The organism is Streptomyces sp. NPDC051563, from assembly GCF_044454225.1.
Lineage (GTDB): Bacteria > Actinomycetota > Actinomycetes > Streptomycetales > Streptomycetaceae > Streptomyces.
This window is the reverse complement of record NZ_JBITDL010000003.1, coordinates 284,886-341,507: the sequence shown is the minus strand read 5'-3', so window position 1 is coordinate 341,507 and position 56,622 is coordinate 284,886. Positions and strand designations below refer to the sequence as shown.

The following is a 56,622-nucleotide window of genomic DNA, read 5'->3' as shown; positions in this document are numbered from 1 at the left end:
GATCGCCTTCATCGGCGGCGTCCCGCCCGAGAAGCTCGCCGAGGCCGGCGGCTGGAACGGCATCAACTTCTCCTCCCCCTTCGCCGACCTCGCCAAGATGCTGATGCTGCACTGGGTCGTCACGATGCTCCAGTTCGGCGCCTTCATCTCCCCGTCCGGCGCCAACATCGGCAACGTCGCCTCCGCCTCCTACATGGCGCAGAACCTCGCCGACACCGGCTTCTTCCCGAAGAAGATCCGCGAGGTCCACCCGAAGTACGGCACCGCCCGTCCCGCCATGTGGCTGAACCTCGGCTTCTCGGTGCTGCTGCTGGTCACCGTCGGCCACAGCTGGGAGGCCCTGGCCAGCGTGGTCTCCGCCGCGATGGTGGTCTCGTACCTGATCGGCCCGATCGCGGTCGGCGTCTTCCGCCGGACCAAGCCCGAGCTGCCGCGCCCCTTCCGGCTGCCGGCCGCCAAGATCCTCTGCCCGGTCACCTTCGCCTTCGCCGCCTGCGCCCTGTACTGGTCGAAGTGGCCCGACACCGGCAAGGTGGTGCTGCTCACCCTGGTCGCCGCCCCCATCGCGGCGATCGTGCTCAAGCGCAAGGGCGAGAAGAACCTGGCCAAGCAGTTCGCCCCGGCCTGGTGGATGATCGCCTTCCTGCTGTGGCTGGGCACCCTGTCGGCGCTCGGCAGCAAGGAATTCGGCGGCCACGGCATCATCCCCGGCGGCGTGGACATCGCCCTCGTGGGCCTCTCGGCCCTGGGCTTCTACTTCTGGGCCGTCCGGTCCGGGGTCAAGGCCCACTACGCGGGCCTGCCCGGCCCGGACCCGGTCCTGGACGCCCCCGCGGGCGGGACCGGAGCCACCGGGGCCCCGGAGCGCGAACTGACCCACGCCTGAGCGTCCCCCTCCCGACCCGTCCGGCAGCCGAGCCGTTCACCTCACCGCGTTAAGCTCGGCTGTCGGACAAAATCCGCAGATCAGCCCGATCAACCCCTCCTGCCCACGCTTCCCACCCACGAGCAGACATAGGAGTCCGCAACCGTGGCCATCTCCGTCTTCGATCTCTTCTCGATCGGCATCGGTCCCTCTTCCTCCCACACCGTCGGACCGATGCGCGCCGCGCGCATGTTCGTGACCCGGCTCAAGAAGGACGGCGTCCTCGCGCAGACAGCCTCGGTGCGCGCGGAGCTCTTCGGCTCGCTGGGCGCCACCGGCCACGGCCACGGCACCCCCAAGGCGGTGCTGCTGGGCCTGGAGGGCCACTCCCCCCGCACCGTGAACGTGGAGACCGCCGACGCCGAGGTCGAGCGCATCCGCCGGACGGGCCGCCTGCGCCTGCTGGGCACGGACATAGGTGACGGCCACGAGATCGACTTCGACGAGCCGAACCAGCTGATCCTGCACCGCCGGCGCTCGCTCCCGTACCACGCGAACGGCATGACGCTCTTCGCGTACGACGAGACCGGAAACCCGCTGCTGGAGAAGACCTACTACTCGGTCGGCGGCGGCTTCGTCGTGGACGAGGACGCGGTCGGCGAGGACCGGATCAAGCTCGACGACACCCCGCTGAAGTACCCCTTCCGCAGCGGTGACGAGATGCTGCGCCTCGCGAACGAGACCGGCCTGTCGATCTCCTCGATGATGCTGGAGAACGAGAAGGCCTGGCGCACCGAGGACGAGATCCGCGAGGGCCTGCTGGAGATCTGGCGCGTCATGCAGGCCTGCGTCGCGCGCGGCATGTCCCGCGAGGGCATCCTCCCCGGCGGTCTGCGGGTCAAGCGCCGGGCCGCCTCCACGGCGCGCCAGCTGCGCACCGAGGGCGACCCGATGATGCACCGCAGCGAGTGGGCGACCATCTACGCGATGGCGGTCAACGAGGAGAACGCGGCCGGCGGCCGGGTCGTCACCGCCCCGACGAACGGTGCGGCGGGCGTCCTCCCGGCGGTCCTGCACTACTACATGAACTTCGTGCCGGGCGCCGACGAGGACGGGGTGGTCCGCTTCCTCCTCGCCGCCGGAGCGATCGGCATGCTCTTCAAGGAGAACGCCTCGATCTCCGGCGCCGAGGTCGGCTGCCAGGGCGAGGTCGGCTCGGCCTGCTCGATGGCGGCCGGCGCACTGGCCGAGGTCCTGGGCGGCACCCCGGAGCAGGTCGAGAACGCGGCCGAGATCGGCATGGAGCACAACCTCGGCCTGACCTGCGACCCGGTCGGCGGCCTGGTGCAGATCCCCTGCATCGAGCGCAACGGCATGGCGGCGGTCAAGGCCGTCACCGCGGCCAAGATGGCGATGCGCGGCGACGGCAGCCACAAGGTCTCCCTCGACAAGGTCATCAAGACCATGAAGGAGACGGGCGCCGACATGAAGGTGAAGTACAAGGAGACCGCCCGCGGCGGTCTCGCGGTCAACGTCATCGAGTGCTGACCCGGACCCGTACCGCCTGATGAAGGCCCCGACGCCCCGCGTCGGGGCCTTCGCCATGTCCCCCCTCAGTCAGGTGGGTTACGCCAGTAACTTCGTTCGAGATTGGGTGGTATATGAGGTTTGGCGGGAGGTTGATCACGCTTGAGAGGGAACAAGGCAGTCTGGGCTGGTTTCTTGATGATCACCTGCGCAAGGGTGGGGGCACGACGTCGCGTCCACACCCCCGGCGGTCGGCCAACCGCCTTGGACCACAGCCGTTTTGCTTATCTGGAGGACTTGAAATCATGGCAAGCACCCGCAGCATCCGCGTGATGGCGGCCGCCGCATCGCTCCCCCTCGCCTTCGCGCTCTTCTCGGGCGTGGCCCAGGCCGACAACGGGGCCGGTGCGGCCGGGACCGCGTCGAACGCGGCCCTCGCCGGCGTCCTCGGAAGCGGGGTCGGCGGCAGCAACGCCGGCAACTCCTCCACCGCCCAGCAGGTCGCCTCGGGCTTCGGCGCCTCCAACCAGAACAACGGCGCCCAGGCCAACGGTTCGGGCTTCACCGCGATCGGCCAGTCGAACGCGCACGAGTCCTTCATCTACAACCCGCTTCCGTAGCTCCGGCCGGGGCCCCCGCCCCGGTCGCACGCTTCCGCCGAGCCCCGCCCTCCCTCCGGAGGGCGGGGCTCGGCGCGTCGGGCCAAGTCGGGTCGAGAGGCCCGGCCGGACGGGACCTTCGGCCGGGGGAAGGCGGCCCCCGGGTGGGCTAGCTTGCCCGAGTGGGCATCTCGCGCGCGTGCGCCGGCGAGACCCACCCCGAGAGAGAGGCGCCCGCATGACCGGCACCGAACACCGCGTCCTCCCGCTCCGCCTGGAGGCCGCTCCCGAGCCCGTCCCGGTGCGGGGCGTCTTCGTGTACCGGACCGAGCGGCCCTACGAGATCTCCCTCGACTTCGAGGGGGCCGGCATGCACCTCGCCCACTGGGTCTTCTCCCGGGAACTGCTGCTCGACGGCCAGGTCTGCGCCACCGGCGAGGGCGACATCCAGGTGTGGCCCCGCTGGAAGGGCACCGAGCCGCGGGTCTTCCTCGCCTTCAGCAACGGCGAGCAGTCGTGCGTGGTGTCGGCCCGGGCCAAGGACGTCCAGGCGCTGTGCCGCCGGATGACCGAGCTGGTGCCGCGCGGCCAGGAGCACCGGCATTACGACCTCGACGCCGAGCTGAGCGCCCTGCTGCCCAGCTGAACCGGGCGCAGGCGGCGCACCGGGGGCAACCGTGCCCGTACCGGGTGCAACCACGCCCCGACCCGGCGCGTCTTCACGGGTGACACCGTTCCCCGTCTCTCGGAATCGAGGGGACGCCATGAACCGTCCACGCCGCCGGCAGGCCACCGCACTGGGGGTGGGCGCACTGCTCGCCGCCACCCTGGCCTTCGCCGCCCCGGCATCCGCCGCAACCACGACAGCCGCCACCAAGGCCAAGGCCACCCAGACTCCGCTCGTCGTCAATGCCCGCTACGGCGGCCACTGCACGTACGACCGGGTGGTCATCGACCTGCAGGGGTACGTACCCGGGGTCACCGTCACCCCCGTCCCGAACCTGGTCTACGACGGGTCCGGCAAGCCCGTCCCGCTGCCCGGCCGGTACTTCCTGGAAGTCCGCCTGCACCCCGCCGCCGGACACGACGACGCGGGCCACAACGTCTACCTCGGCCCCAAGCTCGTCAAGATCGACCTGCCCAAGCTCAAGGGGCTCGCCCTGACCGGCGACTACGAGGGGTACGTCACCTTCGGCGCCGCCTTCGACACCACGCCCGCCTACAGCTCCTTCACGCTGCACTCCCCGGAGCGCTTCGTCCTGGACATCGCGCACCCGAACACCTGCTGAGCCCCCGGCGGGAGCCGGGGCCCGGCTAGCGGTGCTCGGGATTCGGGAAGTCGAACCGGCAGCCCGCGTCCCACAGGGAGCGCTGGTTGCCGTGCGCCGGCATCCCGCCGGACCGCTTGAGCAGGGCCGCCAGGTGCATGAGGTTCCAGCTCATGAAGGCCGTGTTCCGGTTGGTGAAATCGTTCTCGGGGCCGCCGGATCCGGGGTCCAGGTACGAGGGCCCGGGTCCGGCCTCGCCGATCCATCCGGCGTCGGCCTGCGGCGGGATCGCGTAGCCGAGGTGCTGGAGGCTGTAGAGGACGTTCATGGCGCAGTGCTTGACGCCGTCCTCGTTGCCGGTGATCAGCGCCCCGCCCACGCGCCCGTAATAGGCGTACTGGCCCTGCTCGTTCAGGATCGAGGAGCAGGCGTAGAGCCGCTCGATGACCTGCTTCATCACCGAGCTGTTGTCCCCGAGCCAGATCGGGCCGCACAGCACGAGGATGTCGGCGTCCATGATCTGGCTGTAGAGCACCGGCCACTGGTCGCTCTCCCAGCCGTGCTCGGTCATGTCGGGCCAGACACCGGTGGCGATGTCGTGGTCGACGGCACGGATGAGCGAGGTCCGGACCCCGGCCGCCTCCATCACCGCACGGCTCTTGCCGATCAGGCCCTCGGTGTTGCTGGGCTCGGGGGACCGCTTGAGCGTGCAGTTGACGTACACGGCGGTCAGGTCGGAGTAGTCGAGGTCGCGCGCGGGATCGGTAGCCACCCGCCCAGCCTCACCGGCGACCGCCGTGGCCGCCACCGGGCCGCGCCCGTCCGGGCTCAGCCCGGCGTCGGAGCCGGCGCCCGGGTCGGGGTCACAGGGATTCGATCATCGCGTCCGCGCTCGCCGCGTTCAGGGCGAGGCGGACGTTGCCGAGCACCGCGAGCCGGATGAGGGCCCGTACGTCGTCCCCGTGCGGGTGCGAGGCCAGCGGGTCGAAGAAGAACACCAGCAGGTCGATCTGCCCCTGGGTGATGAGCGAACCGATCTGCTGGTCCCCGCCGAGCGGCCCGCTGCGCAGCGGGGCGACGTCCAGGCCGAGCCGCCGGTTGATCAGGGTGCCGGTGGTGCCGGTCCCGTAGAGCCGGTGGGGCTTGAGCTCGGCGGCCTTGCGATCCGTCCAGGCGAGCAGGTCGGCCTTGCGCGCGTCGTGGGCGACCAGGGCGATGCCGCGCGGGCGGTCGCTGCGGCCGCCCGCTCCGGTGAGCCAGCTCGGGTCGGCCAGCGGGTAGAGGTGCACGGCCGCGGCCCGCAGCTCCTCACGGCTGATGGAACCGTCGCCGTCGACGTCGACCCGGTCGAAGGAGAGCGCGTCGAGCGAGCCGTCGATGCCGGTCGCCCCGAAGAGGCGCTCGTACTCCGCGCGGTCGATGCGGCCGTCGCCGTCCCGGTCCAGGGCGTCGGCGAGGGCGTCGAGGGCCCGCAGGGTGGACTCGCGGAAGTAGCGGTCGCCGTCGAAGGCGTCGCGCGCGGCCGCCGCGACGAACTCCTGCTCGCTGATCCGGCCGCCCCGGTCGGTGTCCGATGCGGCCTGCAGCTGCGTCCACAGCTCGGAGTAGGCGTCGTGGAGGGCGGCCCTGCGGCGGGTGTCCCCGGGCTCGGTGAGCCATTCGGCGAGGCGGCCGGCGTAGGCGATGAGGTCCTCGCGGCCGAGATGCCCGTCCCCGTCCAGATCGTACGTGCGGAACAGCGCGGCGACGCGGGGCAGCCAGTCTTCGGCGGTCACGGACATGCAGAACTCCCTTTTCAGGTGGGGCTATTGAGGCCGATAGTAGCGGTGCGAACACGGTGCGTGATGCACAAGCGGAATCAGGTCACCGCATGGCGTGATTGGGGCGGGTTGTTACCGGTCCGCGCGGCCGACTAGGGTCAGCGGGCCTTGGTGTTCGGGAAACCGGTGGGAAACCGGTGCGGCCCTCGCCACTGTGATCGGGAAGTCCGGCTCCACTCCTGCGGGAAAGCCACTGGGCTGCGCGGGAGGTTCCGCGCTGCCCGGGAAGGCGGAGCATGGACGTCAACCCGTGAGCCAGGAGACCGGCCGGGGCGCGTTGTCCATCCACGAGGTGCTGGAGAGGTCTCCCTACTCATGCATATAGCCGAGGGGTTCCTGCCCCCTTTGCACGCGGTCGCCTGGGGCGCCGCGTCCGCCCCCTTCGTCGTCCACGGCGTCCGCGCGCTCACCCGCGAGGTGAAGGCCAACCCCGAGAGCACCCTGCTGCTCGGTGCGTCCGGGGCCTTCACCTTCGTCCTGTCCGCCCTGAAGATCCCCTCCGTGACGGGCAGTTGCTCGCACCCCACGGGCACCGGGCTCGGGGCGATCCTGTTCCGGCCGCCGATCATGGCGGTGCTCGGCACGATCACCCTGCTGTTCCAGGCCCTGCTGCTGGCACACGGCGGGCTCACCACCCTCGGCGCCAACGTCTTCTCGATGGCCATCGCCGGCCCGTGGGCGGGCTACGCCGTCTACCGGCTGCTGCGCAGGTCCGGGGCCCCGCTGATGGTGACCGTGTTCTTCGGCGCCTTCTTCGCCGACCTGGTCACCTACTGCGTCACCAGCGTGCAGCTCGCCCTGGCCTTCCCGGACCCGGCCTCCGGATTCCTGGGCTCCCTCGCGAAGTTCGGGGGGATCTTCGCGGTCACCCAGATCCCGCTGGCCGTGAGCGAGGGGCTGCTGACCGTCCTCGTGATGCGGCTGCTGATGGCGTCGAGCAAGTCGGACCTGGTCCGGCTGGGTGTCGCGAAGCTGACGGCCGCCCGTACCGGAGAGAAGGCGGCGGCCTGATGAGCAAGATGTCCAGGAACGCGAAGATCAACACCCTGCTGCTGCTCCTGGTGGCGGCGCTGGCCGTCCTCCCGGTCGCACTGGGGATGGGCGACCACAAGGAGGAGCCCTTCGCCGGCGCCGACGCGCAGGCCGAGACGGCGATCACCGAGCTGAAGCCCGACTACGAGCCCTGGTTCTCCCCGCTGTACGAGCCCCCGTCGGGCGAGATCGAGTCCGCACTGTTCGCCCTGCAGGCGGCGCTGGGCGCGGGCGTCCTCGCGTACTACTTCGGCGTCCGCAAGGGCCGCCGCCAGGGCGCGGCCGCCGCCGCGGCCGCTCCCGCCGCCGCCCCGGAGGCGTAGCCGGGTGCTGCCGATCGACGTTGCCGCGCACAGCAGCCGCTGGCGCGGCCGGCACCCGCTGGAGAAGGCCCTGCTCGGGATCGGGCTGACGGTCACCGCCGTGTGCCTGCCGCCCTGGCCGGGCGGCCCGCTGGTGGCCGCCGCCACCCTCGCCGTGCTGCTCGGCCCGGCCGGGGTGGCCGGCCGGCAGCTCTGGCGGGCCTTCCGGATCCCGCTCGGCTTCTGCTTCACCGGGGCGCTGCCCCTGCTGTTCGCGGTGGGCGGCCCGGCGGGGCCGGTGTCCCTGGCCCCCGACGGCCCCCGGCTCGCCGCCGAACTGCTGCTGCGCACCTCGGCGGCCTCGCTCGGGCTGCTGCTGTTCGCCTTCACCACCCCGGTCTCCGACGTCCTGCCCCGGCTGGTCCGGGCCGGGGTGCCGGCCCCCGTGGTGGACGTGGCCCTGGTCATGTACCGGATCGGCTTCCTGCTGCTCGATTCCATGGCCCAGGTCCGCCGGGCCCAGGCGGCCCGGCTCGGGCACACCGGCCGGGCAGCGGTGTGGCGTTCCCTGGCCGGGCTCGCCGCCACCTCCTTCGTACGGGCCTTCGACCGCGCGGCCAAGCTCCAGGCGGGTCTGGCCGGCCGCGGCTACGACGGCGCGCTGCGGGTCCTCGTACCGGAGGCTTCCCTGTCGTGGCGCTTCCTGGCGGCCACCGCCGGCCTGCTGGCGGCCCTGATCACCCTGACCCTCACCCTGAAGGGGCTCGCCCTGTGAACCCGGTAGTGGAACTGTCCGGCGCGGCCTACGCCTACGAGGACGGCCCCGCGGTCCTGACCGGCGTCGACTTCGCCATCGCGCCGGGCCGGGCGCTGGCCCTGCTCGGCCGCAACGGCAGCGGCAAGACCACGCTGATGCGGCTGCTGAGCGGCGGCCTGCGGCCCGGCGCGGGATCGCTGCGGCTGGACGGCACGGAGGTCTCGTACGACCGGGCCGGCCTGACCCGGCTGCGCACGTCCGTCCAGCTGGTGGTGCAGGACCCCGACGACCAGCTGTTCGCGGCCTCGGTCGAGCAGGACGTGTCCTTCGGCCCGATGAACCTGGGGCTCCCCGCCCCGGAGGTCCGCGTCCGCGTGGACTCGGCCCTCGCCGCCCTGGACATCACCCGGCTCCGGGACCGCCCCACCCACCTGCTCTCCTACGGGCAGCGCAAGCGCGCGGCGATCGCGGGGGCGGTGGCGATGGCCCCGCGGGTGCTGATCCTGGACGAGCCGACGGCCGGCCTGGACCCCGACGGCCAGGAGCGGCTCCTCGACGTCCTCGCAGGACTGCGCGCCTCCGGCACGACGGTGGTGATGGCCACCCACGACGTGGACCTGGCGGTCCGCTGGGCCGACGACGCGGCGGTCCTGACCCCGACGGGCATCCGCTTCGGCCCGGCCGAACCCCTCCTGTCGGAGCCGGCCCTCCTCACCTCGGCGGGCCTGCGCCAGGCCTGGTCCCCGGCGGTGGCCGCACTGCTGCGGTCCCACGGCCTGCTGGCGGCGGACGCCCCCGGCCCCCGCAATCCGGAGGCACTGGCCGCCTGGCGGTAGGCGGGTTCGCGGTTCCCGATCTCCCGCAAACCTAGGATGGCCGCATGTCGCTCCCGCACGCCATCCTCACCGCCCTGCTCGAGAAGCCCTCGTCGGGGCTGGAGCTGACCCGGCGGTTCGACAGGTCGATCGGGTACTTCTGGTCCGCGACGCACCAGCAGATCTACCGCGAGCTCGGCCGGCTGGAGGAGTCCGGGCTGATCCGGGCGCTGCCCAGCGAGGGGCCCGTGCGGGGGCAGAAGAAGGAGTACGAGGTGCTGCCGGCCGGGAGCGGGGAGCTGGCGCGGTGGGTCGGGGAGGCTCAGGATCCCAAGCCGGTGCGCGATCCGCTGCTGCTGCGGATCCGGGCGGCCGCGGTGGTGGGGCCGCAGGGGCTGGCCGCGGAGGTGCGGCGCCATCTGGAGCTGCACCGGGCCCAGTTGGCGGTGTACGAGGGCATCGAGGAGAGGGACTTCCCGGCCGGGCGGGAATCCGACGAGGACCGGCTGCGGCGTGTCGTGCTGCACGCGGGAACCGGGCTGGAGACCTTCTGGCTGCGCTGGCTGGAGGAGACCCTCGCCGAGGTGGAGGGCATGGCCGGCGAGACCGGCCGACAGGGCTGAACGCGCGCCCCGGCCCGGCAGGGGGCCGGGGCGGCGCAAAAGGCTTACTTGTTCAGGGAGGCCCAGAACTCGTCGAAGCTCAGCAGGCCGTCGTCGTTCGCGTCCTTGGAGGCGATCACGGCCTCCGCGACCGGGCCGGTGACGAACGGGTCGCCCATCGCCGCCATCGCCGAACGGAACTCGTCCGCCGTCACGAAGCCGTCACCGTTCACGTCGAACTTGCCGAACGTCGTCCGTGCGCTCTCGATGTCCGCCACTGGGTCCACCCCTTCTTGGTGCTTGTTGACCGGCTCAGGGTAGCGGCACACCCGGCCCCCTCACGCCCCGGGTCCCGTTCGAGCGGCAGAAAGAAATCCAATTACTCTTCCGTAGTGCGGAAGCGATAATTCCAGCCAACAATTCAAGCCCCCACTTGTCACGCTCCGGGACCACGGCATAACGTAGCGACATTGCCGCCACACCGGGAGCGCAGGGCTCCCAGGGACAAGCGGCAACAAGGGCGATCACACAGGTGACGATCACAGCTGACGCATCATTCGAAGTTCTGCCCTTCACCCGCACTTGCCACCACATCTGGGAAGACGGCGACCATGTGCTCATCGGAGTGAGTCCTGGCAACAGCTACTTCAGCTCCGAGCGCATATCCGACCTCGCCCGATGGGCCACGACCCGCTTCGCACAGGTCGACTTCGTGTACGCAGACCTCCACGTGGACGGGATGTTCGCCGCCTTCGGCTACACCCGGGAACACGCCGAGAAGCGTGCGACGAAGGAAATCAAGGCAGTCCGGCGACGGATTCTCAAGGGCGTGGAGGAATCAGGACCTCCGCACGCCGAGATCCGAGTGAGGGCACTTTCGGAGTTCCAGACGAACCCCGTCTACCAACTTCTGCACCGACGTGTACTCCATTTCCTGGAGACCGATGACGCATTCCGCAAGGGCTGCGAGGAAATGGCCCTGCACTTTGTCGGCTCCAAGTTGCCGGAAGGTGAATCCATCACCGACGCGCAGTTGCAGGTGTGTTTCGATTACATGGCGGCCGAGCTGCCGTTCTTCATCGACACCCCGAGCATTCTCGACGTCCCGTCCTCCGTGGCGGCGTACCACGTCAAGATGCCGATGACCGACCTCCTCTTCTCGCGCGGTGGGGGACTGCGCGCCACGAGGAACCAGGCATACGCCGTGGTGCGGCCCGAGGCGGCCGAAAAGCCGCGGAGCACCACGAACCACCCGAACACTCACGCGCACACCGCACCAGCCGAAGGGACCGTCGATGAGCGTCGAGCAGCTTGAGGCCCATTCCGATCAGGGCACCGGACAGACCACCGGGCCGCTCATCGACTTCCCGCTCTCGCGGCGCGGCGACGTGCTCCCCGAGGAGTGCACCTGGCTGCGCGAGAAGGCGCCGGTCGCGCAGATCCGCACCCTCACCGGGGACCCGGCCTGGCTGGTGAGCAGCTACGCGCTGGCCAAGCAGGTGCTGGAGGACGAGCGCTTCAGCCTCAAGGACACGGCGAACGCCGGCGTCCCGCGCCAGTACGCACTGACGATCCCGCCCGAGGTCGTCAACAACATGGGCAACATCAACAGCGCCGGACTGCGCAACGCGGTCATGAAGGCGCTCAACCCGCGCCAGAAGGGCCTGCAGGACTGGCTGCGCGCCAAGGCCGGCGAGCTCATCGACCAGCTCCTCGCCGAAGGGGGGCCCGCCGACCTGCGGGCCGGGTTCGCCGACCCCTTCTCCGCGGCCATGCACTGCCAGGTGCTGGGCGTGCCGTTCGAGGACTGGCGGCGGCTGATGTCGGGGCTGGACGTCGCGTTCATGACCGCTCGCGAGCCCTTCGCCGACTCAGCGCTCAACTGGTACAAGGACGTCGGCTACTTCGAGCAGCAGCTGAAGGCGCAGCTGGCGCTGCCTGCCGAGGAGCGTACGGGGCTCCTCGGCAGGTTCGCCGAGCTGAAGGAGGCGGACCCGGAGTCGGCGCACCTGACCGACGACATGTTCGCCACCGTCGCCGTCTCCCTCTTCGGGGCCGGGGCCGTCTCCACCTCCGCGTTCCTGACCCTCGCGGTCCTGGCGCTGCTGCAGAAGCCCGAGCTCATCGGGTACCTGCGCAAGCACCCGGAGCGCATGGGCAAGGCCGTGGACGAGCTGCTGCGCTGGAACCTGTCCGTGGGCGACGGCCTGCCGCGCATCGCCATGGCGGACATCCAGGTCGGGGACGTGCTGGTCAAGGAGGGCGAGCTGGTCCTCGTCCTGCTGGAGGGGGCCAACTTCGACCCGGAGGCCTTCGAGAACCCCGAGGAGCTGGACCTGGAGCGCGAGGGCTCCAACGCCAACCTCGCCTTCGGCGCCGGCCGGCACTTCTGCCCGGCCTCCGCGCTGGGCCGGGCGCACGCCGAGATCGCGCTGGAGGTGCTGGTCGAGCGGCTGCCCGAGCTGCGTCTCGCGGTGCCGGCGGAGAACCTCGTGTGGCGGACCGGCTTCATCAAGCGCCTGCCCGAGCGGCTCCCCGTCGCCTGGTGAGGAGACGGCGGTGAGCAGGTGAGCGTGCCCCGGGAGCTGTGCGAGCTCCCGGGGCGCACCCGCGTCGTGCCGCCCTACCGGAAGATGCCGGTGTGGCCGAGGGAGTAGCGGCCGGGCTGCGGGTAGACGGCGAGGCCGTGCGGGCCGCTGCCCACCGGGATCTTGGCGAGCTCCTTTCCGGTGGTGGTGTCGATGGCGTAGACCTCGGAGTTGTAGCGGCCCGAGAGCCAGAGCACCTTGCCGTCGGCGGAGACGCCGCCCATGTCGGGGCTGCCGCCGTCGGGCAGCTCCCACTTCTTCGTCAGCTTGTTCTGCGTGAAGTCGAAGACGGAGACGGAGCCTTCGCCGCGGTTGGAGACGTACATCTCCTTGGAGTCACGGCTGACGTACAGGCCGTGGCAGCCCTTTCCGGTGGGCAGCAGCTTGGGGGTCTCGAACTTGTCGCCGCCGAGGACCCACATGCCGTGCGCCATCATGTCCGCGACGTAGAAGGTCTTTCCGTCCGGCGAGACCTTGACGTCCTGCGGCATCGCGCCCTCGAAGGGCAGTTTCTGCTGGCCGACGACCTCCATCTTCTCGGTGTCGACCTTGAGGAGTTCGCCGGAGAACTCGCAGCTCACGATGAAGTAGCGGCCGTCCGCGGAGAAGTCCGCGTGATTGACGCCGAAGCAGGTCACCGGGACGGTTTTGACGCGGTCCATGGTGTGCGGGTCGCGGAAGACCAGCTCCTTGTCCATCGAGGCCATGACCACCGCGTACTTGCCGTTGGGCGTGAAGTACAGGTTGTACGGGTCGTGCACCTCGACGGGCTTGCCGGCCTCGCCGGTGGCCGGGTTGATCGGGGTGAGCGTGTGGCCCCGGTTGTTGTTGACCCAGAGGGTCTTCATGTCCCAGGAGGGGACCACGTGCTGGGGCTGGATCCCGACGGGGATGGTGTCGATGACCTTGTACGTCACCGGGTCGATGACGGACACCGTGTTGGAGCTGGTGTTCGGCACGTAGACGCGGGACGGGAAGTCCTTGACCACCGGGGAGAGTTTGTTCGGCCGGTCGGCGGCGTAGACGTCGTTCGGATCGAGGAGCGGCGGCATTCCGGCCAGGCCCGGCGGCGCCGCCGGCACGGCCTTGGCGGGCGCGGCGGGCGCCTTCGTGCCGAGGGCTTCGGCGGGTCCCTTGTCGGCCGCTCCGCAGCCGGTCAGGGCGGCGAGGACCAGGCCGGCCAGCAGCGCGGTGGCCTTCCGGGGAAGGCGGGTGGTCGTCATGGGGTCAGCAGCTCCGTGGTGGTCACCGCGCGCAGTTTGCGGCGTGCGAGTTCTTCGAGGAGGGGTGGCATCGCGTCGACCGTGTCCGCGTAGCCGAAGTGCAGGCTCACCATCGATCCGCCTTGGATCGGTCCGATGACGGAGCGGACGACGGCCGCGGCACCGGGCGAGGTGAAGTCGAGGGAGTCCACGTCGTACGAGAGGACGTGCGGGTAGCCCGCCCGCTGGGCCAGTTTTCGCACCAAGGGGGTGGCGTACTGGGTCTGGGACGGGCGGAACCAGGTGCCGATGGATCCGGTCAGCCGTTTGAGCCGGTCGGCGCAGCCGGTGATCTCGGCGTACGCCTCCTCCTCGGGCATGGTGTTGATCGCGAGGTGGCGCTGGGTGTGGTTGCCGAGCTCGTGGCCGCCGTCCAGGATCCGGCGGGCCATCTCGGGGTGGGCGTCGAGCCAGGCCCCGATGGCCAGGACGGTGACCCGGGCGCCCGCCCGCTCCGCCTCGGCGAGCACCGCCTTGGCGACGGCGGGGTCGCCGTTGCCGTGGAAGGTGAGCGCGACGCCGGTACGGCCGCGGGGGCCGTGCCCGATCTCCACGGGCTGGCCCGCGAACCGGCGCGGGGCGGGGGCCGCCTTGGCCGGGGCCGCTCGGGCCGGTGCCGCCGGTGCGTCGGGGGCGGCCTTCGCCGGGGCCGCGGGGCCCGCAGGGGAACAGGCGGCGGCGAGGGCGCCGGCGGCGACCGCCGCGCCGGTACGGAGAGCGGATCGGCGGTCCGGGTAGCAGAGCACCCGCCCATTTAAGGGGTGGATGCCCGTGAAGGTATTGATTGACCCAATTCGGGACCTTCGGCCGAACCGGTGCCCCCCGGCGACTGTCCGCTATGTGATCAACGATTCACTCAGAGCGGTCGATCTTTATGCACTGATTACGAGGCTCGTGGCCCATCTCACCTAAGATTTAGGTAGAAAGTCTTAGGATATGCACACTTATGTCCAACTTGGGACTTTTGGCATTTGGTCCCTCTTCTGCCATAGTCGGAACCACGGCTTCCCGTTGACCCGAGCGAAGTCCCTGCCGAGGATCACACCCCCTTCGATCCTCGGCACACCCGTGAAACCCCCGCAGCGCCCCACAACGGCGACAGGGGGTTTCTGGCGTTCCGGGGGGCGTGCTCAGCGGTCGGCGACCCGCATCTCGAACCAGGTGATCTTTCCTCGCGGCAGCAGGTCCGCGCCCCAGCGGTCCGAGAGCTTGTCGACGAGGAACAGCCCCCGGCCGGTGGTGTCCATCTCGTGGACCGGCATCAGGCAGGGCAGTCCGCGCGAGGGGTCGCGCACCTCCACGCGGATCCAGCCGCGCCGCCTGAGCATCCGTAAACCGAAGGAACGGGCCCCCGTGTGGCGGACGGCGTTCCCCACGAGCTCCGAGACCAGCAGGACCGCGTGCTCGGCGATCTGCGGCGAGAGCCCCCACAGGCGTACGACCACGCACTGCGTGAGCCGGCGGGCCGCGCCGGCCGACTCGGGCATCGACGGCAGCGTCACTTCCGCCTCGGCCGGATTCCCGTACAACTCCAGCGCTTTCAGGCCCAGTTCATCCTCCAGGGCCGCCGTGAGCCGTACGGCGGAAGCGCTACTGCGCTGCCGCGGCTGTTCCACACCCTCCAGACCCGCCATGCACCCATCATGGAGTGCCGGTAAGGCCGTTCGGGCCGTTCCGCAGGAAAAGACCCCCCGGAATCGATGATCCCGAGGGGTGGTTCCGGCATATGCGTTTGGCAACCCGAGGGCCGTCGCACGCTCCTGACCTGCGGTGACACACCGCGCAACGATGGTCACCCAGAGTGGATCACCGATTCCCCTTAAGGCTGCCTTAAGGCCTGGCTAATCCACCCCCAGGGAGGATCCGCGGAATCGATCTACTGGAACTTCGCCTTGCCCGGCCCCTCTTCGACGAAGCTGCGCATCCCGCGCTCGCGGTCCTCGGTGGCGAACAGCCCGGCGAACCAGCCGCGTTCGATGGTCAGCCCGGTGTCGATGTCGGCCTCCAGCCCCGCGTCCACGCACTCCTTGGCCGCGCGCAGCGCGAGGGCCGGGCCCTGCGCCAGCTTCGCGGCCCAGGCGTGCGCCTGCTCGTAGACCTCGGCGGCCGGGACGACGCGGTCGACGAGGCCGAGGGCCAGCGCCTCGTCGGCCTTGACCATGCGGCCGGTGAAGATCAGGTCCTTGGCCTTGGAGGGTCCGATCAGCCGGGACAGCCGCTGGGTGCCGCCCGCGCCGGGGATCAGGCCGAGCAGGATCTCGGGCTGGCCGAGCTTCGCGTTGTCGGCGGCGATCCGGTAGTCCGCGCACAGGGCCAGCTCGCAGCCGCCGCCCAGGGCGTAGCCGGTGACGGCCGCGACCACGGGCTTGGGAATCCGGGCCACGGCGGTGAAGGCGTCCTGCAGTCCGCGGGACCGGGCGACCATGGCCGCGTGGTCCATCGTCTGCATCTCCTTGATGTCCGCGCCGGCCGCGAACACCTTCTCGCCGCCGTAGAGGACGACGCTGCGGACGTCGGCCCGGTCGGTCGCCTCGACGGCGAGCTCGCGCAGCCGGTCCTGGGTGGCGATGTCCAGGGCGTTCATGGGCGGGCGGTCCAGCCGGATGACGCCGACGCCTTCGGAGACTTCGAGAGAGATGGTCATACGGGAAGGTTAGCGCCGGTTAACCGCGACCGGCCCGGTGCCGTGGGTCACAGCACCGGGCCGGTCCGACTCCGTACGGATGCGACTCCGTACGGATGCGACTACGTACGGATCAGAGCTACTTGATCCACTCCGCCCAGTCCATGTTCCAGCCGTTGAGGCCGTTGTCGGGGGCGACCGTCTTGTCCTTGGAGTTCTTCACGATGACCACGTCTCCGATGATCGACTCGTTGAAGAACCAGGCGGCGGGCTGGCTGCCGTCACCGGCGCCGCGGACGTCCTTGAGGCCGACGCAGCCGTGGCTGACGTTCTCGGAGCCGAACGTGCCCGAGGAAGCCCAGTAGTTGCCGTGCACGAAGGTGCCGGAGGTGGTCAGGCGCATCGCGTGCGGGACGTCGGAGATGTCGTACTCCCCGCCGAAGCCGACGGTGGCGCCGTTCATCCGAGTCACCTTGTACTTCTCGCTGATGACCATCTGCCCGTTGTACGTGGTGTTCGCGGGGGCGCCGGCGGTGATCGGGATGTTCTTGATCTCCGTGCCGTCGCGGACCACGCTCATCTGGTGCTCGGCGGCGTCGACCGTGGTGACCTGGGAGCGGCCGACCGTGAAGGTGACCGTACGGGTTTGCTTGCCGTAGACCCCCGGGCGGCCTTCGACTCCGTCGAGCGCCAGCTTCAGGGTGACCTTGGTGCCCGCGGCCCAGTACTTCTCGGGGCGGAAGTCCAGGCGGTCGTTGCCGAACCAGTGGCCCTCGACCGGGACGGCCGGCTCGGCCGTCACCGTGATGGCCTTCTCGACGGCCTCCGGGTTGGTGATGCCGCGGGAGAAGTTGATCGAGACCGGCATGCCCACGCCGACCGTCGATCCGTCCTCCGGCGTGTACTGCCCGATGAAGGTGTTGGCGGGCGTGAGGGTCGTGAAGGTGGTGTCCTTCGCGGACTCGCGGCCGGCCTCGTCCTTGGCGACCGCGTGCACCTTGTACTCGGTGGCGGCCGCGAGGTTGCGGGCGGGCTCCCAGCTCGCGCCGTCCTCGGCGAGCTTGCCCTCCACCGCATTGCCCTTGGTGTCGGCGACCGTCACCGTGGTGAGCTTGCCGCCGGTGCTGGATATCTTGAGGATGCCGCTCGTCGCGACCTCCTTGGCCCCGTCGTCCGGCTTGACGCTCACGACGGCCTTCGACGCCTCGGTGCCGGTCGTCCCGGTACCCCCGTCTCCGCCGCCGCTCCCGCCGGCGCCGCCCCCGTTGCCCCCACCGCTGCACGCGCTGGTGAACAGCAGGGCCGCGCCCAGCAGGAGGGCCGGCAGGCCGGTGCGGGCGCGGCCGCGTATCGGCTGCAGGTTCACTCTCGTTCTCCCCATGTCCCCCGCGCGCGGGCAGTCGCGCGCTTTTCGCCAGGAAATCACATGGGGGATCACGAGACAGCACGGTCGTGTCACCGTTCCGTCCCAAGAGTGGCCGACGCGCCGGGAGTCGGCCCCGTGCGCCGGGAGTCAGCCCTCCGTGCCGGGCTTGGCTCCCCAGACGTACACGGCGTCGCCCTCGGTGAGCAGGTCCCACAGGCGCCGCGCGTCGGGGACGGTGAGGTTGACGCAGCCGGCCGAGCCGCCGTGGGCGTACAGGCTGCCGGGGCGGCCGTGCAGGGCCTGGCCCTCGTCGAAGAACTGGGCGTAGGGCATCGGGGCGTCGTCGTAGAGCGTGGACACGTGGTCCTCGCTGCGCCAGTAGACCTCGTGCCAGCCGGTCCGGGTCTCCTCGTCGTCGCGCCCGGTGCGGACGGGCACGGGCGGGAAGACCACCGTGCGGTCGCGCTGCACCCACAGGATCTGGCGCTCCAGGTCCACGCAGGTCACCCGGTGCGGACGGACCGGGCAGCCGCCGGCGGCGTTGGGGTTCGCACGGGCGGCGACCGCGACCATGGTCCGGAAGGTGACCAGCCCGGCGTAGCCGTCGGCGGGCCGGATCCGCTGGGCCCGCTGGAAGGTGCGGATCGCCGCGCAGTCCGCGGAGTCCTGGGTCCCGTCGGCCGTCCGGCCCAGGTGACCCTCCAGCTCGCGCTGGTAGGGCCCGGTCCCGGCGGTGCACGCCTCCGGGGACGGGGACGGGGAGGCGGCCGGGGCCGAGGGGGCCGGGGAGGCGGACGGGGACGGGACCGCCGCCGCGGGCGAGGGGGCGAGGGCGGCCGCCGCGAGGACCGCGGCCGTCGCGGCCGCCCTGCCGAGGGCGCCCATCGCGGTGGCCGTGCCTGGCACGTGACCTGTGCTCATCCGGACCTCCTCGCACCCGCCGGCCGGGCTGTCGGCTCCGAGCCAACCGGATCCGCCCGGCCCCGGCGCGCGGGGTGGGCCGGCAGGGTCACCGGCCCACCCGGGCGGACTACTCGCGCGGGCCCTTCGGGCGCTTGTCCTTGCCGCCCTTGCCCTTGTCCTTGCCGTCCTTGCCGCCCTTGCCGTGGTCGTCGCGCTTGTTCTCCAGCGTGACGATCACCCGGTGGTCCGGGGTGTCCGCGTCCAGCCGGAGCGGACCGGTGACCCGGTTCCGCGGCAGGACGTAGCCCTCCGGTACGGCCGTTTCGACCACGTAGTACGAGCCGTCGTCCAGGCCCGGGAAGGCGCACACCCCGTCCCGGTCGGTCGCGCAGCCCGTGGTCACCCTGCGGTCGGGGTTGATGCCGCGCGTCTGGAGACCGAGGGTGCCGTTGGTCTCCTTCCACACCTCGAAGACCGCCCCGCGCAGCGGGCGCTTGGTCTTCGCGTCCTTCTTCAGGACCTCGATCGCCCCCTCGTGGTCGGGGTCCTCGGTCCGCTCGTCGGTGACGGTGACGACGAGGCCCGTGGTCACGTGGCCCTCGTTGAGGTCGAACGGCGTGACCGGGTCCGCCGGCAGGTCGTAGCCGGCCGGTGCCTGCGTCTCCCGCCAGTAGTACCGCTCACCGACGGGGAGCTGGACCGTGCAGCTTCCCTGTGCGTCGGTGGTGCAGGACCCGGCGAGCCGCACGTCGGGGTCGGCTCCGCCGGTCTGCAGGCCCGTCACCCCGTTGGCCTCGCGCCACAGCTCGAAGCGGGCGCCGGCCAGCAGCGCCCCGCCCTCGGCGTCGGACTTGCGCAGCACCACCTCGGCGCTGCCCGGGAGCTTGGCGTTGCTCATGGTGCCGCTCACGCCCGCTGCCGCGTTCTCTTCGGTCAGCACCAGCTCCACGACCGGGTTCGGGGCGATCTCGTAGCCGTCGGGTGCCTGGGTCTCGCGCCAGTAGTACGTACCGGGCGCCACCGTGCTGGAGCAGATGCCGTCGGCCGGGGTGACGCAGTCGGTGACCTTGGTGTCCCCGCCGGGACTCGTGAACTGGGCGCCGGGGGTGCCGTTGGTCTCCCGCCACAGCTCGTACGTGGCTCCGGCCAGCGGCGAGCCGCCGGTGTCCTGCTTGAGGACCGAGACCTTGCCCGTGACCGGGACCGTGTTCCCGCAGTCCGGCAGGTCGCCGTTGAAGGGGTAGGCGTGGAACTCTTGGCCGCCGCCCCCGCTGCTGGTGTGGACGAGCCCGCCGGTGGTGAAGAGGCGGCCGTTGGTCCCGGGCAGGGTGACGGTGGTGGTCGAGGCCTGCTCGCCGACGAGCACGCTGCCCTGGAACTGCCCGGTGCCGACCAGCTGGAGGGTGGTGGCGTCGGGGAAGTTCCACAGGAGCCGGGTGCGGTAGCCGTTCCAGGGGTCGGCTCCGGGGCCCACGTCGTTGATGCTGCCGGCGTAGGTGTTGAGCGTCCGGGTGGTGCCCAGGACGTTGACCAGGACGGTGGCGTCGGCCGGGATCCGGTCGAAGCGGAAGCCGATGGCCCCGCCGCTCGAACTCACCAGGTCGAAGTCCACGTTGAAGACCTGGAGCTTCGAGGTGTTGTCGCCGGTAAAGACGGTGGTGCCGTCCTGGTTGACGGCGGTGCCCGTCGCCGGGCGCGGGCTGCCGTCGACCCGGGCGTAGCACCGGCTGGCCGCGGTGAGCTGGTCGCGCAGGCCGGCGTACGGGGTGATCGCGGCCGGGTCGGCCACGAGCGTGCCGCTGACGGTGCCGGGCCCGGGGGCGGTGCCCGCGTGCCGGACGACCCCGCCGTCCGCGAGCAGCTCCTGCTGGGCGGCGATCGTGACGTTGCGGCCGGTGGTGAGGTAGTCCGAGCCGGCCGGGGGCCGCACGAGCGAGCCCGCCCCGACGATGCCGATGTTGTACGCGCCGCCGGTCTGCGCCAGGTTCTTGTTCTGGTCGAAGCTGCCGAGGACGACGACCCTGCCCTCGGCCTCGGCGGCGCGCTCACGGACGAGGAAGTCGGCGCCGACGAAGATGTTGATGCCCTCGTCGTAGCCGGCGGGAGTGGTTCCGGTGCCGATCGGCGGGAACGGGTCGGGGCACCCGGCCCCGATGCAGGGGCCGAGCCCGCCCGGCAGCGGGGCCCGCAGGGCCGCGGCAGCCTGCCGGGCCGGCGCCGGCTGCTGTCCGCCGGGGCCCGGCGCGGCCGGCGCCGCCAGGGCCGCCGGGGCGCCTGCGGCCAGTACGGCCCCGAGGGCGAGCCCCAGGGGCCCGAGGGTCCACTTCCTTGCTGACATGACGCTCCGTCCGTCGCCCGCCGCCGCGTGCGGGCGGGCCCGTACAGGCTGGCGGCGGGCTCCGGCGAGCCGGTCGGACCGACACTCCCCACTACGGCATTCCGGTACGACAATCACCCGACTGGGGCGTCAGGGGCGGGGGCGGGCAGGAGGAGGCGGGAGCGGGTCAGGCGATCGCGGAACCCGCCACCCAGGTGGGCCAGGACATGTTCCAGCCGCCCAGACCGTTGTCCGGGGCGACCGTCTTGTCCTGCGAGTTCACGACCTCCACCACGTCGCCGACCAGGGTCCGGTCGAAGAACCAGCCCGCCGGGGTGTCCGAGCCGCCGCCCTTGTTGTCGCGCAGTCCGATGCAGCCGTGGCTGACGTTGGTGGCGCCGAAGGTGTCCGGGCTCGCCCAGTAGTTGCCGTGCAGGAAGGTCCCGGAGCGGGTGAGGCGGATGGCGTGCGGGACGTCGGGGATGTCGTACTCGCCGCCGAAGCCGACGGTCTGCCCGTTCATCCGGGTGACGTCGAAGAGCTCCATCACCACCATCTTCCCGTTGTAGGTCATGTTCTTCGGCGCCCCGGCGGTGATCGGCACGGTGGACAGCAGCTCGCCGTCCCGGCGCACCTCCATGGTGTGCGCGGCGGCGTCGACGGTGGAGATCTGGGAGCGGCCGACGGTGAAGCGCAGGGTCTTGTCCTGGATCCCGTAGGAGCCGGGGGCGCCCTCGACGTCCCGCAGGCCGATCTTCACCGTGACCTCGGTGCCGGGCTTCCAGTACGTCTTGGGCCGGAAGTCGAGGCGCTCGTCGCCGAACCAGTGGCCCACCACCTCCACGGCCGGGTCGGAGGTGATCGTGATGGCCCGCTCCACGTCGGCGCGGCGTTCGATGGACCGGCTGAACCCGAAGGAGATGATCATGCCGGTGCCGACGGTCGAACGGTTCTCGGGCTTGAAGTAGCCGATGAACCGCTCCTCGGGAACATAGGTGGTGAAGGTGGTGTGCCGGGCCTGGCGGCGGTTGTGCCCGTCGAGCGCGACCGCGTCCACGGTGTACTTGGCCGCGAGCGCGAGCCGGCCCGACGCCGGGTCGGGGCTCCAGCTGAGCCCGTCGACGGCGATGGCGCCGGGGACCTTCTCCTCCTGGGCGTCCTCCACCTTGGTGACCACGACCCGTTCGAGGCGCCCCTCGGGCACGGTGATCCTCAGCGGCCCCTCCGCCGGCACCCCCTTGGCGTTGTCGTCGGGGGTGATCCTGATCGCCTCGTCCGGTGACCGGGGTTTGCCGGGCAGCTGGATCTCGATCGGGGAGCCGCCGTTCTCGGTGCATCCGGACAGGCCTCCGAGGAGGCCCGCCCATACCGCCACGGCGGCCAAGCCCGCCCCTGCCCGCCTCGTCAGAAGAGTCACGTTCCTCCAACGACCGGGCCCCTCCGGGGGAAACGTGGGCGCGGCCCACGTTCCAGGCAGGACAGTCCGGGCAGAACAGTGGGAAGGACCAGACGGGGGCGGGCCGCGGCAGGGACGCCGGGGCCGCAGTTCCCCCACCCCCGCAGGTACCGAGAGCCGTGGAGGCGGGCAGTGTCGAGCGCAGCCGAGCAAGAGGCGGAGCCCCTGGCCGGGGTCGAGACCGGATCCGGGGCCGGGACCGGGCCCGGGGCGGAAACCGGGCCCGGGAACCGGGCGGGTGTTCAGGGCGGGACCGGGGCCGTGGCCGGCCACGGTACGGGGAACGGGAGCGGGAGCGGGAACGGGAACGGGAACGGCGCGGGCAACGGAACCGGGACGGGCGCCGGCAACGGGACAGGCGTCGGCAACGGGACCGGGCATCCGGTCGGCCAGTCCCTGGGGTTGATGGAACCGCAGGTCAGGGGCCACGCCGTGGTGAGCCGGGGAGTACCCGGCCCGCCCGTGTGGCCCGGCTCCTCGCATCCGCTGGGGGCCCGGTTCCACCAGGGTCCCGACGGGACGGCCGGCACCAACTTCGCGCTGTGGGCCCAGGGCGCGGAAGCGGTGGAGGTCTGCCTCTTCGCGGAGGACGGCTCCGAGAGCCGCTGCGCGCTGACGGAGCTGACCCACGAGATCTGGCACGGCTTCCTGCCGGGCGTGCGGCCCGGGCAGCGGTACGGATTCCGGGTGCACGGGCGGTGGGACCCGTGGACGGGGGCCCGCCACAATCCGGCGAAGCTGCTCCTGGACCCGTACGCGCGGGCCGTGGACGGGGAGTTCCTGCTGCCGCCGGAGGTGTACGGGCACGTCCGCGACTGGCCGCAGCAGTACATCGCGGACACCGTGCGCGACGACCGGGACTCGGCCCCGCACGTCCCGAAGGGGGTCGTGGTCCACGATGACGACGACTGGGCGGACGACGTCCGGCCGAAGACCCCGTGGGCCGATTCGGTCATCTACGAACTGCACGTGCGCGGCTTCACGATGCGCCATCCCGGCATCCCCGAGCACCTGCGCGGTACGTACGCGGGCCTCGCGCACCCGGCGGCGATCGAGCACCTGACCGGGCTCGGGGTGACGGCGGTGGAGCTGCTGCCGGTCCACCAGTTCGCGCACGAGGACCACCTGCTGCGCCGGGGCCTGCGCAACTACTGGGGCTACAACTCGGTCGGCTACTTCGCCCCGCACGCCGCGTACTCCTCCAGCGGGACGGCCGGACAGCAGGTCGGCGAGTTCAAGCGGATGGTCAAGGCCCTGCACGCCGCGGGGATCGAGGTCATCCTCGACGTGGTCTACAACCACACCGCGGAGGCCGGCGAGCTGGGCCCGACGCTGTCGCTGCGCGGGATCGACAACCGGGCCTACTACCGGCTCCAGTCGGACCAGCGCAGGTACGCCGACTACACCGGCTGCGGCAACACCCTGCACGCCGGGCGGCCGCACGTGCTGCGCCTGATCACCGACTCGCTGCGGTACTGGGTGACGGAGATGGGGGTGGACGGCTTCCGCTTCGACCTGGCGGCGGCGCTGGCCCGCTCGATGCACGACGTGGACATGCTCTCGCCGTTCCTCGCGGTGATCGCCCAGGATCCGGTGCTGCGGCGGGTGAAGCTGATCGCCGAGCCGTGGGACGTGGGCTCGGGCGGGTACCAGGTCGGAGCGTTCCCGCCGCTGTGGACGGAGTGGAACGACCGCTACCGGGATGCCGTACGGGACTTCTGGCGCGGCGCCCTGCCCGACGTGCGGGACCTCGGCTACCGGCTCTCGGGGTCGAGCGACCTGTACGCGTGGGGCGGGCGGCGGCCGTACGCCTCGGTCAACTTCATCACCGCGCACGACGGTTTCACCCTGCGCGACCTCGTGTCGTACGAGTCCAAGCACAACGAGGAGAACGGCGAGGCCGGCCGGGACGGGACCAATGACAACCGGTCCTGGAACTGCGGGGTGGAGGGCGAGCCCGAGGAGGGCACGGATCCGCGGATCGCGGCGCTGCGCCGACGGCAGCTGCGCAACCTGCTGACCACGCTGCTGCTGTCGACCGGGGTGCCGATGCTGGTGGCGGGCGACGAGTTCGGCCGGACGCAGGGCGGCAACAACAACGCGTACTGCCAGGACAACCCGACGAGCTGGGTGGACTGGTCGCTGCTGGAGGACCCGTCCTGGCAGGCGCTGCTGGCGCTGACCCGGCGGCTGCTGGCGCTGCGCCGGGCCCATCCGGTGCTGCGCCGACGGGCGTTCTTCTCGGGGCGCTCCCACGGGGCGGACGGGCTGCGGGACCTGGCCTGGTTCACCCCGGCGGGCGTGGAGATGACCGAGCGGGACTGGTACGCCCCGGCCGGGTCGGTGGGGCTGTACCTGTCGGGGCAGGACATCCCGGGCCGGGACGAGCGCGGCCGGCAGGTCACGGACGACAGCTTCCTGGCGCTGCTGCACGCCGGGGACCGGCCGGTGGCGTGGGTGCTGCCGGGGCCGCCGTGGGGCCGGGCGTACGAACTGGTCCTGGACACCTCCCGGGAGGACCAGGCGGCGGCGCCCGCCACCGTGCACCGCGGGGGCGAGAGCGTGACCGTCCCGGCGCGCGCGGTACTGCTGCTGAAGGTGGTGGGCTGAGGGCCGGGGTGAAGGCGTGGGGTGAAGGCGGGCGGGGAAGGCCGGGGGGAGGCGGTGAACCGAAGGCGGCGGGGGGGAAGGCGGCAGGGTGAAGCCGGAGGGTCGACGGTGGTGGGCCGATCCGGTCGGGAGTCCCCGGAACACCCTGCAATGATGTGGCCTTCGCACGCACGCACGCATATACGGATGTTCGAGGGGTTGTGTCGATGGCGAGTGTCGGGACCGCGTTGCGGGAGCTGCGCGGGGCGCAGAAGTCGGCGAAGGGGGTGTCGCTCTACTCCCGGTTCGTCAACCGGCCCGTCGGGCGCTATCTGGCCGCCGGGTCGTACGCGCTCGGGCTCACCCCGAACCAGGTGACGCTGATCAGCGCCGCCCTGAGCTTCGCGGGCGCGGCCGCCGTCGCCCTCCTCTCGCCCTCGTGGGGGCTGGGGATCGCGGTGTGGGCCCTGCTCGCCGTCGGCTTCGCCTTCGACTCCGCCGACGGGCAGCTCGCCCGGCTGCGCGGGGGCGGCAGCGCGGCGGGCGAGTGGCTGGACCACGTCGTGGACTGCGCGAAGCTCACCGCGCTGCACACCTGCGTGCTGATCGCCTTCTACCGCTTCCCCGAGGCCTACGGGATCGGCGGCGGGGCGGACGGGGCCGCCCCGGCCGGCTGGCTGCTGGTGCCCCTGGGCTTCCAGCTCGCCGCGGTCGTGACCTTCTTCGGGGGGCTGCTGACGGAGAAGCTCAAGCCGAAGCCGGCCCCGGGGAGCGCGGCCGCCGCGCCTTCGACGCTGCGCGCGGTGGCGCTGCTGCCCGTGGACTACGGGGTGTTCTGCCTGGTGTTCCTGCTCCTCGGTGGCAGCGGTGCGTTCCGCTGGGCGTACGCCGGGGCGGGTGCGCTGGCCGCGCTGTTCCTGGTGGCGTTCCTCGCGAAGTGGTTCCGGGAGCTCAGCGCCGTACCCCGCTGACGGGGACGCGGACCGGAGGCCGCAAGGCCGGCCTTCCGCCCCGCCCTGTCGCTCCGTCCCGCCGCTCCGTCAACCGCCCCGCCCTGCCGCCCAGCCCCGCCGCTCAGCCCCGCTGCTCCGTGGCGAGCGGCTCCGACAGCACGTCCAGGGCCCGGCGCAGCTGGGTGCTGGAGGTGTGGACGGTGTAGGGGAAGTAGACGACCTCTACCCCGTGCACGGCGAAGTCCCGTTCCAGCTGGTCGCCCTTGGGGGTGCCGCGCCAGTCGTCGCCCTTGAAGATGACGTCGAAACGGACTTGCTTCCACGTTTCGACCTTGTCCGGGACGGTCTCGACGAAAGCCGCATCCACGTACTGCACGCTGCGGACGATCTCCAGCCGCTCGACGAGCGGGATCACCGGGCGCCGCCCCTTGGCGAGTTCCGCCATTTCGTCGGACACGACCCCGGCCACCAGGTAGTCGCACTGACTCCGGGCATGGCGAAGGATGTTGAGGTGTCCGATATGGAACAGATCGTAGGCGCCGGGCGCGTAACCGATGCGGTGAGGTCTACGCCCAGGCTCGGCAAATTCGGACATTTCCTGCTCCGTCACGTGATATCCCCCAGAAGCCGCACACCCCGGTGTGGCGGATTAGCAGACAATAGCGTGCACGTTCCCTGTGCTGCCGGTGAACGAATAGGGTGACGTGCGCATCATCCTGGTGAGAGGGGGACGTCCAGTGTCGAAATCCGGTCAGCGGCGACTGCTGCTGGTTTCCACGAATTACGCCCCCGAGCACACGGGCATCGGCCCGTACGCCACCCAGATCGCGGAGCACTGGGCGAATCTCGGTCACGAGACCCACGTCCTGGCGGGCATGCCCCACTACCCGGCCTGGTCCGTCGAGCCGGAGTACAAGGGGGCGCTCCGGCGCACGGAACAGCGCGCGGGCGTGACCGTGCACCGGCGTGCGCACACCGTGCCCCCGCGCCAGACCGCCGTGCGCCGGGCCCTTTTCGAAGGATCGATTCTGCTGCACGGCACCGTGGCCCCGCCCCGGATGCCGAAGCCCGACGCGGTCCTGGCCCAGATGCCGAGCCTGGCCGGCGGGCTGGTGGCCGCCCGCCTCGCGGCGCGCTGGAAGGTCCCCTTCGTTCCGGTGGTCCAGGACCTGATGGGCGCCGCCGCCGCGCAGAGCGGGATCAGCGGCGGGGACAAGGCGGCCGCGTTCGCCGGGCGGGCCGAGGCGCACGCCCTGAAGCGGGCCGCCCTCGTCGGTGTGATCCACGAGACCTTCGTCGACCGGGTCGTCGCCATGGGCGTCGACCCCAAGCGGATCCGGCTCGTCCCCAACTGGTCCCACGTGGCGCTGCCCACCAAGCCCCGCGGGCACACCCGCCACCACCTCGGGTGGGCTCCCGGCCAGACCGTCGTCCTGCACTCCGGGAACATGGGCCTCAAGCAGGGGCTGGAGGTCCTCGTCGGCGCCGCCCGGCTGGACCCGAGTGTCCGTTTCGTGCTGATGGGCGACGGCAGTCAGCGCTCCGCTCTCGCCGACCTGGCGGCCGACGTTCCCAATCTCGACATCATCCCCCCTGCCGCGGACGGCGAGTTCCCGGATATCCTCGCCGCGGCGGACGTGCTCGCGGTCACGCAGCACGCCGCCGTGATGGACATGAGCGTGCCGTCCAAGCTGACCTCGTACTTCCAGGCCGGCCGTCCCGTCGTCGCCTCCGTCGCGGCGCTGGGCGGGACCGCCCAGGAAGTGGAACGTTCGGGCGCCGGGGTGCTCGTACCGCCGGAGAACCCGGAGGCCCTGCTGAAGGCCGTACGGGCGCTGGCCGAGGACCCCGCGGGCGCGGACGCCCTGGGTGCGGCCGGGCCGCGCCACGTGGCGGCGCACCTGAGCCGTGAGGCGGGCCTCGCCCGCATCGACGCACTGATGGACGAAGCACTTGGGGGTCCCCGGCCGTGATCGAGACCAACCGCCCGGCAGCGGCTCCGGCCGAAGACGAACCGGACCTGCTCAGGGACCAGTTCCGCCAGCTCCTGCGCTACCGCCGGCTCATCGGCGCGGGCGTGGGCATCGGCCTGCTCGGCGGGGTCTACCTCGGCGTCTCCACGGCGGACACCTATGTGGCCACCGCCGACATCGTGCTGCGCGCACCCACCGACGACCCCTTCAACCCGAGCCTCGCCCCCGACAAGGCGATCAACATCGGCTCGGAGCGGCAGGTCGCGCTCTCCAGCTCCATAGCCAACGAGGCCGCGAAGAAGCTCGGGGTCGCGGCCACCGACTTCTCGGCCCTGCGCGCCGGCCTGCAGGTGACCAACCCCCCGCAGACGATGGTGCTCCGCTTCACCTACACCTCCTCCTCCCCCGCCGAGGCCGCCAAGCGCGCCAACGCGATGACCGAGGCCTACCTGCTCAAGCGGCAGGAGGCGCTCGACGTCACCCGCGACAAGATGGTCAAGGGCTACCAGGACCAGCGCGACCCGGTGGTCAAGCAGCTCGACGACCTCGTCAAGCAGATCAACGGCATGCCGGCCGGTCCCGCGCGCGACGCGGCGTACTCCTCCAAGACCGACCAGCAGAGCAAGATCAACACCCTGAACGGCAACATCGCCAAGCTCCAGGCCCTGGACATGACCCCGGGCCGGGTCACCAGCTCCGCCGTCCCGCCCCACGGGGCCGACGGCCCCGGGCTGCCCATGTCGCTCGCGCTCGGCGCGGCCGTGGGCCTCGCCCTGGGCCTGCTCGGCGCCTGGGTGCGCCTCGTCTTCGACCCGGCCCCGCGCTCCGAGGGCGACGTGGCCCGGGCGCTGCGCGCGCCCGTCCTGGGCTCCCTGCCCCGCGGCAAGGCCGACGGCGGGCCGCTGCTCGCGGCGGGCGAGGAAGACCCCCGGCTGGCCGAGGAGTTCCGCTCGGTGGCCTTCCGGCTCGCCTACGACGCCCGCTTCGCCGACCGGCGCCGCCTCCTGGTGGTCGCCCCGCGCGGCAGCAGCGAGATCGCCGCCGCCGTGGCGGTGAACCTGGCCGCCTCCTTCGCGGAGACCGGCAAGGACGTGCTCCTCATCGAGGCGGACCTGCGCACTCCCGTGCTGGCCAGCCAGCTGCCCACCGACGCCGCCGGCCGGCCGCGCTGGAGCCAGGCGCAGGGCGGTTCGGGGGCACAGCACGGGGAGACCGAATGGCCCGACGGCCGCCAGCTCCTCGTGGACGCCGGTGAATCGGGCAGCTTCGACCTGATCCCGGGCGAGCGGGTGCGCAACGTGCCCCGCGCGCTGACCTCGCAGCGGGCCACCCGGCTGATCTCCGAGGCCGACTCCCCCAACTCCACCGTGGTGGTGCTCGCCCCGCCCGTGCTCTCGTACGCCGACGCCCTCGCGCTCGTCGACCGCGTCGACGGGGTCCTGGTGGTCTGCAACCCGGGTGCGGTGCGCCGCACCGACCTCTCCCGGATCCGCGAGCTGATCAGCGGGGCCGGCGGCACGGTGCTGGGCGCCGTCCTGCACGCGCCGCTGCCGGGCGAGAAGAAGCGCGGCCTCGGCCGCAGCCCCAAGGGCGGCGGCCCCGCCGCCGAGGAACCCCTTCCCGCGCCCGCTCCCCCGCTCCGCTCGCGGGAGCCGCAGCCGATCCCCTACGAGGTGGCCGCCGCCGACGCCGCGCAGCACATCCCGGGCGACGGCACCGACACGGTCGCCCTGCGTACGGTCCGTACGGGCCGGCGGTGAGCCGGCGCGGCCTCGCGGCGGTCGCCTCGGTACTGGACCAGGCCGCGTCCAGCGCCACGAACATCCTGGTCCTGGTGCTGGCCGCCCGGCTCTCCTCGGCGGCCGGCTTCGCCGACTTCACGATGGTCTACGTGACCTTCACCGTGCTGCTCGGCCTGAACATGGCCTACGTCGGCCAGACCCTGGTGCTGGAAAAGCCCGGCCCCGGCCCCGGCGCCGACCGGCTGGCCGCGGCCTGCCGGTCCGGGCTCGCCTTCACCGGCGCCGCCTCGGCGGCGGTGGGAGCCGTACTGGCGCTCCTGGGACTGCTGTTGCCCGGGGCCACGGGCCGGGCCTTCCTCGCGCTGGGACTCGTACTGCCCCTGGTGCTGCTCCAGGACGGGCTGCGCTACTGCTTCTCCGCCCTGCGGGCGCCCGGGCGGGCGCTGGCCGCCGACGCGCTGCGCCTGGTGTGCGTGGTGTCCGCGCTGCTGCTCCAGCCCGAAGGCGCCCCGGCCGGGCGGCTGGTGCTGGTGTGGGGGCTCTCCGCGCTGCCGGCGCTCGCGCTGGGGCTGTGGCTGCTGCGGCCCTCGGTGCGGGGCGCCCGTACCGACCTGCGCCCGTACCTGCGGCGCGGGTACCTGGGGCAGCGGTTCGTGATCGAGTTCGCCGTGGGCAACGGCTCCAGCCAGCTCGCCGTGCTGGGGCTCGGCGTCTTCGCGACCCCGCTGGCCGTGGGCGCGCTGCGCGGGGCCACCACCCTCTTCGGGCCGCTGAACGTGCTGTTCAACTCCGCGAACTCCTTCGGCCCGCCGGTCGTCGGCCGGGCGTCGGGCAAGCGCGGCGTGGTCCGGCTGACCGCGCTGATGGGCGGTGCGCTCGCGGTGACCGGCGCCGCGTGGGCGGCCGTGCTGTACGCGCTGCCGGAGCGGGCCGGCCGCGCCCTGCTCGGCGACACCTGGCGGGCGGCGTCCGCGCTGCTGCCCGCGACCGGTGCCCAGTACGCCGTCATGGGGCTCGGCACCTGCGCGCTGCTGACCCTGCGGGTGCTGAACCCGAAGGCCACGCTCTCGCTCCAGGTGGTCTTCTCGCTGCTGTCGGTCGGGCTGCTGCTGGGCGGGTACGCCGTCTGGGGCGTGGCCGGGGCCGCCTGGGGCCTGGCCCTCGGCTCCGCCTCGAAGGCGGCGGCGGGCTGGCTGCGCGTGGCCCGGCTGCCGGTCCCGGAGCCGGGCCCCGAACCGGTCGGCGCGGGCCCCGCGGACCAGGTCCGGACGGCCTGAGGCGCAGCCGGCCCGCCCGGGCCGGGTGCCGGGCGGGACGGGTGCCGGGCGGGACGGGTGCCGGGCCGGGGCTCAGGCCGGGGTGTCGCCGAAGCCCGCTTCGATCAGGGCGAACAGCTCCCGCATGGCCTGCTCCTGGTCCTCCTGGCCGCGGATCAGGCTCGCGGTGTCCATCACGAACCGGGCCAGCGCCGCGGACCTGAGGTCCCCCTCGGGGGCTCCGGCCTCGGCCGCGATGGCGGCGGCGAGCGCGAACTCGTGGCGCCGCCACATCCGGTCCCAGTACTCGACGAGCTCCGGGGTCTCCCGGACCAGGTTGACGTGCGCGATCACCGCCGGATCGTCGATCCGGCGGGTCGCCCGGGTCTCCACGAAGTGGTCGCGCAGGGAGTGCAGGACGGACCGGCCGGGTGCTCGGTCCCGTACCGCCGAGACGAGCGCGGCCTCGATGTCCTCGTCCTCGTCGAAGACCAGGGCTTCCTTGCTCGGGAAGTGCTTGAACAGCGTGGTCACCGAGACGTCGGCCTCCTCGGCCACGTCACGGACGCCGACCTTGTCGTACCCGCGCTCCAGGAACAGGCGCAGCGCGGCATCGGCCAGGGCCTTGCGGGTCTGGGCCTTCTTGCGCTCACGGCGCCCCACGGTCTCGGTCATGACACCACTGTACCGCCGGTGCGTATTCGGTGCACAAGTTGAGTGGATCCACTTGTTGACCTGCTCCAGGAGAGGTGGGATCCCCGGTCAGCGCAGGGCCGTGGTCCTGTCCTGCCGGTACGTGGCCACGAGCGCGAGGCACATCCCCGCGATGGCGATCCGGCCCGAGGCCTGGAGCAGCGGCCCGCGCAGCAGGATGAAGGAGTACCCCGCGACCAGCGGGACCACCGTGGAGATCAGGCTGCCGGGCGGCGAGCTGCGCCGGGCGCGCTTCGCGTAGCGCCGGTCGACACGGGCGGCGGCGTACCCCATCCCCAGGAGCCCCGCCCCCATGCCGAGCGGCCCGAAGTCGAGCCAGAGCTCGGCCCAGATCGGCGAGGAGAGGTTGGTGTTGACCGTGCCCATCCACTGGCCGACCATCACGCCGGTGTCGCGCGGCTTGCCCGGCCACACCGAGCGCGGCACCGCGAAGAAGACCGATCCCGCGAGCTGGCGTCCGTAGGAATGTCCGGGACCGGAATCGGCGAAGGTGATGGTGTTCGCGAACATGCCGATCTGGTCGTAGTCCTTGAGCGCCATCGGCTCCAGGAACGAGGTCGTCTCGACCGGCTTGTAGTTCTTCTCGTCGTAGCGGAAGCGGTCCGCGAACGGGAAGATGAGCAGGGCGATCACCACGGCCATGGACAGCGCCACCCGGTACATCGCGGCGCTCACCGGGAAGACGGTGAAGAGCAGCGAGAACATGACCGTCAGGAACCAGTAGCGCGGGTTCGAGATCGGGTTGTTCACGATCAGGTTGAGGACCGCGAGCGCCGACCAGGTGACGATGATCGACATCTTGCGGCGGGCGAACTTCGAGGTGATCAGCCAGCGCGTGTACAGCAGCAGGGCCAGCAGCGCGGGGACCGTGCCGAATCCGCGCAGCAGGGCCTGGCCGGCCTGGCCGTCCTGGGAGACGCCCGCTTCCTCGATGCCGGCGATGATCTCCTGGCGGCTGGAGAAGAACACCGCCGGGCCGCCCAGCTTCACGATCAGGGCCGCCCCGCCCAGGAAGGCCACGCCGGTCAGCACGTACAGGCGCCTGCGGTGCGCCATGACCGGGCGCGGCTCCTTCAGCGAACCGCCCGCACGGCCCGCCGGGCGGTGGCGGGCCAGCAGGACGCCCACGTCGAAGACGGCGCAGCCGAGCAGCACCAGGCCGATGGCGGCGGTGAGATCGGAGCGCGGGCCGACGACGGGGGTCGGGACCTGGCCGAGGACGGCCTGCGCGAGGGGGGCCACGCCCATGGCCATGTAGACGAAGAGCCAGAAGGAGCCCTGGAGCAGCTTGCGGCGGCTGGTCAGGACCATCGCCGAGAGCCGGGCGCCCGCGTACATGGTGAGCAGGAGCTGCAGCCAGAACGCGGCGTCGTGCTGGCCCGCGCCGGGCTGGACGGCGACGAACAGGGGCAGGAAGACGGTGAATCCGAGCGCCAGCGGCACGGACAGCGCCCGGGAGAGCAGCGTCCGCGGGGTGGTGACCCTGCCCCAGCTCTTCTCGTCCTCCGGCCGCGGCGGCACCGGCCGGACGGCGGTCCCGCGTATGTCGGTCGCCACGCTTGCCCCCACCCCTGTGCCTGATCCGGGCGCAGTCTAGTCTGAGCGCTCGGCGCCCGGGGAGGCGCCTTCGCAGGCGCCGTCGGGGGCCGCAGGACGAGGGGGTGCCCGTGCGTGATCTTCCTTCCTTCACGCTGGCCGGTTACGACAAGGGCCGCGGGCGGCTGACCCAGGCGCTCTGGTTCGCCGTGATGAACACGCTCTTCATGAGCTGGCTGTGCCCCGCACGGCTGCGGGTCGCGCTGCTGCGCGCCTTCGGGGCGCGGATCGGCGAAGGGGTGCTGATCCGCCACCGGGTGCGGGTGCTGTGGCCCTGGAAGCTGACCGTGGGAGACCACGCGTGGATCGGCGAGGGCGCCTGGATACTCAACCTGGAGCCCGTGACCATCGGCGCGCACGCCTGCGTCTCGCAGGAGGCCCTGCTGTGCACCGGCTCGCACGACCACCGGGCCGCCGACTTCCGCTACCGCAATGCCCCGATCACCGTCGAGGCCGGCGCGTGGGTGGCGGTACGGGCCACCGTGCTGGCCGGGGTGACCCTCGGCCGCTGCGCGGTCGCCGGCGCCGGATCCGTGGTCCACAAGGACCTCCCCGCGCTGACCCTGCAGACCCAGGACGGGCACCGCCGCCCGGTCGAGGAACCGAAGTGAGCGTCCCTGTGAGAGTCCTGCACGCCGTCACCCTGCACTCCCCCACGCACGCCTTCGGCGGGCCGGTACGGGTCGCGCTGAACCTGGCCAAGGGGCTGCGCGAACGCGGCCACGAGGCGAGCCTGCTCGCGCTGGGCGAGGGCTTCCCTGAGCCCTGGCCGACCTCGGTGGAAGGCGTCCCGGCGAAGCTCTTCCCCGCCCGGCGTCTGCTCCCCCTCGGCTTCAGCGGGATGACCTCGCCCGCCCTGCTCGCCTCCGCGGGCCGCCTGGTGCGCGGCGCGGACCTGGTCCACGTGCACCTGGCCCGGGACCTGGTCACCCTGCCCGTCGCCCTGGCCGCCCTGCGGGCCGGCACACCGCTGGTCCTGCAGACCCACGGCATGGTCGACCCGAGCGGGAAGCTGCTGGCCAAGGTGCTGGACGCGCTGGCGGTACGCCGCCTGCTGCGCGGCGCCGACGCACTGCTGTACCTCACCCCGCACGAGCGCGAGGGCCTCGACGCCGTGGTCGGGGCGCCGCTCCCGAACACCGTCCGCCTGGTCAACGGCACCCCGGCGCAGGAGGAGCGCCCCGCCCTGACCGGGCCGCCGCGGATCCTCTACTCGGCCCGCCTGCAGGCCCGCAAACGCCCGGTCGACTTCGTGGACGCCGCCCCGGCCGTCCTGGCGGCGCACCCGGACGCGGAGTTCGTGGTGGCCGGCCCGGACGAGGGCGAACTCGCGGCGGTCCGCGCCCGCATCAGCGGCCTCGGCCTCTCCTCCCGCTTCACGGTGCCGGGCGCGCTGTCCGGCGCGGAGGTCCTGACGGAGCTGCGCCGCGCGCACGTCTACGTGCTCCCCTCGGTGGACGAGCCCTTCCCGATGTCGGTCCTGGAGGCCCTGTCCGTGGGCGTCCCCTCGGTGGTGACCCACTCCAACGGCCTGGCCCGCGACATCGCCCACGCAGGCGCGGGCCGCGCGGTCACCCCGGGCCCGTCGGGCGTCGCGGAAGCGGTCCTCTCCCTCCTGGACCCCTCCGAGAACACCACCGCCTCGAAGTCCGCCCGCACCCTGGCGGCGTCCGCCTACTCGATGGACGCCGTCCTGGACACGCTGCTCCCGGTGTACGAACGCATCACCCGCTGAGGAGCGGGTCGTACGCCCTCACGCCCGGGGCGCCGGGTCCCGCCCGTCCTCGACGTGGACGACACGGAGATCGGTGCCGTCCCGATGGCGCTTGGAACGTCCGCACAGGCCGACGGTGAGCTCCGACGGGTCCCCCACCTCGTCGGGGCCGACATAGGTGAGGACGTCGTTGTGGTGGCCGGTGACGACCCACCCATCGGCGTCCTTGAGCTCGATCGCCCCGAAGTCTCCGGCCGAGGACCCGGCATGCACCGGCCCGAACTCCCGCAGGATCGCCGCGGCCTGTCCGGCGAGCTCCCCGTCCGGAGCGGTCAGCACGACGCACGTGCCCTGCTCGAACAGCACCCAGGATGCACGGGGGTTCACGAGGATCCGCCGCCAGACGTCTATCAGCATCTCGGTATTCACGGCCGCCATCCTGCCTCAGGGCACGGACGGTGCGCTGCGAGGTTCCGGGCCAGGGCCATGACCTCGGCATCGACTTCGTCCACGGTCCGGTCGCCGTACTCAAGGGTCTCGTACTCGTCGTCGAGCTCGGCGAGGCGCCGGGTCAGGGGCGGCTCGTGGCCGTAGCGGCTGTGGATCCGGAGGGTGAACTCGGCAGGCGTGAACGCGCCGGCGAGCATCCGGCGTGCGAGCGCCCGGACCGCGGCCTCGGGGCCGGCCTCGCCTTCGAAGGGGTGGAAGACGAGGCCGAGCTCGTGGAGTGCCGCGGGCAGCAGGTCGTGGACGTCGTAGGACGCCTCGGCGTACGTGCAGGCGGCGAGGATCCGGAGGCCCGGGGTGTCGAGGCCTGCGACCAGGGCGTCGCAGGCCACGTCGACGACGTCGCCCCCGGTGACCTCGCCGACGCTCCAGAGCACGGCATGGTCCTGCAGGGCGTCGGCGGCTTCGGTCTCGGTCGGCGTCATCGGCCCATCGTGCCTTCGCGGCCCCGTCCGGGTCGAGCCGGTTTCACCGAAGGTGCAGGTCCGCGGGCCGTTCCGGCCCGGTCAGAGCCCGCGGCGGGTTTCGTCGACCACCGGGAGGGCGCCGACGCGGCGGCGCTTGGCCACGCTCGCGTAGACCGCGAGGCCGAGGACGCCCGCGATCATCATGATGACCCCGACCAGGTCGAGGTTGACGCTCTGCAGCTGCCAGTCGCTCGCGAAGGTGAGGATGGCCCCCACCACGATCAGGCCTATGCAACCGCTGATACCCCTCATGGGATTCGCCTCCACCATCGTGGACGAGGTGCAGCCCCGCCCTGTGGAGGCGCGGATGCCCCGGATGCGGGCACGAAAACGCCCCCGGTGTGCGGGAGTTCGGATGGTGGGCGGCAGGCCCCGGCCGCACGGGCCACCGCCGGGCGGAGGCCGGCGCAGCGCGCCGAAGCCGGGGAGGCCCGCCAGGGCCGAGCCGCGCGAGGGGCGCGTCAGGAAAAGGGGCCGCCCCCGGTGTCCGGGAGTTCGGACGGCGGGGGCGGTCGGGTTTCGGTCGGGTTAGGCCGGGATCCAGGCGTAGCAGCCGTTCGAGACGAACTGGGACGTGCCCGCCGGGATCTTGGCGGTGATCTTGCCGCCGGGCTTCAGGGGGGTTTCCGGGCCCGAGGACAGGGCGGTGCCGTCCTTCGACTTGGCCTCCCAGGTGCACGTCGTGCTCTGGGTCAGCGCGCGGTAGGTGCCCGCCGCCGGGGACTCCTTCGTACCGTCCGGGAAGCCCTTCGCCGCCGCGTCGAGGACCGGCTTCTGCTCCGGGCACAGGAAGGTGATCGCGTCCTTCGCCCCCGGGATCTCCCCGGCCACGAGGGCGCCGACGGCCGCGTCCTTGTCCCGCTTCGCCGTGCGCTCCACCCGCTGGCAGGCCTCCTGGCCGCTCTGCAGGACGGCCGCCGGGTCCGTCTTCTCCGGGACCCGGCCGCTCAGGTACTGCTTCTGCGGCGCGGTGAAGCTGCCCGTCTTGGGGACGAGCTTCGCGTCCGGCAGGACGGGGCCCGTCGGCTTCGCGTCCGGCGAGACCGGCGCCGGGGCGGCACTGGCGTCGGCCGGGTCGGCAACCGGCGAGGCGGCCGGCGGCTTGGGCGAGGCGGCCGGGGCTTCGGCCTTGCCGTCGCCGCCCGAGCTGCAGGCGGTCAGCGTCAGGGCTGCGGCCAGCAGCACGGCAGCCGCTGCGGAGCGTCGGTACATGAGGTGGCTCCCGTACGTATGAGAAGGGTGTGCGGGGCCCGGTCGCCGCAGCGGCCGGGCCCCGCACTCCGTCAAGCGGTTACTTCGCGCCGAAGGTGAGGGTCAGCTGCGGCTTGGCGTCCACGGCCGTGGACTCCGAGGACCAGATCCACAGCGGGTCGCTGCCCGTGCTCGTCAGGCCCACGCTGTAGCTGCTGCCCAGCACCGCGGAGATCGCCGCGGTGTCCAGCGGCGTGCTCTGGACCGCCGTGCCGTCCGGCAGGCCCGCGAAGGTGCCGAGCGGGGTGGTGCCCAGGGTGGGCTTGCTCTTGAAGGTCGTGCCCGCACCGCTCCAGGTGCCGGTGACCGGGACCACGGAGACGGTGTCGGCAGTGCCGGCTCCGGCCACGGTCGTGGTCTTGACCTGGAGGGACGCGGACTTCAGCACCGTGCCGGCCGGAGCGGCCGGGATGTCGAAGCGCAGGTACGTCTCGTAGGCCGCGGTGCCGCGGACGGCCAGCGAGGCGGACGTGCCGTAGGCGGTGCTGGGGGCGCCCTGGTTGATGTAGGTGTCCTCGGTCGCGGTGACCTTGGAGACCGTGTCGGTGGCGGCCTTGGCCAGGTTGTAGTGGTTCTTGACCTGGGCCTCGGTCAGCACCTTCGGGTAGACGGCCGTCTCGTCGATCTGGCCGGCGAAGAAGTTGCTGGTCGGCCGGGACGGCCAGGCGGCGAGGTTGTCGCCGCCGACGTGCCAGTAGCCCTCGATCGCCTGGGAGCCAGTGACGTTGGAGCTGTCCTTGGCCTTGCCGTCCACGTACAGCGCCATGCCGGAGGGGCCCTGGGTGGCGACGACGTGGTGCCACTTGTTGTCGTTGTACGTGTCCAGCAGGCCGGTGGAGAGGGTCTTCGTCGAGCCCGGGTTGACCCCGAAGAAGATCCGGCCGGTGTTGGTCATGTAGAGGTGCTTGTCGTACAGGTTGCTGGTGCGGTCCTGGTTGGTGCCGAAACCGATCAGCTTGCCGCCGCGGGTGGTGTTCGTCTTGAACCAGGTCTCCAGCGTGTAGCTGCTGCCGACCGTCTGGCGGTGGTCGCTGTACACCTGCTGGCTGGTCCCGTTGAAGCCCATGGCCGTGCTGGCTCCGGTGACCGCGCCCGGGGTCTGGCGCAGCGCCGGGGCGTTGAGCTGGATGCCGCTGGTGTTGCCGGAGACCGAGGAGTCGGCCACGTACGGGCTGACGACGTCGTCGTAGCGCCAGTACAGGTTGGCGCCGTCCTCGCGGACCTGGTTGGGGTACGCGCTGACCGCGGTCGGGACCGAGACGGAGACCGTGGCCGACAGGGCGCTGGTGTTGCCCGCCGCGTCGGTGGCGGTGACCCGGTAGCTGTAGGAAGCGCCGGCCTTGACCGTGGAGTCCGTCCAGGAGGCCTGCTGGCGCAGCCACTCCAGGGAGTTCGCGCTGACGGTGGCGATCGGGGTCGCGGAGCCGTTGCGGTAGATGCGGTAGGTCAGCTTGCTGTCGTCCGCGTCGTAGCTGGTGCGCCAGCGGACCTGGACCTCGTCGGGCTTGACGCTGGAGACGCTGGCGACCGGGGTGGTCGGGGCGCCGACGTCGCCGGTGGAGGCGAAGCGGGTCAGGGACTGCTGGGCCTTGCCGTTGATGAGGGTGAACTCCCCGCCGACCCACATGTACTTGGTGGCGCCCCCGTCCGCGATGGCCATCACGCGCGGGCCGATGCCCTCGCCGATGCCGTCGTTGGCGGTGGGGTGCCAGCCGAGCTTGGCCGGGCTGCGCACGAACCCGCCGACGGGCGCGGGCGCCTGGCCGTTGCCCCAGTCGGTCAGCTGCGCCAGCAGGAAGTGGCGCTTGCCGTCGGGGTACTGGCCCTCGGAGGTGCAGTTGTGCGCGTGCGAGGAGCTGTAGAGGACCCCGTCGTACGGCAGCACGAACTGGGTGGCGCCCAGGCACTGGTCGCGCCACTTCTCGTTGAAGTCGGTGGCGAGGGCGACGCGGCCGTCGAAGCCTCCGGTGCCCTCGGCGCCGGTGTAGTAGCCCGTGGCGTCGGCCTGGATGGACTTGATGACCGACATCGAGGGGATGGTGCCGTACGTCTTGGTGACGGCTCCGGTGGTGGCGTTCACGACGACGAGCGCGTGGCTCTGGGATCCGTTGACGGTGAAGAAGTCACCGCCCAGCAGGATGTTCTTGCCGTCGTTGCTGAGCTGGAGCGCGCGGCCGGGGTCGTCCGCATTGGCGACGAAGGGCTTGAGCGCACCGGAAGTGGCGTCGACCGCGGCGAACCGCTCACGGGTCGCACCCTCGACGGTGCTGAAGTCTCCGGCCGCGTACAGGGTGGTGTCGGTGGCGGTGAGCGCGCGCACCGTGGAGGGGAACTTCGGGTGGAACGAGGCCTTGGGGGTGCAGGTCGCGATGTCGATGGCGGCGACGCTGTTGACCGGGGTTCCGTTCACGGCGGCGAAGTAGCCGCCCGCGTACAGGGTCTTCTTGTCCTTCGAGACGGTGAGCGCCCGCACGGTCGCGCTGCCGTCACCGATGGTGAAGGAGAGCTTGCAGGCGGTGGGGGCGCCGGTCGCCGCGTCGAGAGCGACGAAGTTCACGGCTTCCTGCTCCGCGCCGGCCCCGCCGGCGGGCGGGCGGACGGCCGAGAAGGTGCCGCCGGCGAAGACGGTGCCGTTGGCCTCCGCCATCGCCCAGACGATCCCGTTGGGCTGCCACGTCGGCAGGTCGTCGGCGGTGAACGCCACCGGCTGCGTGATGGCCGACGCCTCGGGTATCAGCACCAGGCCTATCGCGGTGCCGGCGCCGGCCAGTGACAGGGCGAGGGCAGCAGTCAGCCCTCTGGATCTACGCATGAGCCCCCCAGGGCAAAAGCCCGGCTTGAATGGCTGATTCGGCATCTATCGGATCAGCCGTATGTACGGGCGCAGACTAGGGCTCACGCGAGGGCCTGGTCACCACCCTTGACCCATTGCATACCAAGTTGGAATCAACGGGTCCGGTAGGGATGGAGCACTACGGACATACGGCAGATTTGCCCCGGTCACGCCGGCTTCGGCTGTGCGAATGACCGCGAATGACCGGGACACGGCAAATCGTAGGCGAAATATATGGCCTCAGCGGTCGATGCGGACGCTGGCGCCCGCCAGTTGGTCCTCGACCTGCCGGATGTCGGAATCCACCATGATCCTGGCCAGCTCGGCCACCAGGACCGTCGGCTTCCAGCCGAGCAGGTCGTGGGCCTTGGACGCGTCGCCGATCAGTGCGTCGACCTCGCTGGGGCGCTCGTACTTGGGGTCGTAGCGCACGTGCTCGTTCCAGTCGAGACCGGCGTGCGTGAAGGAGGCCTCGACGAACTCGCGGACGGTCGCGGCGACTCCGGTGGCCACGACGTAGTCGGTGGGCTCGTCCTGCTGGAGCATCCGCCACATGGCGTCCACGTACTCCGGGGCGTAGCCCCAGTCGCGGACGGCGTCGAGGTTGCCGAGGTAGAGCTTCTCCTGGAGGCCGGCCTTGATCCGGGCGACCGCGCGGGTGATCTTGCGGGTCACGAAGGTCTCGCCGCGGCGCGGGGACTCGTGGTTGAAGAGGATCCCGTTGACGGCGAACATGCCGTACGCCTCGCGGTAGTTCACCGTCGTCCAGTACGCGAACACCTTCGCGGCGCCGTACGGGCTGCGCGGGTGGAACGGGGTGGCCTCGTTCTGCGGGGGCGGGGTGGCGCCGAACATCTCCGAGGAGGAGGCCTGGTAGATGCGGGTGTCCACGCCGCTGGCCCGGATCGCCTCCAGCAGGCGCAGGGCGCCGAGGCCGGTCACGTCGCCGGTGTAGAGCGGGGCGTCGAAGGAGACGCGGACGTGCGACTGGGCGCCGAGGTTGTAGACCTCGTCGGGGCGTATCTCGCGGAGCAGGTTCACCAGGGCGACGCCGTCGGAGAGGTCGGCGTGGTGCAGGACCAGGGAGCGGTCCACCGTCTGGGGGTCCTGGTAGATGTGGTCGATCCGCTCCGTGTTGAAGCTGGAGGACCGCCGCACGAGCCCGTGCACCGTGTAGCCCTTGGAGAGCAGGAGCTCTGCGAGGTACGAGCCGTCCTGCCCGGTGACGCCGGTGATCAGCGCGGTCTTGCCCATTGGGTCCCCCTGGGGATCGTTGCGGTGCGGTCGTGGCTGCGCCCCGGGGTACGGGGCCGGAGAGGTGCGGTCCGGGGCGGGGCCCCGGGTGTGGCTCGGGGCGCGGCCCCGGGTGTGGCTCGGGGTCGTGCCTCGTCGTACGGGTCGGTGCCGGCGGCCGGATGCGCAGGGGCCGGGACCGGAGTGCTGGGCGGTCCGCCGCCAGGGGGCTGGAGACGGGTACCGGATGGGTACCGTACACGTTCGGTCCGCGGGCCCTCCCGGCGGATCGGGCCCCCTCGCCCCCTTGCGGGGCGGTATGTACCGGACTCGCCCGTGCCATCCGAAATCCGCCTGCGCGGCGGGACTTCCGGGGGGCGGGAAAACCGGCCGCGGCCGGGACTCCCCCCGTGAAACCGCGGACGGCGGACTGGCATCATCGGCGGTATGACAAGTTCGCCGTTCCTGCCCCCGAACGCCCGCGTCTTCGTCGCCGGCCACCGCGGCCTCGTGGGGTCCGCGGTCGTCCGCCGGCTCACCGCCGACGGGTACGAGGTGCTCACCCGCGGCCGCGCCGACCTCGATCTGCGCGATGCCGCCGCGACCGAGGCGTACCTGCGGGACGTGCGGCCCGACGCCGTGGTCCTGGCCGCCGCGAAGGTCGGCGGGATCATGGCCAACAGCACGTTCCCGGTGCAGTTCCTGGAGGACAACCTCAAGATCCAGCTGAGCGTCGTCGCCGGAGCGCACGCCGCCGGGGTCGGCCGGCTGCTGTTCCTCGGCTCCTCCTGCATCTACCCCAAGCTGGCCCCGCAGCCCATCAGCGAGGACGCCCTGCTGACCGGGCCGCTGGAGCCGACGAACGAGGCGTACGCCCTGGCGAAGATCGCCGGCATCGTCCAGGTCCAGTCGTACCGCAAGCAGTACGGGGCCTCGTACATCTCGGCCATGCCCACGAACCTCTACGGCCCCGGCGACAACTTCGACCTGGAGTCCTCGCACGTGCTGCCCGCCCTCATCCGCCGCTTCCACGAGGCCGCGGCCGAGGGGCGCGAGGAGGTCACGCTGTGGGGATCGGGCACGCCCCGCCGGGAGTTCCTGCACGTGGACGACCTGGCCGCCGCCTGCGCGGTCCTGCTGCGCGAGTACGACGGCGCCGAGCCGGTGAACATCGGCTGCGGCGAGGACCTCACCATCAAGGCCCTCGCGGAGACCGTCGCCGAGGTGACCGGCTTCCGCGGCAGGCTCGCCTGGGACACCTCGAAGCCCGACGGGACGCCCCGCAAGCTGCTGGACGTGACCCGGCTGCGCGGGCTCGGCTGGAAGCCCGAGGTCCCGCTGCGCGACGGGATCGCCGCCACGTACGCCTGGTGGCGCGAGCAGGGCTGACCCCTGAGGCGCCGGTTCCCGGCGCCTCAGCACGTTCCGCGGCTCGGTACGTTCCGCGGCTCCATCCGTTCCGCGGCTCAGTACGCTCCGCGGCCGTCGACCACGGCGCGGAGCGTGCGGCCCATCACGTCGACGTCACTGGTGAACGACCAGTTGTCCACGTACTGCAGGTCGAGCTGGATCGTCTCGTCCCACGAGAGGTCGGAGCGCCCGCTGATCTGCCACAGTCCGGTCATCCCCGGCCGCACGGCGAGCCGGCGCAGTTCGACCTCGTCGTACTCCGCCACCTCCTCCGGCAGCGGCGGGCGCGGGCCGACGAGCGACATGTTGCCCGCCACCACGTTGATCAGCTGGGGCAGTTCGTCCATGGACGTGCGGCGCAGCAGCCGGCCCACGCGGGTCACGCGGGGGTCGCGGCGCATCTTGAACATCAGGCCGTCGTTCTCGTTCGCCCCGGACAGCTCGGCCTTGCGGGCGTCGGCGTCCACGACCATCGTGCGGAACTTCCACATGACGAAGGGGACTCCGTCGCGGCCGATGCGGTGCTGCCGGTAGAAGGCCGGCCCGCGCGAGCCGCAGCGGATCGCCAGGACCATCGCGAGGAAGGCCGGCGCCAGCAGGACCAGTCCGAGCGCCGCGCCGGCCCGGTCCAGTACGGACTTCAGCAGGGGCTGCATGCCGCGGCTGACGGGCGGCGCCACCCGCAGTATGGCCAGGCCGCCCGCGGAGAGGGTCTCCAGGCGCTTGACGGAGACCTCCACCAGGCCGGGGAAGACCGCCAGTTCGAGCCCGGCGTCGTGCAGGGCCCAGGAGATCCGGCGCAGCCGCTCCCCCGCGAGCCGGGCGCCCGGTGCGACGAGCACCAGGTCGGCGCGGTGTGCGGCGACGGCTCCGAGCACGGCGGCGGAGTCCCCGTTCGGGGACTGCGCCATGGTGGAGCCGAGCCGCGCGGCCACCGGCACCCCGCTGTCCAGTCCGCCGGGGCCCACCGGGACCACGCCGACCACCACGTACGGGTGGTCGGTGCGCGCGGCGAGGTGTCCGATGACGGACTCGGCGGAGTCGGGCTCGCCGACGACCAGGACCCGGCTCACCGCCTGGGCCTCGCGGCGGGCGGCGGAGAGGTGACGGTAGCTCAGCTTGTGGCAGGCGACGGTGACGAGCAGGGCGGGCACGAGGGCGCCCAGGGCGGACAGCCGGGGGGTGCTCTCCCCCGTGACCACGCGGGCCACGGCGAGCACGCCGATCAGAATCAGCCAGTCGTGTACGACCGGCAGAACTCCCCGGGATTCGCCGAGCACGCGGCCCGCGTAGCGCCGGCGCGTCAGCTGCACGCCGGTCCAGGCGAGGGCGGCGCCGAGGGCGCAGAACAGGGGCCGCGCCTGCTGGGCGGCCTCGAAGACCAGGCCGACGGGGACTCCCGCGCCGATCAGGTCCGCTGCGACCGCTGCGGGAAGGTACCAACGGGCCTTGTCGCGCAGGCCCCGGGCCGGTGCGGCCGGCGTTCGGGCCGCGCCGGCCACTCTTTGCACAGGTATATGGACATGCCTCATGGGCCCCCCTGGCACGTGGTCTATGACGGTGGCGCGAGTCCGCGGCTTCCCCGGGCAGTGGACATCAGACGCACCGGGAAACAGTACGACAAACGCCCGTACGGTAAATGCCGTTTCCCGGAACCGGACATCTTGTTGCTCAAGCGTTAGCGGCCGGTGGCCCGCGTTCCGGTCCGTGAGACGCCCTCTTTCTCATCCCAAAGTGAATGTTCCGCATACCGGATACGTCTCTTCGGACAACGAACGATTTCCGGCCAACCTTTTGACGCGGCCCTGACATCACGTCGCTCAAGTGACACTCTTCGACCGTTCTTCGCACCAGCCCGATCTGCCCGGAGGCCCACCCAGCCATCCGGAACCCCCCTTGCAGAAGGAGTCTGCGTTGAGTCCCACCCCCCAGCGGCGTGCCACCACGGCCGGCGCGCTTGTTGCCGCGGCCGCTCTCCTCGCCGTAGGCATCCAGACCGGAACAGCCACCGCCGACGCCACCGCGTCGCAGGCCGCATCGGTCGCCCAGGCAAACCCCGGCGCGGCAAACCGCGCACTCAGCGCTTCGGAGCGTGCGACGCTCCTGGCCGAGGCCAACTCCACCTCCGTGCAGGCGGCCAAGGCCCTCGGCCTCGCCGGCTCGGAAAAGCTCATCGTCCGTGATGTGGTGCAGGACGCGGACGGCACCACGCACACCACGTACGAGCGGACCTACAACGGCATACCGGTGCTCGGCGGTGACCTGACCGTCCACGCCAAGAACGGCGTCACCAAGAGCGTCACCAAGGCCACCAACGCCGACATCAAGGTCGCGGACACCACCGCCGCCGTCACCCCGGCCTCGGCCGAGGGCGTGGCCGTGAAGTCGGCCAACGCGGCCGGCGCCAAGGACGCCAAGCCCGCCCAGGGTGCCCGCAAGGTGATCTGGGCCGCCGAGGGCGCCCCGGTCCTCGCCTTCGAGACCGTCGTCGGCGGGCTCCAGCACGACGGCACGCCGAGCGCGCTGCACGTGGTCACCAACGCCAAGACCGGCGCGAAGATCACCGAGTGGCAGGCGATCGAGACCGGCATCGGCAACACGATGTACAGCGGTCAGGTCACGCTGGGCACCTCGCAGTCGGGCAGCAACTACACGCTGACCGACGCCGGGCGCGGCGGCCACAAGACCTACGACCTCAACGGCGGGTCCAGCGGCACCGGCACCCTGTTCACCAGCACCAGCGACACCTGGGGCAACGGCGCCGCCTCCAACCGGGCGACCGCCGCGGCCGACGCGCACTACGGCGCCCAGCTGACGTGGGACTACTACAAGAACGTGCACGGCCGCAACGGCCTGCGCAACGACGGCGTGGCCCCGTACAGCCGGGTCCACTACGGCAACGCGTACGTCAACGCGTTCTGGGACGACTCCTGCTTCTGCATGACCTACGGCGACGGCCAGGGCAACACCAAGCCCCTGACCTCCATCGACGTGGCCGCGCACGAGATGACGCACGGTCTGACCTCGGTCACCGGCAACATGACCTACTCGGGCGAGCCCGGCGGCCTGAACGAGGCGACCTCCGACATCATGGCGGCGGCCGTCGAGTTCAACGCCAACAACGCCCAGGACGTCGGCGACTACCTGGTCGGCGAGAAGATCAACATCAACGGCAACGGCACCCCGCTGCGCTACATGGACAAGCCGAGCAAGGACGGCTCCTCCAAGGACGCGTGGTACTCGGGCATCGGCTCCATCGACGTCCACTACTCCTCGGGTCCGGCCAACCACGTCTACTACCTGATGTCCGAGGGCTCCGGCGCCAAGGTCGTCAACGGCGTCAGCTACGACTCGCCGACCTCCGACGGCCTGCCGGTGACCGCGATCGGCCGTGACGCCGCGTCCAAGATCTGGTTCCGCGCACTGACCACCGGCCTGTTCAAGTCGAACACCAACTACGCGGCCGCCCGTACCGCCACCCTTCAGGCCGCCGCCGACCTGTACGGCGCCGGTTCGACCACGTACAACAACGTGGCCAACGCCTGGGCCGGCATCAACGTCGGTGCCCGCATCGTGAGCGGTGTCACGGTCACCAACCCCGGTAACCAGAGCACCATCACGGGCAGCGCCGTCAACCTCCAGGTCCAGGCCACCAGCACCAACGCCGGCGCCCTGAGCTACGCGGCCACCGGTCTGCCGACCGGCCTGTCGATCAACGCCTCGAACGGCCTGATCTCCGGGACCGCCTCCACCGCCGGCACGTACAACGTGACGGTCACGGTGACGGACTCCGCGAGCAAGACCGGGACGGCCTCCTTCGTGTGGACCGTCGGGACCTCGCAGCAGACGGTCTTCGAGAACACCACCGACTACGCGATCGCGGACAACTCCACGGTGGAGTCCCCGATCGCGGTGAACCGCACGGGCAACGCTCCGGCCACGCTCAAGGTGGACGTCAACATCGTCCACACCTACGTCGGTGACCTGAAGGTCGACCTCGTCGCCCCCGACGGCACCGTCTACAACCTGCGCAACCGCACCGGCGGCAGCGCGGACAACATCGTCCAGCAGTTCACGGTCAACGCCTCCTCCGAGGTCGCGGCCGGAACCTGGAAGCTCCGGGTGGCCGACCTGGCCAGCGCGGACACCGGCAAGATCGACAGCTGGAAGCTCACCTTCTGACCCCCACCGGGGCCGATCGTGAACCAGAGCTGAACCGCTAGATCACGGGGCCGCCCGGGAGAAGACCTCCCCGGGCGGCCCTGTTCCATTGGGCCCCGGCAGCCGGGGTCCACGTCCCCGGTGGCCGGGGTCCACGTACCCCCGGGGCCGGGACCTTCGGCGCCCGCCGGACGGCCGGGCCGGCGTCATAGTGGAATTCAGCGAACCTACGGAACCGTAGGTTCGGGTGATTCCGAGGACGTGACCCATGCCGCAGACCCCCACGAACGCCCCCGCCGCGCACCACCCCTGGCTCATCCAGGGCGGCATGGGCGTCGGCGTCTCCGGCTGGAGGCTGGCCAGGGCCGTCTCCGGCGAGGGCCAGCTGGGCGTGGTCTCCGGCACGGCGCTGGACGTCGTACTGGCCCGCGTGCTGCAGACCGGCGACCCGGGCGGCCACGCCCGCCGGGCCCTGGCGGCCTTCCCGCTGCCGGAGCTCGCCCAGACCGCCCTCGACCTCTACTTCCGCGCGGGAGGCCTCGCGGACGGCGCGGCGATGCGCACCACCCCGCGACTGCGGGCGACGGGCGGATCGCAGGCCGAGATCCTCACCGTCCTCGGCAACTTCGTCGAGGTCTGGCTCGCCAAGGAGGGACATGACGGTGTCGTCGGCATCAACTACCTGGAGAAGATCCAGCTCGCCACCGCCCCCGCGATGTTCGGCGCGATCCTGGCAGGCGTCGACTACGTGCTCGTGGGCGCGGGAGTCCCCGGTCAGATCCCGGCCCTCGCCTCGAGGCTGGCGCGCTACGAACGCTGCGTGAGCAAGATCCACGTGGAGGGCGACGAAGAGCCCCTGAACCACCTCTTCGACCCCGCCGCCCTGCTCGCCGGGCACCTGCCCGGCCCGCTGCGCCGCCCCCACGTGCTGGCCATCGTCTCGCTCCCGGTGCTGGCCACCTACCTGGCCCGGGACGAGATCACCCGCCCCGACGGATTCGTGATCGAGACCAGTCAGGCCGGCGGCCACAGCGCCCCGCCGCGCGGTCCGATGAAGCTCGACGGGGACGGCGAGCCCGTCTACGGCCCGCGCGACAACCCCGACCTCGCCAAGATGGCGGCCCTCGGACTGCCGTTCTGGCTCGCCGGGGGCCAGGCCAGCCCCCAGGCCGTGGCCGGGGCGCTCGCCGAGGGCGCGGCCGGGGTCCAGATCGGCAGCGCGTTCGCCCTGTGCGAGGAGTCGGGGATGGCCCGGCACCTGCGCGAGGAGCTGCTGGAGCGGGCCCACACGGGCACCCTCTCGGTGCGCAACGACCCCGAGGCCTCCCCGACGTCGTTCCCGTTCAAGGTGGCGGACCTGCCGGGGACGGTCTCCGAGCCGGAGGTGTCCGAAGCCCGGCGCCGGGTCTGCGACCTCGGTTTCCTGCGCACTCCCGTACGGGGTCCGCGCGGTCTGGTCTACCGCTGCGCGGCCGAGCCGGTCGCCGCGTACGTCCGCAAGGGCGGCGAGGCCTCCGACACCAAGGGCCGCCAGTGCCTGTGCAACGGGCTGCTGGCCACGATCGGGCTGGCCCAGCGCCGGCCGCACGGCCGGGTGGAACCCCCGCTGGTGACGATCGGCAAGGACCTGTCCTTCCTCCCCGAGCTCGCCCCGAACGCCGAGCCGTACACGGCCGCGGACGTGGTGCGGTGGCTCGCGGCGGGCGCGGCGCGGCCCGCCTGACGCCGGGACCCCGGACGGGTGAAGGGCCCGGCTCCTCCAGGGGAGCCGGGCCCTTCGCACGCCGTGGGATCAGCCGAGGGAGCTGAAGACCGAGTCGAGGATGGCCGAGGTCCCGTCGGCCGGTGCGGCGGCGGCGCGCCCGCCGACGGTGCGGTCCTCGTCGTCGCGCCAGTCGTCGCGGCGGTCGTCACGCCGGTCGTCGTCGCGTCCGTCGTGCCGTCCGTCGTGGCGGCCGTCGTTGTCGTCCTCGTCGCGCCAGTCGTGGCGGCCGCCGTGGTGCTCGTCGACCGGCTTGAAGTACACCGAGGCCACGTCCGTGTCACGCAGCCGCTCGCCCGGCTCCAGCTCCGCCTCCGGGACACCGCCGCAGTTGCGGTTGCTGTAGACCACCGCGAGGGACTCGGTCTCGTTCGTCACCTCGAAGGCCGGCCGGTGCTCGGAGGTGTGGGTCAGCCGGTAGCAGGTGTCGTTGTCCGCCGGGCGGATCTGCCCGTGGCGGCGGTCGCCGTCGTCGTCGGTGTACCGGTAGTACAGGGTTCCGAGGTGCTCGCGGTCGTCGTGGTCGTTGGCGTACGAAAGCCCGGCGGTCGGAAGGACCAGCATGAGGGCGCCTACGAGCGCGGTGGCGGTGGTGCGAAGACGCATTGGGGAGTCCGTTTCTCGGGTTCCTCGGGTTCCTCGGATGCCCGGTGCGGTCGGCATCCGCGGGCAGCGTAGGAGCGCACGCGTACGGAGAAACGATTCGGCGTGGCAGCGCGTTCGAAGGTTCACCCTCCCGGTCCCCTCCGGGCCACGACGCCCGGACGCCCCGGATCCGGGCGGGATCCGGGGCGTCGGGAAGCCTCAGAGGGCGGCGTGTCCGGCAGCCCGGTCCGCCGCCCCGGAGTCCTGGCCGGGCACGGCGCCGGCGGCGCCGGTCCCGCCAGCGGGGGCGGCCGGCCGGCGGACCAGTACGAGCACGATCAGCGTCCCCGCCAGGCCCATCGCCCCCGCGACCCAGAAGGTGTCGCGCAGCCCGCTCGCGAAGGCCGCCTCCACCCAGTGCCGGGCCGCCGGGGCCGCGTGCAGCAGCTGTCCCGCCCCGCCGCCGGCCAGTGCCTCGGCCGTACCGTGCGGCTGGCCGGAGCCGGCCAGACCCTCCTCCAGACCGGACTGGAAGACCGCGCCGAGCACCGCGATGCCCAGGGCCATGCCCAGCTGGCGCGCGGTGTTGAGGGCGCCGCCCGCCATGCCCGCGCGGGCCGGGGGCACGGCCCCCATCGCGGCGGCCGCGAGGGCCGGGGAGATCAGGCCGACGCCCAGGCCGGTGACCGCCAGTCCGGCGGCCAGCGCCGTCCAGCCGTCCCCGTCGTCCAGCATCCAGCCCATGAGCAGAGCGCCCGCGCCGATCAGGAACAGCCCGCCGCCGATGGTGATCCGGGCCGGGGCCCCGTGCATCAGCTTCCCGGTCACGGCGGCGACCACGAAGGCGGCCAGGCTCATCGGCAGCATCGTCAGACCGGCGGCGACCGGGCCCATGCCCTCGGCGCTCTGCAGCCACAGGGAGACGTACATCATGTAGCCGAAGGCGGCGGCGGACATCAGCAGGGCTGCGGCCATGACGGCCACGAAGGTCGGGCTGCGGAACAGCGAGAGGTCCAGCATCGGGCGGGAGCTGCGCAGTTCGACCAGGACGAACGCGGCGAAGGCGGCGGCGCTCAGGGCGAACAGGGCCAGGGTGGTCGCGGAGCTCCAGCCGTTCTCGCCGCCGCGGATCAGGGCGTAGGTGACGGCGCCCGCGCCGAGGGTGAAGGTGGCCATGCCGGGCAGGTCCAGGCCCTTGGCGTGCGGATCGCGGGACTCGGTGACGGCCTTGAGGGTGACGTACACCGCGAGGGCGCAGACGGGGAGGTTGATGAAGAAGATCCAGCGCCAGCCGAACTGCTCGGTGAGCAGCCCGCCGATGATCGGGCCGGCCGCGGCGGCCGCTCCGTTGACCGCGCCCCAGACGCCGAAGGCGACGCCCCGGTCGCGGCCCTGGTAGGCGGAGCTCAGCAGGGCCATGGTGGTGGCGAACATCGCGGCGCCGCCTATGCCCTGGACGACGCGGAAGGCGACGAGTACTTCCGGGCCCTGGGCCAGGCCGCAGGCGAGGGAGGCGGCGGCGAACAGGCCGAGCCCCCCGAGGTAGACCCGGCGGCGGCCGATCCGGTCGGCGAGCGAGCCCGCGCCGAGCAGCAGGGCCGCCAGGGCGAGGGCGTAGCTGTCCATCACCCACTGGAGGGCGGAGAAGCCGGTGTGCATGTCGGCGGCCATGTCGGGCAGGGCGACGGTCACGATCGTGACGTCGACCAGGAGCATGAAGGCTCCGAGACACACCGCCGTCAACGGCAGCCATTTGCGCATGGGGAGTTCTCCTCGGAATCACGGAGGGGCAGGGAGGGGCGGGGGGGCGGGTCCCCGGTGACCCCAAGATCTCAGCGACCTGCCCCCGTGCCCCATCCAGCAGACCTTGCACGGCGGATTTCACTCAGGGCAAGCTCTGGGATGATGGAAACCGTGAACGACACGGAGCTGGACGCACTCGACCGGTCGCTGGTCCAGGCTCTCACCCTCGACGCCCGGGCTCCCTTCAGCCGGCTCGCCGAGGTGCTGGAGGTCTCCGACCAGACCGTCGTACGCCGCTACCGCCGGCTGCGGACCACCGGCCTGATCCGGGTCGTCGGACTCCCCCTGGGCAGCCGCGTCGGACTGTTCGAGTCCTGGCTGCGGATCCAGTGCGCACCCGACGCGGCGCTCCCGGTGGCCGAGGCCCTGGCCCGCCGGCCCGACATCGCCTGGGTGAACCTGACCTCGGGCGGCACGGAGATCCACTGCATGACCCGGGCCCGCACCCGAAGGGACCGCGACATCCTGCTCCTGGAGAAACTGCCGGGCACCCGCCGGGTGACGGGCATCAGCGCCCACACCATCCTGCGCAAGTTCTTCGGCGGACCCGACTCCTGGGCGGGCATGGACCTGCTGCGCCCCGACCAGATCGCCGCCCTGGAACGGCCCCCCGTAGATCCCGGGCCGCAGCGGTACGTACTGGACGAGGCCGAGCTGATGCTGCTCGCGGTGCTGGGCCGGGACGGCCGCGCCGGGTATCCGGAACTGGCGCGCGGCAGCGGTCTGTCGGAGTCCACCGCCCGGCGCCGCCTGGAGCGGCTGCGGGATCTCGGGGCGATCTTCTTCGACGTGGAGTTCTCCCCCTCGCTGCTCGGCTACGAGGCGGAGGCGACCCTGGTGCTGACGGTTCCGCCGGCCCGCCTCGCGCAGGTGGGGGCGGACCTGGCGGGTCACCGCGAGGTGGCGTTCGCGGCGGCCGTGACCGGCGCCGCCTCCCTGATGGCGGTGGTGGTGTGCCGGGACACCGACGAGCTCTACACCTACCTGACCGAGCGGATCGGCACGGTGGACGGCGTGGGTCAAGTGGAGGTGATCCCGGTCCTGCGCAGCATCAAGCGGGCCGGGATGCTGGTGGAGGGCGGGCGGCTGGTGGATCCGCCGCCCGCCCCCTGAACTCCTGCCCCCCCCCTGAACGCCCGCCCCCTGATGCGCCTGCCGCCGGGGCGGCTAGCGCAGCACCACGCCGCCTCCCGCGTCCGTCTCCGTGCCCTTGGCGGGGCCCGCGACCAGGCCCAGTTCGGCCGGGGTCGCCAGCAGCGGATGCGCCGGCAGGATCCGTACGGTGTAGCCGAAGGGCCCCGTACGGTCGAGGGCGAGCGGGCCCTCGTACAGCCAGCGGCCCTCCAGGTCGGGTCCGCCGGCGGGCTTGAGCGGGAAGGCCCGCCCGCCCTGGATCACGTCCTGCGCGTCGACCCGGCCCGCGACCGCCTGCACCTCCACGTCCTCGGGGGCCAGCGCGTCGAGGGAGACCTGCACGCGCAGGGTGAGGGTGGCCCCGAGTTCGGCGGTGCCGCCGACCGGGCCCGCGGTCAGGGCCTCCACGTGCTCGACGGTGAGCTGCGGCCAGGCCGCGCGGACCCGGCCCTTCCACCAGGCGAGGTCCCGGGCCGCGTCCGGGGTCAGGGCACGGTGGGAGAGCGCGGCCGGAGCGTAGAGCCGCTCCACGTACTCCCGCACCATGCGGCCCGCGAGCACCTTGGGTCCCAGGGAGACGAGGGTGCGCCGGACCATCTCGATCCACCGCACCGGGAGTCCGGCCTGTCCGGCCCGGTCGTAGAACCGGGGGGCGACCCGGCCCTCGATCAGGTCGTAGAGGGCGTTCGCCTCCAGGTCGTCGCGGCGGTCCTCGTCCGCGCCGAGTCCGTCGGCGGTCGGGATGGCCCAGCCGAAGTCCGGCTCGAACCACTCGTCCCACCAGCCGTCCAGGACGGACAGGTTGAGGCAGCCGTTGAGCGCCGCCTTCATCCCGCTGGTGCCGCAGGCCTCCAGCGGGCGCAGCGGGTTGTTGAGCCAGACGTCGCAGCCCGGGTAGAGCTTCTGGGCCATGGCCATGCCGTAGTCGGGCAGGAACACGATCCGGTGGCGCACGCGGGGGTCGTCCGCGAAGCGCACCAGTTCCTGGACGAGCCGCTTCCCGCCGTCGTCGGCCGGGTGCGCCTTGCCCGCGACCACGATCTGCACGGGCCGGTCCGGGTCGAGCAGCAGGCGGCGCAGCCGTTCGGGGTCGCGCAGCATCAGGGTGAGCCGCTTGTAGGACGGCACCCGGCGGGCGAAGCCGATGGTCAGCACGTCGGGGTCGAGGACGGAGTCCACCCAGCCCAGTTCGGCGTCGGCGGCCCCGCGCTGGCGCCAGGAGGCGCGCAGGCGGTCCCGTACCTCTTGGACGAGCTGTTCCCTGAGCACCCGGCGCAGGTCCCAGACGTCCTGGTCGGGGATGTCGGCGACGGCGTCCCAGCGCTGCGAGCCGCCGACGGACAGCGCGTCCTCGGTGCGGCCGGCGCCGATCTGCTTCGCGCCGAGCTTCACCACCTCGGGCGCCACCCAGGTCGGGGCGTGCACGCCGTTGGTGACCGAGGTGATGGGCACGTCGGCGGGGTCGAATCCCGGCCACAGCCCGGCGAACATGCCGCGGCTGACGGCGCCGTGCAGGGTGGAGACCCCGTTGGCCCGCTGGGCGAGGCGCAGGCCCATCACCGCCATGTTGAACACCCCGGGGTCGCCGCCGGGGTAGGTCTCGGCGCCGAGCGCCAGGATCCGGTCGACGGGTACGCCGGCCAGTTCGCCGCCGTCGCCGAAGTGGCGGGCGACCAGGGACCGGTCGAAGCGGTCGATGCCGGCGGGGACGGGGGTGTGCGTGGTGAACACGGTGCCGGCCCGGACGGCTTCGACGGCGGCGTCGAAGCCGAGTCCCTGCGCTCCCTCCAGTTCCCTTATGCGCTCCAGCCCCAGGAACCCGGCGTGGCCCTCGTTGGTGTGGAAGACCTCGGGGTCGGGGTGCCCGGTGATCCGGCAGTAGGCGCGCACGGCCCGGACCCCGCCGATGCCGAGCAGCATCTCCTGGAGCAGCCGGTGGTCGCTGCCTCCGCCGTACAGCCGGTCGGTCACCTCGCGGGCGACGGCGTCGTTGTCCTCGACGTCGGAGTCGAGGAGAAGCAGCGGCACCCGGCCGACGCGGGCCTGCCAGACGTGGGCGTGCAGGGCCCGGCCGCCGGGGAGGCTCAGGGACACCCGGGCGGGGGTCCCGTCCTCCTCGCGGACGAGCGCGACGGGCAGTTCGTTGGGGTCGAGGACCGGATAGTGCTCCTGCTGCCAGCCGTCCCGGGAGAGGGACTGGCGGAAGTAGCCGTGCCGGTAGAGCAGCCCGACGCCGATGAGGGGGACGCCGAGGTCGCTGGCGGCCTTGAGGTGGTCCCCGGCGAGGATGCCGAGCCCGCCGGAGTACTGGGGCAGGGCGGCGGTGATCCCGAACTCGGGCGAGAAGTAGGCGATGCCGGCGGGCAGCTCGGCGGCGGCTTCGTGGCTCTGGTACCACCTCCCGCCGTGGACGTAGTCGTCGAGGTCGGCGGCGGCCACGGCGAGCCGCCGCAGGAACCGCCGGTCCCCGGCGAGCTCGGCGATCCGCGCGGCGGACACGGCGCCGAGCAGCCGGACGGGATCCCCGCCGGCGGCTTGCCAGCCCTCGGGATCGACGGATTGGAAGAGTTCACGGGTCTCGGCGTGCCAGGACCAGCGCAGGTTGCGCGCGAGGTCGGCGAGCGGCGAGAGGGTCTCGGGGAGGACGGGGCGCACGGTGAATCGACGGATAGCCTTCACGCGTTCCACCTTCGCAGGGGATTACGGGTCGGAGCGGCCGCACCACGCTGTGCACCGCGAGCGTCACCCTCGGAAGGCTAGCGCCGACCGCCCCGCCCGGCCATGGCGCCTCCACCGCCCCTCCAGTGGCGGGCCCCGCCGGCCGTGCACCCGTCCCCGGCCGTTCGCACGGGCCCGCAGCGGTCCGGGCGGCGCCCGCCGCGGAGCTGCGCGGGCGCGGACATCCGTTAGTCCCATCCGAGTTGACGGAGCATCGGCAGGTGTTGGGCCGGGGAGACCGGGCAGGCGTTCCAGTACGTACGAGTAGTTAACCGAGCATCCGGGTTGGCTCGTGCTGGAGTGGGAAGGGCTCCCCGGGTACAGCGCACGGCGCACCCCGGAACCGCCTCCCCGCCACCCGAGTGAACGCGGACAGGAGCGGCCATGCCCGCAGCCCAGCCGTCTTCCGAGCAGCTAGAAACAGAGCGAACAGCGCGTGCACTACCAGCCGCCATGCCGGCTGGCCTGTTGTCACCGAGCCCTGCGAACTGCCCCCAGGTGATCCCATCATGATCGGTCGCATTCCCGTGCTGGACGTCCGCCCCGCCGTCGACTGCGGCGCCAGACCCGCCAAGGCGGTCGTGGACGAGGTCTTCGAGATTTCCGCCACCGTGTTCCGCGAGGGGCACGACGCCGTGGCGGCCCATGTCGTGCTCCGAGATCCGAGCGGGCGGCTGCGGCCACCCGTGCCCCTGTCCGAGCTCGCTCCCGGTACCGACCGGTGGGGGGCGCGGGTGTCCGCCGAGGTCGAGGGGAGGTGGACGTACACCGTCGAGGCGTGGAGCGATCCGGTGGGCACCTGGCGGGCCCACGCGGCGGTGAAGATCCCGGCCGGGATCGACACCGGGCTGACCCTCCTGGAGGGTGCCGAGCTCTACGAGCGGGCCGCCGCGAAGATCCCCAAGCGGGACGGCCGCGAGCACGTGCTGGCCGCCGCGGACGTGATGCGCGACGAGGACCGGCCGGTCTCCGAGCGGTACGCGGCCGCCCTCGGCCCGCGGATCGACGCGCTGCTCGCCAAGCGCCCGCTGCGGGAGCTGGTGACGGCCTCCAAGCCGCTGCCGCTGCTGATCGAGCGCAAGCGGGCCCTCTTCGGCTCCTGGTACGAGATGTTCCCCCGGTCCGAGGGGGCGGTGCTGGAGCCCGGCGAGGCACCCGTCAGCGGAACCTTCCGGACGGCCGCCGAGCGGCTTCCCGCGATCGCCGCGATGGGCTTCGACGTGGTGTACCTGCCGCCGATCCACCCCATCGGCAGCACCTACCGCAAGGGTCCGAACAACACCTTGTCCGCGGGGAGTTGGGATCCGGGCGTGCCGTGGGCCATCGGCTCCACGGAGGGCGGCCACGACGCGGTGCACCCGGAGCTGGGGACCCTGGAGGACTTCGACGCCTTCGTGGCCAAGGCCCGCGAGCTGCGCATCGAGGTGGCGCTGGACTTCGCCCTGCAGTGCTCCCCGGACCACCCGTGGGTGGAGAAGCACCCGGAGTGGTTCCGCCACCGCGCCGACGGGACGATCGCGTACGCGGAGAACCCGCCGAAGAAGTACCAGGACATCGTCCCGATCCACTTCGACGCCGACATGGCCGGCATCGTGGAGGAGACGGTGCGGATCCTGCGGCACTGGATGGAGCACGGCGTCCGGATCTTCCGGGTCGACAACCCGCACACCAAGCCGGTGGTCTTCTGGCAGAAGGTGATCGCGGACATCAACAAGTCCGACCCCGACGTCATCTTCCTGGCCGAGGCCTTCACCCGCCCGGCGATGATGCGGGCGCTGGCCGCCGTCGGCTTCCAGCAGTCCTACACGTACTTCACCTGGCGCAACACCAAGGCCGAGCTGACCGAATACCTGACCGAGCTCGCGGACATCCGCTCCGCCTCCGTCATGCGGCCGAATTTCTTCGTCAACACGCCCGACATCCTGCACGCATACCTTCAGCACGGCGGCCGCCCCGCCTTCGAGGTCCGCGCGGTCCTCGCCGCCACGCTCTCCCCCACCTGGGGGGTCTACGCCGGTTACGAGCTCTGCGAGAACACCCCGGTCAAGGAGGGCAGCGAGGAGTACCTGAACTCCGAGAAGTACGAGCTGCGCCCGCGCGACTGGGCCGCCGCCGACCG

Annotated in this window: 48 protein-coding genes and 1 riboswitch (2 of these 49 running past the window's edge); of the genes, 24 read left to right on the top strand and 24 right to left on the bottom strand. The window is 72.0% G+C overall.

The features are described 5' to 3' along the window. From ACIA8F_RS05770 to ACIA8F_RS05750, 5 genes are all read left to right on the top strand, one after another. On the top strand, positions 1–886 hold the 3' portion of the coding sequence (locus ACIA8F_RS05770) for an APC family permease (protein WP_399376940.1). The gene continues 764 nt to the left of window position 1, outside the view; 886 of the gene's 1,650 nt are visible here — the last part of the coding sequence; the start codon falls outside the window, past its left edge; its stop codon occupies positions 884–886. Positions 887–1,030: 144 nt separating this feature from the next. Next, the gene (locus ACIA8F_RS05765) at positions 1,031–2,413 is read left to right on the top strand and encodes an L-serine ammonia-lyase (RefSeq protein ID WP_399376937.1); all 1,383 of its coding nucleotides are present in this window, start codon (positions 1,031–1,033) and stop codon (positions 2,411–2,413) included. Positions 2,414–2,697: 284 nt separating this feature from the next. After that, positions 2,698–3,012, top strand: a complete 315-nt coding sequence (locus ACIA8F_RS05760; protein ID WP_383953025.1) for a hypothetical protein — start codon at positions 2,698–2,700, stop codon at positions 3,010–3,012. Between the two features lie 217 nt (positions 3,013–3,229). Next, the gene (locus tag ACIA8F_RS05755) at positions 3,230–3,637 is read left to right on the top strand and encodes an SsgA family sporulation/cell division regulator (protein WP_399376936.1); all 408 of its coding nucleotides are present in this window, start codon (positions 3,230–3,232) and stop codon (positions 3,635–3,637) included. 118 nt (positions 3,638–3,755) lie between these two features. Continuing rightward, entirely contained in the window at positions 3,756–4,280 is a 525-nt protein-coding gene (locus tag ACIA8F_RS05750) for a hypothetical protein (protein WP_399376935.1), read from the top strand. A gap of 25 nt (positions 4,281–4,305) precedes the next feature. Here the strand turns inward: ACIA8F_RS05750 and ACIA8F_RS05745 are convergent, their stop codons facing one another. Then, positions 4,306–5,031, bottom strand: a complete 726-nt coding sequence (locus tag ACIA8F_RS05745; RefSeq protein WP_399376934.1) for a flavodoxin family protein — start codon at positions 5,029–5,031, stop codon at positions 4,306–4,308. 91 nt (positions 5,032–5,122) lie between these two features. Then, positions 5,123–6,040 carry a methylglyoxal synthase gene (locus tag ACIA8F_RS05740; RefSeq protein ID WP_399376932.1) on the bottom strand — a complete coding sequence of 306 codons (918 nt, stop codon included), beginning with the start codon at positions 6,038–6,040 and terminating at the stop codon, positions 5,123–5,125. Between the two features lie 131 nt (positions 6,041–6,171). Next, positions 6,172–6,366: riboswitch (cobalamin riboswitch) on the top strand. 28 nt (positions 6,367–6,394) lie between these two features. On the opposite strand from ACIA8F_RS05740, the gene ACIA8F_RS05735 reads away from it, so the two are divergent. From ACIA8F_RS05735 to ACIA8F_RS05715, 5 genes are read left to right on the top strand one after another with little or no spacing between them, the layout of a single operon-like run. Further along, positions 6,395–7,090 carry an energy-coupling factor ABC transporter permease gene (locus ACIA8F_RS05735; RefSeq protein WP_399376931.1) on the top strand — a complete coding sequence of 232 codons (696 nt, stop codon included), beginning with the start codon at positions 6,395–6,397 and terminating at the stop codon, positions 7,088–7,090. An 8-nt stretch (positions 7,091–7,098) separates the two neighbouring features. Then, complete coding sequence (locus tag ACIA8F_RS05730) at positions 7,099–7,434, top strand: energy-coupling factor ABC transporter substrate-binding protein (protein ID WP_399377001.1); 336 nt, start codon at positions 7,099–7,101, stop codon at positions 7,432–7,434. A gap of 4 nt (positions 7,435–7,438) precedes the next feature. Beyond that, positions 7,439–8,188 carry a cobalt ECF transporter T component CbiQ gene (cbiQ, locus tag ACIA8F_RS05725; RefSeq protein ID WP_399376930.1) on the top strand — a complete coding sequence of 250 codons (750 nt, stop codon included), beginning with the start codon at positions 7,439–7,441 and terminating at the stop codon, positions 8,186–8,188. Beyond that, positions 8,185–9,006: an energy-coupling factor ABC transporter ATP-binding protein gene (locus ACIA8F_RS05720; RefSeq protein WP_399376929.1), complete on the top strand. Its 822-nt coding sequence runs from the start codon at positions 8,185–8,187 to the stop codon at positions 9,004–9,006. The genes cbiQ and ACIA8F_RS05720 overlap by 4 nt, the downstream gene beginning before the upstream one ends. 44 nt (positions 9,007–9,050) lie before the next feature. After that, positions 9,051–9,608 (top strand): PadR family transcriptional regulator, encoded by a 558-nt coding sequence (locus ACIA8F_RS05715; RefSeq protein ID WP_399376928.1) that lies wholly within the window; start codon positions 9,051–9,053, stop codon positions 9,606–9,608. Between the two features lie 44 nt (positions 9,609–9,652). Here ACIA8F_RS05715 and ACIA8F_RS05710 read toward each other — a convergent pair whose 3' ends face one another. Further along, complete coding sequence (locus tag ACIA8F_RS05710; protein ID WP_399377000.1) at positions 9,653–9,865, bottom strand: EF-hand domain-containing protein; 213 nt, start codon at positions 9,863–9,865, stop codon at positions 9,653–9,655. Between the two features lie 254 nt (positions 9,866–10,119). On the opposite strand from ACIA8F_RS05710, the gene ACIA8F_RS05705 reads away from it, so the two are divergent. Both ACIA8F_RS05705 and ACIA8F_RS05700 read left to right on the top strand, forming a co-directional pair. After that, complete coding sequence (locus tag ACIA8F_RS05705; RefSeq protein ID WP_399376927.1) at positions 10,120–10,902, top strand: tRNA-dependent cyclodipeptide synthase; 783 nt, start codon at positions 10,120–10,122, stop codon at positions 10,900–10,902. Next, entirely contained in the window at positions 10,883–12,136 is a 1,254-nt protein-coding gene (locus tag ACIA8F_RS05700) for a cytochrome P450 (protein ID WP_399376926.1), read from the top strand. The genes ACIA8F_RS05705 and ACIA8F_RS05700 overlap by 20 nt, the downstream gene beginning before the upstream one ends. Before the next feature lie 74 nt (positions 12,137–12,210). Here ACIA8F_RS05700 and ACIA8F_RS05695 read toward each other — a convergent pair whose 3' ends face one another. The 8 genes from ACIA8F_RS05695 to ACIA8F_RS05660 all read right to left on the bottom strand — a co-directional run bounded on the left by ACIA8F_RS05695 (position 12,211) and on the right by ACIA8F_RS05660 (position 22,030). Further along, positions 12,211–13,398 (bottom strand): YncE family protein, encoded by a 1,188-nt coding sequence (locus ACIA8F_RS05695; RefSeq protein ID WP_399376925.1) that lies wholly within the window; start codon positions 13,396–13,398, stop codon positions 12,211–12,213. Next, entirely contained in the window at positions 13,395–14,183 is a 789-nt protein-coding gene (locus tag ACIA8F_RS05690; RefSeq protein WP_399376924.1) for a polysaccharide deacetylase family protein, read from the bottom strand. Before ACIA8F_RS05690 ends, ACIA8F_RS05695 begins: the two co-directional genes overlap by 4 nt. A gap of 384 nt (positions 14,184–14,567) precedes the next feature. Beyond that, positions 14,568–15,071, bottom strand: coding sequence for an ATP-binding protein (locus ACIA8F_RS05685; protein ID WP_399376922.1), 504 nt, complete (start codon positions 15,069–15,071; stop codon positions 14,568–14,570). A 242-nt stretch (positions 15,072–15,313) separates the two neighbouring features. After that, entirely contained in the window at positions 15,314–16,081 is a 768-nt protein-coding gene (locus tag ACIA8F_RS05680) for an enoyl-CoA hydratase/isomerase family protein (protein ID WP_399376921.1), read from the bottom strand. A gap of 118 nt (positions 16,082–16,199) precedes the next feature. Then, entirely contained in the window at positions 16,200–17,441 is a 1,242-nt protein-coding gene (locus ACIA8F_RS05675) for an Ig-like domain-containing protein (RefSeq protein WP_399376920.1), read from the bottom strand. Between the two features lie 132 nt (positions 17,442–17,573). Beyond that, entirely contained in the window at positions 17,574–18,347 is a 774-nt protein-coding gene (locus tag ACIA8F_RS05670; protein WP_399376919.1) for a L,D-transpeptidase family protein, read from the bottom strand. Between the two features lie 109 nt (positions 18,348–18,456). Continuing rightward, positions 18,457–20,667, bottom strand: coding sequence for a choice-of-anchor A family protein (locus tag ACIA8F_RS05665; protein ID WP_399376918.1), 2,211 nt, complete (start codon positions 20,665–20,667; stop codon positions 18,457–18,459). A 166-nt stretch (positions 20,668–20,833) separates the two neighbouring features. Beyond that, the gene (locus ACIA8F_RS05660; protein WP_399376917.1) at positions 20,834–22,030 is read right to left on the bottom strand and encodes an Ig-like domain-containing protein; all 1,197 of its coding nucleotides are present in this window, start codon (positions 22,028–22,030) and stop codon (positions 20,834–20,836) included. Between the two features lie 477 nt (positions 22,031–22,507). Here ACIA8F_RS05660 and glgX point away from each other — a divergent pair, with 477 nt between their 5' ends. Both glgX and ACIA8F_RS05650 read left to right on the top strand, forming a co-directional pair. Then, a complete protein-coding gene (gene glgX / locus ACIA8F_RS05655; protein WP_399376916.1) occupies positions 22,508–24,712 on the top strand; it encodes a glycogen debranching protein GlgX in 2,205 nt (734 codons plus the stop codon). Between the two features lie 206 nt (positions 24,713–24,918). Further along, a complete protein-coding gene (locus tag ACIA8F_RS05650) occupies positions 24,919–25,662 on the top strand; it encodes a CDP-alcohol phosphatidyltransferase family protein (RefSeq protein ID WP_399376915.1) in 744 nt (247 codons plus the stop codon). Between the two features lie 103 nt (positions 25,663–25,765). Here the strand turns inward: ACIA8F_RS05650 and ACIA8F_RS05645 are convergent, their stop codons facing one another. Further along, positions 25,766–26,239 (bottom strand): adenylyltransferase/cytidyltransferase family protein, encoded by a 474-nt coding sequence (locus ACIA8F_RS05645; protein ID WP_250744809.1) that lies wholly within the window; start codon positions 26,237–26,239, stop codon positions 25,766–25,768. Positions 26,240–26,411: 172 nt separating this feature from the next. On the opposite strand from ACIA8F_RS05645, the gene ACIA8F_RS05640 reads away from it, so the two are divergent. Genes ACIA8F_RS05640 through ACIA8F_RS05630 form a run of 3 tightly spaced genes read left to right on the top strand, consistent with a single transcriptional unit; the run spans position 26,412 to position 30,636 of the window. Further along, on the top strand, positions 26,412–27,617 hold the full coding sequence (locus ACIA8F_RS05640) for a glycosyltransferase family 4 protein (protein WP_399376999.1): 1,206 nt from the start codon (positions 26,412–26,414) through the stop codon (positions 27,615–27,617). Further along, the gene (locus ACIA8F_RS05635) at positions 27,614–29,377 is read left to right on the top strand and encodes a lipopolysaccharide biosynthesis protein (protein WP_399376914.1); all 1,764 of its coding nucleotides are present in this window, start codon (positions 27,614–27,616) and stop codon (positions 29,375–29,377) included. Before ACIA8F_RS05640 ends, ACIA8F_RS05635 begins: the two co-directional genes overlap by 4 nt. Further along, positions 29,374–30,636, top strand: coding sequence for a hypothetical protein (locus tag ACIA8F_RS05630; RefSeq protein WP_399376913.1), 1,263 nt, complete (start codon positions 29,374–29,376; stop codon positions 30,634–30,636). Before ACIA8F_RS05635 ends, ACIA8F_RS05630 begins: the two co-directional genes overlap by 4 nt. A gap of 72 nt (positions 30,637–30,708) precedes the next feature. On the opposite strand, the gene ACIA8F_RS05625 is transcribed toward ACIA8F_RS05630, so the two are convergent. Continuing rightward, positions 30,709–31,290, bottom strand: coding sequence for a TetR/AcrR family transcriptional regulator (locus ACIA8F_RS05625; protein WP_399376912.1), 582 nt, complete (start codon positions 31,288–31,290; stop codon positions 30,709–30,711). A gap of 87 nt (positions 31,291–31,377) precedes the next feature. Continuing rightward, a complete protein-coding gene (locus ACIA8F_RS05620; protein WP_399376911.1) occupies positions 31,378–32,886 on the bottom strand; it encodes a hypothetical protein in 1,509 nt (502 codons plus the stop codon). Positions 32,887–32,996: 110 nt separating this feature from the next. On the opposite strand from ACIA8F_RS05620, the gene ACIA8F_RS05615 reads away from it, so the two are divergent. Beyond that, complete coding sequence (locus ACIA8F_RS05615) at positions 32,997–33,536, top strand: WcaF family extracellular polysaccharide biosynthesis acetyltransferase (protein WP_399376910.1); 540 nt, start codon at positions 32,997–32,999, stop codon at positions 33,534–33,536. Positions 33,537–33,544: 8 nt separating this feature from the next. Continuing rightward, entirely contained in the window at positions 33,545–34,660 is a 1,116-nt protein-coding gene (locus tag ACIA8F_RS05610; RefSeq protein WP_399376998.1) for a glycosyltransferase, read from the top strand. A gap of 18 nt (positions 34,661–34,678) precedes the next feature. Here ACIA8F_RS05610 and ACIA8F_RS05605 read toward each other — a convergent pair whose 3' ends face one another. The 6 genes from ACIA8F_RS05605 to gmd all read right to left on the bottom strand — a co-directional run bounded on the left by ACIA8F_RS05605 (position 34,679) and on the right by gmd (position 40,951). After that, positions 34,679–35,077, bottom strand: coding sequence for a hypothetical protein (locus tag ACIA8F_RS05605; protein WP_399376909.1), 399 nt, complete (start codon positions 35,075–35,077; stop codon positions 34,679–34,681). Continuing rightward, positions 35,065–35,571 carry a hypothetical protein gene (locus ACIA8F_RS05600; RefSeq protein ID WP_399376908.1) on the bottom strand — a complete coding sequence of 169 codons (507 nt, stop codon included), beginning with the start codon at positions 35,569–35,571 and terminating at the stop codon, positions 35,065–35,067. The genes ACIA8F_RS05605 and ACIA8F_RS05600 overlap by 13 nt, the downstream gene beginning before the upstream one ends. A gap of 81 nt (positions 35,572–35,652) precedes the next feature. Further along, entirely contained in the window at positions 35,653–35,865 is a 213-nt protein-coding gene (locus tag ACIA8F_RS05595) for a hypothetical protein (RefSeq protein ID WP_399376907.1), read from the bottom strand. A 276-nt stretch (positions 35,866–36,141) separates the two neighbouring features. After that, a complete protein-coding gene (locus ACIA8F_RS05590; protein WP_399376906.1) occupies positions 36,142–36,825 on the bottom strand; it encodes a hypothetical protein in 684 nt (227 codons plus the stop codon). A 79-nt stretch (positions 36,826–36,904) separates the two neighbouring features. Then, positions 36,905–39,676: a LamG-like jellyroll fold domain-containing protein gene (locus tag ACIA8F_RS05585; protein ID WP_399376905.1), complete on the bottom strand. Its 2,772-nt coding sequence runs from the start codon at positions 39,674–39,676 to the stop codon at positions 36,905–36,907. 261 nt (positions 39,677–39,937) lie between these two features. Beyond that, positions 39,938–40,951: a GDP-mannose 4,6-dehydratase gene (gmd, locus tag ACIA8F_RS05580; RefSeq protein WP_399376904.1), complete on the bottom strand. Its 1,014-nt coding sequence runs from the start codon at positions 40,949–40,951 to the stop codon at positions 39,938–39,940. 426 nt (positions 40,952–41,377) lie between these two features. Between gmd and ACIA8F_RS05575 the strand changes: the two genes are divergently transcribed. Then, complete coding sequence (locus ACIA8F_RS05575) at positions 41,378–42,319, top strand: GDP-L-fucose synthase family protein (protein WP_399376902.1); 942 nt, start codon at positions 41,378–41,380, stop codon at positions 42,317–42,319. A 77-nt stretch (positions 42,320–42,396) separates the two neighbouring features. Here the strand turns inward: ACIA8F_RS05575 and ACIA8F_RS05570 are convergent, their stop codons facing one another. After that, the gene (locus ACIA8F_RS05570; protein ID WP_399376901.1) at positions 42,397–43,872 is read right to left on the bottom strand and encodes a sugar transferase; all 1,476 of its coding nucleotides are present in this window, start codon (positions 43,870–43,872) and stop codon (positions 42,397–42,399) included. A 382-nt stretch (positions 43,873–44,254) separates the two neighbouring features. Here ACIA8F_RS05570 and ACIA8F_RS05565 point away from each other — a divergent pair, with 382 nt between their 5' ends. Both ACIA8F_RS05565 and ACIA8F_RS05560 read left to right on the top strand, forming a co-directional pair. After that, complete coding sequence (locus tag ACIA8F_RS05565) at positions 44,255–46,522, top strand: M4 family metallopeptidase (RefSeq protein WP_399376900.1); 2,268 nt, start codon at positions 44,255–44,257, stop codon at positions 46,520–46,522. 247 nt (positions 46,523–46,769) lie between these two features. Beyond that, positions 46,770–48,224 carry a nitronate monooxygenase gene (locus ACIA8F_RS05560; protein ID WP_399376899.1) on the top strand — a complete coding sequence of 485 codons (1,455 nt, stop codon included), beginning with the start codon at positions 46,770–46,772 and terminating at the stop codon, positions 48,222–48,224. Between the two features lie 69 nt (positions 48,225–48,293). Here ACIA8F_RS05560 and ACIA8F_RS05555 read toward each other — a convergent pair whose 3' ends face one another. Both ACIA8F_RS05555 and ACIA8F_RS05550 read right to left on the bottom strand, forming a co-directional pair. Beyond that, positions 48,294–48,869: a hypothetical protein gene (locus ACIA8F_RS05555; RefSeq protein ID WP_399376898.1), complete on the bottom strand. Its 576-nt coding sequence runs from the start codon at positions 48,867–48,869 to the stop codon at positions 48,294–48,296. Between the two features lie 198 nt (positions 48,870–49,067). Continuing rightward, positions 49,068–50,609 (bottom strand): MFS transporter, encoded by a 1,542-nt coding sequence (locus ACIA8F_RS05550; protein ID WP_399376897.1) that lies wholly within the window; start codon positions 50,607–50,609, stop codon positions 49,068–49,070. Positions 50,610–50,753: 144 nt separating this feature from the next. Here ACIA8F_RS05550 and ACIA8F_RS05545 point away from each other — a divergent pair, with 144 nt between their 5' ends. Next, the gene (locus ACIA8F_RS05545; RefSeq protein WP_399376896.1) at positions 50,754–51,764 is read left to right on the top strand and encodes an Lrp/AsnC family transcriptional regulator; all 1,011 of its coding nucleotides are present in this window, start codon (positions 50,754–50,756) and stop codon (positions 51,762–51,764) included. Positions 51,765–51,818: 54 nt separating this feature from the next. Here ACIA8F_RS05545 and glgP read toward each other — a convergent pair whose 3' ends face one another. After that, positions 51,819–54,464: an alpha-glucan family phosphorylase gene (gene glgP, locus ACIA8F_RS05540; RefSeq protein ID WP_399376895.1), complete on the bottom strand. Its 2,646-nt coding sequence runs from the start codon at positions 54,462–54,464 to the stop codon at positions 51,819–51,821. Positions 54,465–55,012: 548 nt separating this feature from the next. Between glgP and ACIA8F_RS05535 the strand changes: the two genes are divergently transcribed. Further along, on the top strand, positions 55,013–56,622 hold the 5' portion of the coding sequence (locus ACIA8F_RS05535; protein WP_399376894.1) for a maltotransferase domain-containing protein. 385 nt of this gene lie beyond the right edge of the window; only the first 1,610 of its 1,995 coding nucleotides appear in the window; it begins with the start codon at positions 55,013–55,015; the stop codon falls past the right edge of the window.

Bases quoted from the DNA above. Each gene is read 5' to 3' on its own strand.
- ACIA8F_RS05760 (WP_383953025.1), top strand. From the start codon at position 2,698: ATGGCAAGCACCCGCAGCATCCGCGTGATGGCGGCCGCCGCATCGCTC.
- ACIA8F_RS05675 (WP_399376920.1), bottom strand. From the start codon at position 17,441: ATGGGGAGAACGAGAGTGAACCTGCAGCCGATACGCGGCCGCGCCCGC.
- ACIA8F_RS05605 (WP_399376909.1), bottom strand. From the start codon at position 35,077: ATGGCGGCCGTGAATACCGAGATGCTGATAGACGTCTGGCGGCGGATC.
- ACIA8F_RS05750 (WP_399376935.1), top strand. From the start codon at position 3,756: ATGAACCGTCCACGCCGCCGGCAGGCCACCGCACTGGGGGTGGGCGCA.
- ACIA8F_RS05730 (WP_399377001.1), top strand. From the start codon at position 7,099: ATGTCCAGGAACGCGAAGATCAACACCCTGCTGCTGCTCCTGGTGGCG.
- ACIA8F_RS05585 (WP_399376905.1), bottom strand. From the start codon at position 39,676: ATGCGTAGATCCAGAGGGCTGACTGCTGCCCTCGCCCTGTCACTGGCC.
- ACIA8F_RS05670 (WP_399376919.1), bottom strand. From the start codon at position 18,347: ATGAGCACAGGTCACGTGCCAGGCACGGCCACCGCGATGGGCGCCCTC.
- ACIA8F_RS05740 (WP_399376932.1), bottom strand. From the start codon at position 6,040: ATGTCCGTGACCGCCGAAGACTGGCTGCCCCGCGTCGCCGCGCTGTTC.
- glgX (WP_399376916.1), top strand. From the start codon at position 22,508: ATGGAACCGCAGGTCAGGGGCCACGCCGTGGTGAGCCGGGGAGTACCC.
- ACIA8F_RS05735 (WP_399376931.1), top strand. From the start codon at position 6,395: ATGCATATAGCCGAGGGGTTCCTGCCCCCTTTGCACGCGGTCGCCTGG.
- ACIA8F_RS05645 (WP_250744809.1), bottom strand. From the start codon at position 26,239: ATGTCCGAATTTGCCGAGCCTGGGCGTAGACCTCACCGCATCGGTTAC.
- ACIA8F_RS05685 (WP_399376922.1), bottom strand. From the start codon at position 15,071: ATGGCGGGTCTGGAGGGTGTGGAACAGCCGCGGCAGCGCAGTAGCGCT.
- ACIA8F_RS05550 (WP_399376897.1), bottom strand. From the start codon at position 50,609: ATGCGCAAATGGCTGCCGTTGACGGCGGTGTGTCTCGGAGCCTTCATG.
- ACIA8F_RS05680 (WP_399376921.1), bottom strand. From the start codon at position 16,081: ATGACCATCTCTCTCGAAGTCTCCGAAGGCGTCGGCGTCATCCGGCTG.
- ACIA8F_RS05755 (WP_399376936.1), top strand. From the start codon at position 3,230: ATGACCGGCACCGAACACCGCGTCCTCCCGCTCCGCCTGGAGGCCGCT.
- ACIA8F_RS05695 (WP_399376925.1), bottom strand. From the start codon at position 13,398: ATGACGACCACCCGCCTTCCCCGGAAGGCCACCGCGCTGCTGGCCGGC.
- ACIA8F_RS05590 (WP_399376906.1), bottom strand. From the start codon at position 36,825: ATGTACCGACGCTCCGCAGCGGCTGCCGTGCTGCTGGCCGCAGCCCTG.
- gmd (WP_399376904.1), bottom strand. From the start codon at position 40,951: ATGGGCAAGACCGCGCTGATCACCGGCGTCACCGGGCAGGACGGCTCG.
- ACIA8F_RS05665 (WP_399376918.1), bottom strand. From the start codon at position 20,667: ATGTCAGCAAGGAAGTGGACCCTCGGGCCCCTGGGGCTCGCCCTCGGG.
- ACIA8F_RS05700 (WP_399376926.1), top strand. From the start codon at position 10,883: ATGAGCGTCGAGCAGCTTGAGGCCCATTCCGATCAGGGCACCGGACAG.
- ACIA8F_RS05595 (WP_399376907.1), bottom strand. From the start codon at position 35,865: ATGAGGGGTATCAGCGGTTGCATAGGCCTGATCGTGGTGGGGGCCATC.
- ACIA8F_RS05555 (WP_399376898.1), bottom strand. From the start codon at position 48,869: ATGCGTCTTCGCACCACCGCCACCGCGCTCGTAGGCGCCCTCATGCTG.
- ACIA8F_RS05600 (WP_399376908.1), bottom strand. From the start codon at position 35,571: ATGACGCCGACCGAGACCGAAGCCGCCGACGCCCTGCAGGACCATGCC.
- ACIA8F_RS05715 (WP_399376928.1), top strand. From the start codon at position 9,051: ATGTCGCTCCCGCACGCCATCCTCACCGCCCTGCTCGAGAAGCCCTCG.
- ACIA8F_RS05625 (WP_399376912.1), bottom strand. From the start codon at position 31,290: ATGACCGAGACCGTGGGGCGCCGTGAGCGCAAGAAGGCCCAGACCCGC.
- ACIA8F_RS05560 (WP_399376899.1), top strand. From the start codon at position 46,770: ATGCCGCAGACCCCCACGAACGCCCCCGCCGCGCACCACCCCTGGCTC.
- ACIA8F_RS05650 (WP_399376915.1), top strand. From the start codon at position 24,919: ATGGCGAGTGTCGGGACCGCGTTGCGGGAGCTGCGCGGGGCGCAGAAG.
- ACIA8F_RS05575 (WP_399376902.1), top strand. From the start codon at position 41,378: ATGACAAGTTCGCCGTTCCTGCCCCCGAACGCCCGCGTCTTCGTCGCC.
- ACIA8F_RS05545 (WP_399376896.1), top strand. From the start codon at position 50,754: ATGGAAACCGTGAACGACACGGAGCTGGACGCACTCGACCGGTCGCTG.
- ACIA8F_RS05570 (WP_399376901.1), bottom strand. From the start codon at position 43,872: ATGAGGCATGTCCATATACCTGTGCAAAGAGTGGCCGGCGCGGCCCGA.